Source organism: Microcoleus sp. S13_B4 (assembly GCF_036700885.1).
In the GTDB taxonomy this organism is placed as follows: Bacteria; Cyanobacteriota; Cyanobacteriia; order Cyanobacteriales; family Microcoleaceae; genus Microcoleus.
Genome location: NZ_JAUBPU010000006.1, coordinates 1 through 40,951 on the forward strand (window position 1 = coordinate 1; position 40,951 = coordinate 40,951).

Annotated in this window: 39 protein-coding genes, 30 tRNA genes and 1 pseudogene; 15 read left to right on the forward strand and 55 right to left on the reverse strand. The window is 45.4% G+C overall.

Annotated elements, in window-relative coordinates:
* Positions 1–32: 32 nt before the first annotated feature.
* Positions 33–233: a hypothetical protein gene (locus QT994_RS05445; RefSeq protein ID WP_333172379.1), complete on the reverse strand. Its 201-nt coding sequence runs from the start codon at positions 231–233 to the stop codon at positions 33–35.
* A 222-nt stretch (positions 234–455) separates the two neighbouring features.
* On the opposite strand from QT994_RS05445, the gene QT994_RS05450 reads away from it, so the two are divergent.
* Positions 456–755 (forward strand): hypothetical protein, encoded by a 300-nt coding sequence (locus QT994_RS05450; protein ID WP_333172381.1) that lies wholly within the window; start codon positions 456–458, stop codon positions 753–755.
* Positions 756–827: 72 nt separating this feature from the next.
* Positions 828–2,696: a tetratricopeptide repeat protein gene (locus QT994_RS05455; RefSeq protein WP_333172383.1), complete on the forward strand. Its 1,869-nt coding sequence runs from the start codon at positions 828–830 to the stop codon at positions 2,694–2,696.
* A 116-nt stretch (positions 2,697–2,812) separates the two neighbouring features.
* Here QT994_RS05455 and QT994_RS05460 read toward each other — a convergent pair whose 3' ends face one another.
* Positions 2,813–3,448 carry a L,D-transpeptidase gene (locus tag QT994_RS05460; protein ID WP_333172385.1) on the reverse strand — a complete coding sequence of 212 codons (636 nt, stop codon included), beginning with the start codon at positions 3,446–3,448 and terminating at the stop codon, positions 2,813–2,815.
* Between the two features lie 673 nt (positions 3,449–4,121).
* On the opposite strand from QT994_RS05460, the gene QT994_RS05465 reads away from it, so the two are divergent.
* Positions 4,122–4,622: an autotransporter gene (locus QT994_RS05465; RefSeq protein WP_333044855.1), complete on the forward strand. Its 501-nt coding sequence runs from the start codon at positions 4,122–4,124 to the stop codon at positions 4,620–4,622.
* 319 nt (positions 4,623–4,941) lie between these two features.
* Positions 4,942–6,288, forward strand: coding sequence for a PQQ-dependent sugar dehydrogenase (locus QT994_RS05470; protein ID WP_333172387.1), 1,347 nt, complete (start codon positions 4,942–4,944; stop codon positions 6,286–6,288).
* Between the two features lie 212 nt (positions 6,289–6,500).
* Here the strand turns inward: QT994_RS05470 and QT994_RS05475 are convergent.
* From QT994_RS05475 to QT994_RS05490, 4 genes and pseudogenes are all read right to left on the reverse strand, one after another.
* A pseudogene (locus QT994_RS05475) lies at positions 6,501–6,947 on the reverse strand (DUF924 family protein); the annotation flags it as partial.
* 285 nt (positions 6,948–7,232) lie between these two features.
* Complete coding sequence (locus QT994_RS05480) at positions 7,233–7,589, reverse strand: peptidoglycan-binding domain-containing protein (protein ID WP_333172389.1); 357 nt, start codon at positions 7,587–7,589, stop codon at positions 7,233–7,235.
* A gap of 129 nt (positions 7,590–7,718) precedes the next feature.
* A complete protein-coding gene (locus tag QT994_RS05485; protein ID WP_333172391.1) occupies positions 7,719–8,357 on the reverse strand; it encodes a ThiF family adenylyltransferase in 639 nt (212 codons plus the stop codon).
* Positions 8,358–8,369: 12 nt separating this feature from the next.
* On the reverse strand, positions 8,370–9,215 hold the full coding sequence (locus QT994_RS05490; RefSeq protein ID WP_333172393.1) for a hypothetical protein: 846 nt from the start codon (positions 9,213–9,215) through the stop codon (positions 8,370–8,372).
* Positions 9,216–9,350: 135 nt separating this feature from the next.
* On the opposite strand from QT994_RS05490, the gene QT994_RS05495 reads away from it, so the two are divergent.
* Entirely contained in the window at positions 9,351–9,743 is a 393-nt protein-coding gene (locus tag QT994_RS05495; RefSeq protein ID WP_333172395.1) for a DUF4189 domain-containing protein, read from the forward strand.
* A gap of 143 nt (positions 9,744–9,886) precedes the next feature.
* On the opposite strand, the gene QT994_RS05500 is transcribed toward QT994_RS05495, so the two are convergent.
* Positions 9,887–10,228 (reverse strand): hypothetical protein, encoded by a 342-nt coding sequence (locus tag QT994_RS05500; RefSeq protein ID WP_333044863.1) that lies wholly within the window; start codon positions 10,226–10,228, stop codon positions 9,887–9,889.
* Between the two features lie 461 nt (positions 10,229–10,689).
* Here QT994_RS05500 and QT994_RS05505 point away from each other — a divergent pair, with 461 nt between their 5' ends.
* Complete coding sequence (locus QT994_RS05505; protein ID WP_333172397.1) at positions 10,690–10,956, forward strand: DUF433 domain-containing protein; 267 nt, start codon at positions 10,690–10,692, stop codon at positions 10,954–10,956.
* Between the two features lie 77 nt (positions 10,957–11,033).
* On the opposite strand, the gene QT994_RS05510 is transcribed toward QT994_RS05505, so the two are convergent.
* From QT994_RS05510 to QT994_RS05700, 39 genes are all read right to left on the reverse strand, one after another.
* Positions 11,034–11,354, reverse strand: a complete 321-nt coding sequence (locus QT994_RS05510; protein WP_333172399.1) for a type II toxin-antitoxin system prevent-host-death family antitoxin — start codon at positions 11,352–11,354, stop codon at positions 11,034–11,036.
* Between the two features lie 70 nt (positions 11,355–11,424).
* The gene (locus tag QT994_RS05515) at positions 11,425–12,864 is read right to left on the reverse strand and encodes a hypothetical protein (RefSeq protein ID WP_333172401.1); all 1,440 of its coding nucleotides are present in this window, start codon (positions 12,862–12,864) and stop codon (positions 11,425–11,427) included.
* Between the two features lie 211 nt (positions 12,865–13,075).
* The gene (locus QT994_RS05520; protein ID WP_333172403.1) at positions 13,076–13,537 is read right to left on the reverse strand and encodes a hypothetical protein; all 462 of its coding nucleotides are present in this window, start codon (positions 13,535–13,537) and stop codon (positions 13,076–13,078) included.
* A gap of 134 nt (positions 13,538–13,671) precedes the next feature.
* Positions 13,672–13,740, reverse strand: a tRNA-Lys gene (locus tag QT994_RS05525).
* A gap of 106 nt (positions 13,741–13,846) precedes the next feature.
* Positions 13,847–13,995 (reverse strand) — tRNA-OTHER (locus QT994_RS05530).
* Entirely contained in the window at positions 13,955–14,155 is a 201-nt protein-coding gene (locus QT994_RS05535) for a hypothetical protein (RefSeq protein ID WP_333172405.1), read from the reverse strand. Before QT994_RS05535 ends, QT994_RS05530 begins: the two co-directional genes overlap by 41 nt.
* Positions 14,156–14,827: 672 nt before the next feature.
* Positions 14,828–15,790 carry a GNAT family N-acetyltransferase gene (locus QT994_RS05540; protein WP_333172407.1) on the reverse strand — a complete coding sequence of 321 codons (963 nt, stop codon included), beginning with the start codon at positions 15,788–15,790 and terminating at the stop codon, positions 14,828–14,830.
* A 189-nt stretch (positions 15,791–15,979) separates the two neighbouring features.
* Positions 15,980–16,053 (reverse strand) — tRNA-Lys (locus QT994_RS05545).
* Positions 16,044–16,190: a hypothetical protein gene (locus tag QT994_RS05550; protein ID WP_333172409.1), complete on the reverse strand. Its 147-nt coding sequence runs from the start codon at positions 16,188–16,190 to the stop codon at positions 16,044–16,046. The genes QT994_RS05545 and QT994_RS05550 overlap by 10 nt, the downstream gene beginning before the upstream one ends.
* Positions 16,191–16,370: 180 nt before the next feature.
* A tRNA-Lys gene (locus tag QT994_RS05555) sits at positions 16,371–16,442 on the reverse strand.
* A gap of 101 nt (positions 16,443–16,543) precedes the next feature.
* Positions 16,544–16,936, reverse strand: coding sequence for a dihydrofolate reductase family protein (locus tag QT994_RS05560; RefSeq protein ID WP_333172411.1), 393 nt, complete (start codon positions 16,934–16,936; stop codon positions 16,544–16,546).
* Between the two features lie 208 nt (positions 16,937–17,144).
* Positions 17,145–17,525 (reverse strand): type II toxin-antitoxin system VapC family toxin, encoded by a 381-nt coding sequence (locus QT994_RS05565; RefSeq protein WP_333172413.1) that lies wholly within the window; start codon positions 17,523–17,525, stop codon positions 17,145–17,147.
* Entirely contained in the window at positions 17,522–17,740 is a 219-nt protein-coding gene (locus QT994_RS05570; protein WP_333044881.1) for a hypothetical protein, read from the reverse strand. The genes QT994_RS05565 and QT994_RS05570 overlap by 4 nt, the downstream gene beginning before the upstream one ends.
* Positions 17,741–17,872: 132 nt before the next feature.
* Positions 17,873–17,955, reverse strand: a tRNA-Ser gene (locus tag QT994_RS05575).
* A 4-nt stretch (positions 17,956–17,959) separates the two neighbouring features.
* Positions 17,960–18,034 (reverse strand) — tRNA-His (locus tag QT994_RS05580).
* Between the two features lie 5 nt (positions 18,035–18,039).
* A tRNA-Ala gene (locus tag QT994_RS05585) sits at positions 18,040–18,112 on the reverse strand.
* A gap of 47 nt (positions 18,113–18,159) precedes the next feature.
* Positions 18,160–18,236 (reverse strand) — tRNA-Ala (locus QT994_RS05590).
* 6 nt (positions 18,237–18,242) lie between these two features.
* Positions 18,243–18,316: transfer RNA gene (locus QT994_RS05595), tRNA-Arg, on the reverse strand.
* A gap of 335 nt (positions 18,317–18,651) precedes the next feature.
* Positions 18,652–18,724 (reverse strand) — tRNA-Arg (locus QT994_RS05600).
* Between the two features lie 82 nt (positions 18,725–18,806).
* Positions 18,807–18,878: transfer RNA gene (locus QT994_RS05605), tRNA-Gly, on the reverse strand.
* 59 nt (positions 18,879–18,937) lie between these two features.
* Positions 18,938–19,008, reverse strand: a tRNA-Gly gene (locus QT994_RS05610).
* Between the two features lie 5 nt (positions 19,009–19,013).
* Positions 19,014–19,090 (reverse strand) — tRNA-Thr (locus tag QT994_RS05615).
* A gap of 173 nt (positions 19,091–19,263) precedes the next feature.
* Positions 19,264–19,337: transfer RNA gene (locus QT994_RS05620), tRNA-Leu, on the reverse strand.
* Between the two features lie 124 nt (positions 19,338–19,461).
* Positions 19,462–19,534 (reverse strand) — tRNA-Pro (locus tag QT994_RS05625).
* Positions 19,535–19,538: 4 nt separating this feature from the next.
* Positions 19,539–19,620 (reverse strand) — tRNA-Leu (locus tag QT994_RS05630).
* A gap of 23 nt (positions 19,621–19,643) precedes the next feature.
* A tRNA-Leu gene (locus tag QT994_RS05635) sits at positions 19,644–19,720 on the reverse strand.
* Between the two features lie 29 nt (positions 19,721–19,749).
* Positions 19,750–19,823: transfer RNA gene (locus QT994_RS05640), tRNA-Gln, on the reverse strand.
* A gap of 5 nt (positions 19,824–19,828) precedes the next feature.
* Positions 19,829–19,907 (reverse strand) — tRNA-Gln (locus tag QT994_RS05645).
* 10 nt (positions 19,908–19,917) lie between these two features.
* A tRNA-Asn gene (locus QT994_RS05650) sits at positions 19,918–19,992 on the reverse strand.
* 6 nt (positions 19,993–19,998) lie between these two features.
* Positions 19,999–20,071: transfer RNA gene (locus QT994_RS05655), tRNA-Phe, on the reverse strand.
* 4 nt (positions 20,072–20,075) lie between these two features.
* A tRNA-Ser gene (locus QT994_RS05660) sits at positions 20,076–20,162 on the reverse strand.
* A 4-nt stretch (positions 20,163–20,166) separates the two neighbouring features.
* Positions 20,167–20,241, reverse strand: a tRNA-Arg gene (locus QT994_RS05665).
* A 34-nt stretch (positions 20,242–20,275) separates the two neighbouring features.
* Positions 20,276–20,357, reverse strand: a tRNA-Tyr gene (locus QT994_RS05670).
* A gap of 13 nt (positions 20,358–20,370) precedes the next feature.
* Positions 20,371–20,445, reverse strand: a tRNA-Lys gene (locus QT994_RS05675).
* Positions 20,446–20,450: 5 nt separating this feature from the next.
* Positions 20,451–20,524, reverse strand: a tRNA-Glu gene (locus tag QT994_RS05680).
* Between the two features lie 6 nt (positions 20,525–20,530).
* Positions 20,531–20,605 (reverse strand) — tRNA-Trp (locus tag QT994_RS05685).
* Positions 20,606–20,785: 180 nt separating this feature from the next.
* Positions 20,786–20,859, reverse strand: a tRNA-Cys gene (locus QT994_RS05690).
* Positions 20,860–20,934: transfer RNA gene (locus tag QT994_RS05695), tRNA-Glu, on the reverse strand.
* A 4-nt stretch (positions 20,935–20,938) separates the two neighbouring features.
* Positions 20,939–21,012, reverse strand: a tRNA-Asp gene (locus QT994_RS05700).
* A gap of 496 nt (positions 21,013–21,508) precedes the next feature.
* Between QT994_RS05700 and QT994_RS05705 the strand changes: the two genes are divergently transcribed.
* Positions 21,509–22,333 carry a biotin--[acetyl-CoA-carboxylase] ligase gene (locus tag QT994_RS05705; RefSeq protein WP_333172414.1) on the forward strand — a complete coding sequence of 275 codons (825 nt, stop codon included), beginning with the start codon at positions 21,509–21,511 and terminating at the stop codon, positions 22,331–22,333.
* Positions 22,334–22,576: 243 nt separating this feature from the next.
* On the opposite strand, the gene QT994_RS05710 is transcribed toward QT994_RS05705, so the two are convergent.
* On the reverse strand, positions 22,577–26,188 hold the full coding sequence (locus QT994_RS05710) for an OmpA family protein (RefSeq protein ID WP_333172415.1): 3,612 nt from the start codon (positions 26,186–26,188) through the stop codon (positions 22,577–22,579).
* A 120-nt stretch (positions 26,189–26,308) separates the two neighbouring features.
* Positions 26,309–27,406 (reverse strand): 4-hydroxythreonine-4-phosphate dehydrogenase PdxA, encoded by a 1,098-nt coding sequence (gene pdxA, locus QT994_RS05715; protein ID WP_333172416.1) that lies wholly within the window; start codon positions 27,404–27,406, stop codon positions 26,309–26,311.
* A 70-nt stretch (positions 27,407–27,476) separates the two neighbouring features.
* Here pdxA and petM point away from each other — a divergent pair, with 70 nt between their 5' ends.
* From petM to QT994_RS05730, 3 genes are all read left to right on the forward strand, one after another.
* The gene (gene petM / locus QT994_RS05720) at positions 27,477–27,581 is read left to right on the forward strand and encodes a cytochrome b6-f complex subunit PetM (RefSeq protein WP_172189541.1); all 105 of its coding nucleotides are present in this window, start codon (positions 27,477–27,479) and stop codon (positions 27,579–27,581) included.
* A gap of 197 nt (positions 27,582–27,778) precedes the next feature.
* A complete protein-coding gene (locus QT994_RS05725) occupies positions 27,779–28,756 on the forward strand; it encodes an NmrA family NAD(P)-binding protein (protein ID WP_190657002.1) in 978 nt (325 codons plus the stop codon).
* 1 nt (position 28,757) lies between these two features.
* Complete coding sequence (locus tag QT994_RS05730) at positions 28,758–29,675, forward strand: NAD(+) kinase (RefSeq protein WP_333172418.1); 918 nt, start codon at positions 28,758–28,760, stop codon at positions 29,673–29,675.
* A 104-nt stretch (positions 29,676–29,779) separates the two neighbouring features.
* Here QT994_RS05730 and QT994_RS05735 read toward each other — a convergent pair whose 3' ends face one another.
* The 5 genes from QT994_RS05735 to era form a co-directional block, all read right to left on the reverse strand.
* A complete protein-coding gene (locus QT994_RS05735) occupies positions 29,780–30,313 on the reverse strand; it encodes a hypothetical protein (protein ID WP_333172420.1) in 534 nt (177 codons plus the stop codon).
* A gap of 332 nt (positions 30,314–30,645) precedes the next feature.
* Positions 30,646–31,473, reverse strand: coding sequence for a hypothetical protein (locus QT994_RS05740; RefSeq protein WP_333172422.1), 828 nt, complete (start codon positions 31,471–31,473; stop codon positions 30,646–30,648).
* Positions 31,474–31,784: 311 nt separating this feature from the next.
* Positions 31,785–32,723 carry a hypothetical protein gene (locus tag QT994_RS05745; RefSeq protein ID WP_333172424.1) on the reverse strand — a complete coding sequence of 313 codons (939 nt, stop codon included), beginning with the start codon at positions 32,721–32,723 and terminating at the stop codon, positions 31,785–31,787.
* 155 nt (positions 32,724–32,878) lie between these two features.
* Entirely contained in the window at positions 32,879–34,540 is a 1,662-nt protein-coding gene (locus tag QT994_RS05750; protein WP_333172426.1) for an ATP-binding protein, read from the reverse strand.
* A 182-nt stretch (positions 34,541–34,722) separates the two neighbouring features.
* Complete coding sequence (gene era / locus QT994_RS05755; protein WP_333172636.1) at positions 34,723–35,634, reverse strand: GTPase Era; 912 nt, start codon at positions 35,632–35,634, stop codon at positions 34,723–34,725.
* A gap of 509 nt (positions 35,635–36,143) precedes the next feature.
* Between era and QT994_RS05760 the strand changes: the two genes are divergently transcribed.
* Positions 36,144–36,575, forward strand: coding sequence for a hypothetical protein (locus QT994_RS05760; protein ID WP_333172428.1), 432 nt, complete (start codon positions 36,144–36,146; stop codon positions 36,573–36,575).
* A gap of 441 nt (positions 36,576–37,016) precedes the next feature.
* Here the strand turns inward: QT994_RS05760 and QT994_RS05765 are convergent, their stop codons facing one another.
* Positions 37,017–37,289 carry a hypothetical protein gene (locus QT994_RS05765; RefSeq protein ID WP_333172430.1) on the reverse strand — a complete coding sequence of 91 codons (273 nt, stop codon included), beginning with the start codon at positions 37,287–37,289 and terminating at the stop codon, positions 37,017–37,019.
* A 252-nt stretch (positions 37,290–37,541) separates the two neighbouring features.
* On the opposite strand from QT994_RS05765, the gene QT994_RS05770 reads away from it, so the two are divergent.
* The 4 genes from QT994_RS05770 to QT994_RS05785 all read left to right on the forward strand — a co-directional run bounded on the left by QT994_RS05770 (position 37,542) and on the right by QT994_RS05785 (position 40,230).
* Complete coding sequence (locus tag QT994_RS05770; RefSeq protein ID WP_333172432.1) at positions 37,542–38,099, forward strand: NUDIX hydrolase; 558 nt, start codon at positions 37,542–37,544, stop codon at positions 38,097–38,099.
* 177 nt (positions 38,100–38,276) lie between these two features.
* Positions 38,277–39,032 carry an ATP-binding cassette domain-containing protein gene (locus QT994_RS05775; protein ID WP_333172434.1) on the forward strand — a complete coding sequence of 252 codons (756 nt, stop codon included), beginning with the start codon at positions 38,277–38,279 and terminating at the stop codon, positions 39,030–39,032.
* Between the two features lie 52 nt (positions 39,033–39,084).
* Positions 39,085–39,546: a DUF29 domain-containing protein gene (locus QT994_RS05780; protein ID WP_333044904.1), complete on the forward strand. Its 462-nt coding sequence runs from the start codon at positions 39,085–39,087 to the stop codon at positions 39,544–39,546.
* Between the two features lie 33 nt (positions 39,547–39,579).
* Positions 39,580–40,230, forward strand: coding sequence for an ABC transporter permease (locus tag QT994_RS05785; RefSeq protein WP_333044906.1), 651 nt, complete (start codon positions 39,580–39,582; stop codon positions 40,228–40,230).
* Here QT994_RS05785 and QT994_RS05790 read toward each other — a convergent pair.
* A complete protein-coding gene (locus tag QT994_RS05790; RefSeq protein WP_333172436.1) occupies positions 40,217–40,852 on the reverse strand; it encodes a DUF1802 family protein in 636 nt (211 codons plus the stop codon). The two genes, QT994_RS05785 and QT994_RS05790, sit on opposite strands and share 14 nt — an antisense overlap.
* Positions 40,853–40,951 lie beyond the last annotated feature (99 nt).

Below are 40,951 nucleotides of genomic sequence, written 5' to 3' on the forward strand. Positions count from 1 at the left end.
GCTTAAATTACCTAATGTACTTTTTAATCTCTTTACCCTTCCTGCTTTTGTACCGCTAGCTGAGTAGATAAAAAAAATCCTATCTCTGGTGTCACATGAGTTAACACTTTATCTTTGACTGTTATTTCAATATCTTCTAATGTTTTCAATGATTCAGGGTCACAATCAGCATAAAGAATTGCCGAAATAGCCTCCACATATGTTTTAATTGCCTGTTTTTGTTCGGGAGTCATGATTCATTCGCCACTAATTAAGACATCATTACTATTTTCGCCTATTTTGCTCAACAATAGCTCAAAGCTACTATTCTGCTTTTTCTGAGCATTTATACTTATTGCAAAAGTGACACGCTCCCAAATAAACCACCTACTAAGTGGCGAGTTTACGAACAGATTTTGTAGATTCCTTACTACTTTGTTTTTAGTCGGTACAACAATCAACTGAGAATATTTTGCTTGATTGGTAATCGTTACCGCGAACAAGTTTTAACCGAGTCGCGCTTCTGGATACCGGAATTAGAATTAGGTATAGGTTTGTGGGAAGGTTGTTATCAAGGTTGTTCGAGGTGGTGGCTGCGCTGGTACAATGCTAGTGGAGATTGGGTTCTGACTCCAGAGGAGTTTGAAAGGCAGCGAGCCGAATTAGAAAGTCAGCGAGCCGAATTAGAAAGTCAGCGAGCTGAATTAGAAAGTCAGCGAGCAAATCGATTAGCCGATCGCCTCAGAGCAATGGGCATTAATCCAGAGGAGTTGTAAAATTAAATAGCAGCATGAAATGGTGCAAGCTGCAAGCGCTGTCGATAAAAATTTATTAACTAAAAATAACTTATGCCTGAATCTACTTCATTGCGCGATCGCTACCTAGCCCTAATCGACAAAATTGTCGAAATCACCCTCAAAGGTCAAATTCGCTCCAAAGAACAAGTTTATCAAATGCTGGTGCAAGACATTAGCACTGGTACGGGCGAAATCTTTGAACGCTGTTTCGGTGAACGCCTCGATGCCACTGAAAATCAACTCAGAAATGAAAAAGACGAAATCAAACAAGCAAAGGCAAATCGCACCCTCAGAGCTCTCAAAACGATCCAAGGAGAATGGGAACGCTGGCAGAAAGATAACCGCGTCGATCGCGCAATTGCATCCTCAATCCAACAAATCGTTACTGCCGAATCTAACGCCCGCCTTCTGGCATTATTGCAAGTAATCGATCCGAATAAAGAACATCCGCTGACTCTCGCTCAATTGCAGCAATTGGCAAAATCTCTGCACCAACAAATGCTGCAAACTGCCAATCCTGAAACCGAACAAGATTTGCAGCAAATAACCGCCGGCATCGCTAAAGGTTTAGAATCTTGGCAGCGTTTGGAACCGGAACTTGTGGGCTGGATTTATCAGCCGCAGCAGCTAGGATTTGCCGGTAGTCCGGAACAAAATGGGCCTTGGGCTTTTTGGGCAAAAAAAGTTAACAGTCCCTTTCCCCAAGCTCTTTTGAATACTATTGCGCTCGGTGAATCGGTAGTTCAATTCGCAGCCAAGCAATCGAATTTAGAGTTAGGCGGATTGGTGGAATTAGCGATTATCTTGCAGTGCTTGCAGCGGGCGTTGGCGGCATGGTTTGATAAGCAAGTTTATGATTCCAAAGTGTCAACAAAAGCTTCAATTTCTACTTACATTACTTTTGCGGTCATTTGGAGTCAGCTAGCGAGTGGATTTAATAATTCTACCAAGAGCGGCGAGCAGTTGGCAAATGCTTGTTTTCAAGTAACTTTGCAAATTTTGCGGGCTTTTTCTCAGCGGGAATACTTTCCCCTTTACGGGGGAATTTTTGCTTCGTTTGATGGTAAAGCCCTGCGACATACTTTGGATTATTTAGATGAACCGCTGCGGCGAGTTGAAGGCACTCAAGCGAAAGCTCGGATTCTGACGCTTTTGGGTTATTCGATGCAGGCGGCTGGGGCCTATGAGCGATCGATCTTGCTGCACAAGCAAGCGCTGGAAATTGCCCGTACCGAAGGAGACAAAGCTTGCGAAGTTGCCAATCTCAATCACATCAGCCGCAACTATGTTGCTCAAAAAAATTATCAGGAAGCGATTAATTACAGCCAGCGGGCTTTAATTATGGCACGACAAGCGGGAGAGCGACAAGGCGAGGCAAATGCTCTGGCTAATTTGGGTTATAGTGAAGTGTTTCAAGCGCGGCAGTTGGAGGATGTGGAACCGGAGGTTTATGAGAGTGCGATCGGTTATTTGGAACAAGGTTTGTTGCTATCGGAAAAATTGGGCGATCGCCAAAGTCAAGCTTTTTGTTCCAGCAGTCTCGGTATTGCTAAAATTGCCCTGGAAAATGCTGAAGCTGCGATCGAATATTTGCTCAAAGGTTGGCAAGCGGCTCAATTCTCAGGGGATTTATATTTGCAAGGTCTGAATTTGGCTTACTTGGCTCAAGCTTATTACAGAATCAACTCACTCGAAAAAGCGATATTTGCGGGTAGCTTGGGGATGTATACTTTGGAGCAAATTGGAGCGATTGAGTGGCGTCAATCGGCTGGTTTGTTGACAATTTTGCATGGTCAAATGGGGGCGGAATCTTTTAAACAATCTTTGGCGAAAAGTCGCGCGAATATCATTCCGGCGATCGGTGTTGATGGCTACGATTACATCCCGGAGTTGCTGGAAAAATATCAGCAATCTATTTAAGATTGCATTCATTGCCCGCACGGGGGTGAGAAACCGGGTTTCTTGGGAAAATCGACTGGATTTCTGGTTGATTTTGTGAAAAAACCCGGTTTCTTTGCCCTTCAACCTGGCAATAATCAATGCTCAACTATCACCGGTGTGCCAACTGCGACTTTCTCAAATAAAGCCTGGGCGTCTTTATCAAACATTCTGACGCAGCCGTGAGAAGCCGCCCCCCCGATCGACTCGGGATTCGGAGTACCATGAAAACCAATCACATTCTTGCCATCCGTCCAAAACCCCATCCACCTACTCCCTAATGGATTGTCTGGCCCAGCAGGAATAAGTTCTCCTGTCCAAGGATTTTGCCAAACTGGATCTTTGATCATTTGAATAACTTTAAAATTGCCTGTAGGAGTTTCCCACCCGCCTTTTCCCACAGCAACCGGAAAACTGGCTTGCACCTTATTTTGTCGGTAAACATAGACGCGACGTTCTCGCAATTTCAGCACTAAACGCACTTCCTCCATAGGATTTACCGCAGGCGTTGGTTCCTGGGGAATATACCGAAATGGTTCTCCCAAAGGCGGCAGTTCTGGGGCTGGGAGATTCGGCAATTTTGTCTCGGATGTGGGCTGCTGTGCTGCGATCGCATTATTACTTGAATTAGCCACCACTTGGGCAGTCGCCTGCTGCTGTATGCCGACCGACAGCGCCGCTGCACTCAAGCTCAGTACAATTAACTTGTTAAACAAAAATTTGCTGTTCACCATTGTTTTGTTCGCTAAAATCCTCACCAGCAGTTCCTACAAAGTTCCTATCTAATTATCCGCCAACCGCACCCGATTATAAAAATTTTGAGATGGCTTTTTGACGGCAACTGCGCTGCAGCGTTTTTAGTTGAAATTTCACCACTGATAACTTGTAACTCAACGCAAAGCTTAGACAATAATACTACGAAAAAAACAAGGTTTTTATAAGTGGCTCAGTAAAGTTACGCACTAGAATGTCGTGATAAAAATCGGTTTATGCGTAAATCTTGCCAGAAAATGATTAAATTTTACCTCCGACTAATTGGATTTTTTAGCCATGGCCGACTGAGGATCGAGTATTCAAACTATGGCGCTGCTTTATCCGGCAAGCACAATCTGTCTTTGGGTAGAGTTGCCCCCAGCAACAGTTAGGTTGGCGGAAAAAAACTGCTACGGTCGATCGAATAAACTCAATATATCACGGCAACACTCTAGAGATGCAAACCGCTGAACTTGTTGTAAATCGGGAACTTATGATGTAAAATTTAGTCTTTCAATACTTGTTCGATAATCTTTTTTTGAGATTGTCATAAATTTCCTACTCTGGGGATTAAACTGGATTAGGTATAGAGGTTGGGACTTTCGCGCAGCGGAAGCAAACCCGACCCTGAATAGCAGTTAATGTGAGGTTTCAATGCGTCTTCAGAACATCAAATTATTGACAGGTGCAACACTGTCGGTGCTAATTTCGGCGGTCTCAGTACATCCTGCGATGGCTAACCCTGCAACTCAAATAGCCCAAACGCAGACCACCACAACAGCCAACTCTCGAACCATTGTCGGTTTTGTCAAAAGTATTGTCGGCGACGTAGTAACTATTCGCGAAGAAAACGCGCCGTACAGGACTCTCAGGATTCAAAGATGCGTCCTGAGAATTATTGGCTTAGTACCGGGAATGAAAGTCAGAGCCACAGTTGCCGGATCTCAGATACAAAATATCGCGGTGATCCCCGATTATAAGGTGGTAGCCACAACGGTTGCTCGTCCCGCAACCCCAGCACCGGCACCGCGTCCGGCCCCCGAACCGCCACCGCGTCCGGCTCCTGTACCGCGTTCGGCTCCGGCTCCGATTCCGGCTCCCCGTCCGATTCCGGCTCCGGCTCCCCGTCCGGCTCCTGTTAGAGGACTTTGGTAGAGCTAGGTTCTACCATTTTCGATTTTCGATTTGCGATTTTCGATTGAAGATTGGCAATGACAATCAAGCAATTTGGTTCCGGACCCGCGGATTCATTCGTGGGGTCGCTTTCTTCAATCTAAAATCTAAAATCTAAAATCTAAAATCTAAAATCGATTGACTGATGAAGCTCAAGGTTTGGATCACGGGCCTACAGTTGCATTTTTTTTTGCAACTGGTATGAGTAAGGGGAATTAAGCCACCGCGTGCGCGGTGGCTTCGCTGTTTAATAGCAGTTAGAATAATAGAATTGTCCAGCAATTGTTGAGAAATCGCTGCTATGTATTACCTGCGTTTCTTGCTGCTAATTCTGCTGTTGCCCGTGATTGCGTGCGATCGAGCTACAGATGCGATCGCCCCTGCTGTTGGCGGCAACGGCCCCCTGTCGCAAATTCCCTCCCGTGCACCGCTGACAAATGTTGGCACAAATCAAATTGTACCGACCAAACCGCTGTCGCCGCAGCCAATCCGCATTGTTGCAACTTCTTTGCCGCACCCAGGAGCCAGCGAAAGCGCCTCAAAACCTCCTCAAGTAATACCGATTCCTGCATCGCCAGTGCTGCGAGTGCCTCCTGGCTTTGTCGTCAACGTTTTTGCTGACAATTTAGACGCTCCCCGATGGCTGGCTTTGACGCCGACAGGCGATGTTTTGGTAACAGAAACCCGGCAGAATCGGATTACGCTGTTGCGGGATGCCAACCGCGACGGGGTTGCTGAGGTTCGCAAGACTTTTGCAAGTACCCAAAACGGGTTAAATATTCCCTTTGGCATGGCTTTTGCCGATCGCTATTTTTTCCTCGGAAATACCGATGAAGTCCGCCGCTTTCCCTACACACAAGGGCAGGAACAATTGACTGGTACTGGTCAAAAAATTGCCGATTTACCGGGCGGCGGCTACAACCAACACTGGACGCGAAATGTTGTCGTTTCCCCCGACAAGAGCAAGCTTTTCGTATCAGTTGGATCGCAGTCTAATGCCGATGTCGAACCGCTGCCGAGGGCGTCTGTTCAAGTAATGAATTTGGAGGGCAAGAACCAGCAAATTTTTGCTTCCGGTTTGCGAAACCCGGTGGGATTGGATTTTCACCCAACAACCAACCAACTCTACGCAACAGTCAACGAACGCGACGGTTTGGGAGATGATTTGGTGCCGGATTACTTCACAAGAATTCGTCAAGGCGAGTTTTACGGCTGGCCTTACGCTTATTTTAAGCCGAATTTGCTCGACCCGCGCCACTCCAGAAATGGCAATAGCGATCGACCTGATTTAGCTGCTAAAACATTAATGCCAGACGTGCTGTTTCAGGCGCATTCGGCGGCTTTGGGGCTTCAATTTTACGACGGCAAAACGTTTCCCAAAAGATTCCTTAACGGGGCGTTTGTGGCGTTTCGCGGCAGTTGGAACCGGAACGCTGGAACTGGTTATAAAATCGTGTTTGTACCTTTTAATGCGGCGAACGGGCGCCCTCAAGGTTATTATGAGGATTTTCTGACTGGTTTTCTCACAGATCCGTCGGGCCCTAAAACTTGGGGGAGGCCAGTTGGTTTGCTGGTTTTACCTGACGGGAGTTTGCTGTTTACTGAGGAAGCGAATAACCGGATTTATCGAGTGCAGTATCGCGGCTGACGATTGGGCGATCGATAAATTCTTCACCCTCGTATACTTTTTGTTGAATCAAGAATTTATCTTCTTTTCTAATTTCACTATTCAATTTTGATAGTCCCTGCGTTGCGGCGGGTTTTGTAGAGAGATTGTCTGCTGTTGGTTCTGATTGCTGGCTAAAACCGCCTCTACAAGCCTCGAATATATCAGAACGATCGAGGTTTTGCGATCGCGCTTTAAAATCCAGAACCGGGTTGTCTCAGAAACTCTGCTTCTTCGGGGGTTGTTTCGCGACCTAGAATTTCATTGCGGTGGGGAAATCTCCCAAAACGCTGGATTATTTCCAAATGCTGCATCGCGTATTCCATGAATGAATCGCTGTCAGGTTCGCCGCTGAGTTGGCTAAATAGTTCGACAGATTTTTGCTGGTTTTCTAAGTTTTCGCTGTGTTGAAAAGGCAGATAAACAAATAATTTTTGTACAGTCAGCAATTCGCGATCGAAGTTATGATTAACAGCGTATTCGGCGGTGGCTAAAGCTTTGCTGTCTGTGGCGAATGCTTGGGGCGTTCCGCGAAACATATTACGCGGAAATTGATCGAGCAGTATAATTAATGCTAGGCAGTTGTCGGGGGAATCTTGCCATGAGTCGAGTTGATCGGAGGCGGCTAGTTCGTAGTGCGGGAGAAAGCGCGATCCTCTTCGAGGGCTTCGCTAACGCACTTCTGCATCAAAATCCGCTTCTTTTTCAAACCATTTCTTGTGGACTTTGCCAAACTCAGGAGAGTGCGCTCGACCAAACCAAAAATCTAAAACTTCATTCATTAGCAATCTAGATATGCGATTGATTGTTGATTAAAGCTTCTGTGTCTGTAGTTGCACAAAATGCGCTATCTGTCCAACTACAAACCGCAGCGATTAATGATTAGCAATGATGACTTAGGAACCTTTGTTGTCCGGTGCTTCAAGTTACGAACTAGCAAACAGTCTGTCCCAAGTTTTGCCTCCCACAACTCCGTCTACAGGAATATGAGCTTGCCGCTGAAATCTTTTCACTGCATTTTCGGTTGTCGGACCGAAAACGCCATCAATTACGATCGGGTGTGGGGACAAGCCCCGCGCGTTCAACAACTTTTGCAGTTTCTTCACATCGTGCCCTTTCGAGCCGCATTGTAAAATCCTTTTATGGTGTCTCACTGCTGGTCGATGGCAATCATTCGTGTGGCAAACTGCGGAACCCGCTGCATAGTTTGCTCTACTTGTGCCCGTCAAAACTAATAGGGCGAGAACTGCTAGTAAATAATAAAAAGTCTGTGATCCGGCCATACTTTCCCTGTTAATTTTTCAAGCGTTTTTTGCAAGTTGGACGATTGTTTGAGGGTGAGAAACCGGGTTTATAGGATGGGGGCATCCAGTCTTGATTGACCGGGTTTCTGGCAACAGTCAACCGACATTCTACAATATAAGTGGCTTTACTGCAAAATCTCCGATCGTGCAAGTTAAATTTTGTTGCTCTTTGGTAGCAGCAAAGGTAACAATAACTTCGCAGGCAACTGCAACTGTCAGGATTACCAAGTTTCGCGCCAGTGGGTAATCGCAAACGTCATCATTCGCCGCTGAAGGAACCCGATAGTGTTCGTTCCAAATTATTTCGGAGTAATCGGCAGCTAATCCGACGTGCACGCAGGGAAGGGAGGCACTCGAACAGTAATCTTTGACTGCTTGCCGCCCGACACTGTTATCAAAAGTATCGATGACTGTGGCGCTGTTGGCCAGCAGCCGATCGGCATTTGCGGATGTCAATTCTTTTGAGTGCGCGTCAATGCTGACTCCCAAAGCGCGATAGAGGTTGTTGGCGAGAATTTTGGCTTTGAATGCGCCGATGTCCGATCGATAATAGGGTTGAGTGGAAAGGTTGCGTTCCTCGATGCGATCGCGATCGATGACTTTTAACTGACAAAAGCCCGATCGCGCCAGACTTTCTGTAATATTCGCACCCAAAGCGCCCGCCCCGCACACCGTTACCGGGAAATTTTTGATCTGCGACATCACTGTGGCACTTCTGTAAAGTTGTTCGTGAAAAAATATACTCATGGTAATCAAGAATTAGCGATTTTCTACGACTCCAACCAATGAATGCAAGTCGAAGTCTTTGTCCAATCCGCTGAGACAAATCCCCGCACTCATAACTGTCAAGTCATTTTTGGCGATCGCAGAAGTGTGATATTCACCCGTTCCGCTAGTCCATTCAACCAGCCAATAATTTTCGCGATCGAAAAAATCCCGCAATTCACCGCCGCCCATTTTCAACGCTCGCTGCAAGCGCTTTTCTTCCCGCACTTTTGGATCGAAATCTTTAATATTTCGGGACACCAATTCGTAAACTGTTCGCATTTCCGGCGTCATCCCTTTAAAGCGAACTTCTTGAGGCAAAATCAACTTTTTTAAAGCTGCTTTCAACTTCTCAGACGGCAACGGATCGGCGCGCCTGTCAATCTCTTCAAACCACAAACAATGACCGTCCCAGCGCGCAACAATCGGCTCAAACTGCGAACCTTCTGTTACTAAATGCACCGGTACTGGTTTCGCAACACCCGTGCGCTGTTTAGCATCAGATTCGTTAACAGGATAAGCCAGCCACGTTTGCCCTTGCAGCACGTAAGCCAAGTGCAAGCGAACGGGGAGGAGGAGTTGCAAATACTCGGCCACTTGCGGCAAACTCGGCTCCTCAATTACCGCAGCAATTTTTTCATTTACTGGCGCAAAAATACCCCAGCCTTCAAAGTTGCGTGGCTGCGGTTGAAAATTATAAATCAATGAGCTAACTCTTATCCGCACGCTTCCCCCGCGCACGCAGGGAGCCAGGAATTGGGTATCGAGTAGGTGCGCTTCTTGGGCAGCGAGTGTGCTGAGAATTTGGCGGATATCTGCCACTGAATTGACCTCCATCATCTTACTTTTTGTTACCGAAGACACTTTTAATTTAAGAAACCATAAAGATTCGTCAACACTATTGACAGGAGTTAATCTCCTAATCTAATATTGAGCGAACCTCGCAAGTTAACCTTGTAAATATCTTAAGTAAATATGCTGCAAAAGCTTTTTTCTAAGTTGGTTGTAGTCACAGCTTTGACACTTCCTCTTTTTGGCTCAGTCCAGGTAGCTAAAGCTCAGGACAGCTATGGAGCTACTGCTTATTCTCCGACTTCTGACGCCACTGGTATTAGTTGGGATCATGCGACCGAAAAAGAAGCACTAAACGCAGCAGTAGCCGTCTGCAATGAACAAAGCGGAGGTGCGAACGACTGCGAACCCCTGACATCTAATAGTAATAATTGTGGAGCGATCGCAGTAGGCAAAGGAGGAGCAGGTGCGGGATGGGGCGGCGATAAAGCAGCAGCAGAAGCTCAAGCTCTGGCCGGTTGCAGCGAATTAGATGGCGGCAACTGTAAAGTCCAGCTTTCAGCTTGTAACAACTAATTAAACTGATAAAAATTGCTGGAAGAGGTGTATATGTTGGCTGCTAAAACAGCTTAAAAAATAGTAAATGTATGGTGTGCAATGCACACCATACCAAATACAACTCAGCTAAAATTAGGGTACGGAAGGCACACCCTACGCAGTTAATCTCCTACTTCCGAAGTAACGGCATCGGGTGGCAGCAAACTTTCTAATCTATCTTTAGACCAATATTCAGTAGGGTAAGCGAGTGCAATAATATCAGAGAGTCGAATCAGCCACGTAACTTGTCCGTAAGCATCGATATTTTCCGCCTGTTCGTTAGGGGGAACTATCACCAAAAGTTCCACAAACTCCCCGAACAAATTAATCGGGATGCCGCCGAAACTGCTATTATTTGTTTTAATCCAAACTTTGCTGCCTCGATCGAGAGCTTCTTGGAGTCGCTGGCAGAGCAAACGGGATTTTTTGACCTGGGATTTTTTGGCTTTCGACTTTTTTCCCATAGTTTTAAGAAGTTAAAGTAGTTGTATTGTGGGTTGCACAGTTCGTTGCACAGTGGGTTACACAGTTCCTTGAGATTTAGCGCGATCCTCTTCGTTGGTGTAGCCCCCGTAGGGGCGGGCTTCGCTAACGCAGTTTGGTATAGAAACGGACTGAAGCAAAAATGTCGCTCGCCCCGTCGCTATTCCATTACTCTAGTCTATAAGAAAGTGCTGTACTGCGATCGTAATAACAATTTAATCGCAAAATCGGGAAATGACACCAGTTCAATAAAAATCCGACTCTAGCCAAGCTTCAAATCCTTAATTCATAAGTGATTCCCAATCTAAAATCTAAAATCTAAAATCTAAAATGGTATTACCTGCCGTATCATGTTACACAATCAGTCAACAAGATCCGTGTTTCTACTGTGTCCCAATGCAGTATAATCGGCGGAATCTTCCCCAATCGTTTAAGTAAAACAATGGACTGGCGAAAGCTCATTCATCCAAACCCGAAAGCTTCAACAAGTCAACCAGCAGCGCCAGAAACTCGATTATCTGTAGAATTTTTGCTAGGGCTCTTTGCTGCGGGATGGACGGAACAGCAAGTGTTAGAGAAATATCCCGCACTGACTTCGGAAAAGTTGCGCGCGGCTTTGGCTGGTGCGGATTCCCAGTTAGTGTCATCCATCGCTAATCCAGAATTACTAGAAATTATCGCAGAAGAAAGAAGGAAGAAGTCGATGTGAAAATGCAATAATAGGAATCGCTTGAGGAAAGGCAGTCGGGAGTTTGGGAATAAAGGGCGATCGGATTCCTCACTCTATTACTTTACTCTCATTTGTAGGAGTTTTTCAGTATCATTCTCTTCATCAAGCCCAAATTTTTTGGAAATTTCATCGAGTGTGTGAGGTTGAATGACTCTTGATTTAGCTCGATTCAGTGCCGTTAACAAGCGAGTTGCATTAGCAGGCGACCTCAGCAAATAAAGCGTTTCTAGCAAACTTTCTAATTCGGCCTCAGAAATCAAAACCGCATTTTTGCCGTTAGGTCTAGTAATAACTATTACTTCCGCAGTTTCAACAGCGCGATCGCAGAGATTTTCTAAATTTGCTTTAGCGTCAGTGTATGTAATCTCAGTTGACATACAATTCTAACTCCCACTAACTTTGCGAGCACAGCCCGCCAGCTTAACTGACGAGCCATGCCCAATTATATCACTTATCATCCCTCACCGGGAGCGACGTGTCCAGAATTTCCATCAACAATTCCAGCCGCGAAGGACGGCTCAACATCGGCACTAAATTCGGCAAGGAGTAATAATCACCCGCAAAGGTAAAGGTTTCTACCGATACTTGTTTGTCCTTCAATTGCTTCTGGACATATTCGCACCAAGAACCAACTCGCACAATCACAACATCAGGATTTACCCCCAAACTGCGGCAGTAATTCTGATAAGCATCTGCAAAATAAGGTGCAGCGTTTTCGCCTTCATCTGTTACGATAATGAATTGCTCGACAACCTGCTTTTTAATTCGCATTGCTTCCACCGCGCAACCGCAACTTGTGCCGCCGCCGCTGCGAATGTGTTTGAAAGCGGCTTCCCAGTCTGTCAATTCGCTGCCGTTTGCTTGCACTGGATACGGCATCGTGTCAAAGGCGTAGACAAACAGTGCAGCGTCGGAAATGCCGGAAATCAAGGCAGCTAGACGCTTACCGATTTCGATCGCACTTTCCATCGAACCAGACTTGTCAATCAACAAACCCGTTGCTTTCGCAATCTTGCCGCGCTTCTTCACCTGTTCGTTTGTCACCGCTTCCAACTTCGCCGCCGTTGCTGCGTCGAAGTTCGCGCCCGGGCCCGCAACACTCGCTTTGTAAGCAGAAACCCGATCGCACTTTGCCGCTTCATCCAGCTTCGAGTCAATCAACTGCTTGACTTCCGGGTGATCCATCGCGCCGCGCGACCGAATCGATTTCAAATTGTTGATGACTTCCTGCGGCGACATCGAGTTAATCAGCGCGGCCAAAACCGTTGGCGTTAGCTGTCTGATCGCACCAACTGCGATCGTATACGGAATCTTGTACTCAACAATCAAATTCGCCTGTTCCGCAGGTGTCGCCGCCTTTGCTAACTGCTTCAAAACGAATGCCAGAGAGTCTTCCGGCGGATTGTCTTTAAACAGGATAGCATTAGCGCGATCGCTCGGCTTGACGTGCAGCGTTGCGTACAAATGCTTCATCGCCTTGCGGTTGCGGATGGCCGCGCGATCGAAAAACTGTGCATTCTTTTCCCGCGATTTCAGATAGCGAGTAACAGCAGTGCGCGCGCTGCGGGGCACCTTATTCTGGTGCCGCTTCATAAAGTCCACAATCCGCGAAACCTCGTAGGGAGGGAACTCTTGCAGGATCATAAAACCGGCATCTCGGTGTTCCGTCAGCGCCGAAGTCAGCAAATTTCCGGCAAAAACTTCCTTGTGATCGCGCACGTCGCCGTGACGTTGATACCAGACTGCTAAATGACCGTAAAATATTGGGTCTAATTCGATAATTAACTTGTGAATTTCTGCTACTTTTTCTAATTGACGGTGCGGAGTTGTGAGCAGACTGTTGAGCATTTCCAAACGCAAATCGCGCTCTGCTGTATTCATATTCATTGGTGTTACCTTCCTATTCGATTTTGGATTTTGGATTTGAGAAGTATTCAAAATCGGTGGTTGGCCGTTGTTGCACGCTAGCAAGTGAAATTTAAAAATCACCGCGCAAGTTTGGGGAGCTTTTTTTTAGTAAACCTATGGCTAAACCTAATAGGGTCTGTATGTAAGCTCTCGCGATTGGGGCGCGGCAAAAACTGCGATTTTAAATTAACTATTTCAGGGAAACTGTTTCTAATTCACTCGCTCTCAAGTCTGGTTCAACCCAGTTAATTCGAGCTTCCCAAGACATCAACCGATCGCGCGTGTAATAGCGAAATGGTAAAGTGCGATCGGCATATTTTGCAATCAAACCGTTAGCCAGATGTACGATCGAGCGATTTTGGCTTCCATCGGCGAGATACCCGCGAATAGTTCGCACCCAAAACAGAGTTAGTGTTTCGTGATACCCGCTGTTTTTTGTGGTTTCAATTCCTTGAGCCGAGTTGTAACGTTTAATGCCATTGCGAATCGCATTTATGGCTTCTTGCTCTGAGTCATAACACAGATACCAAAGGGCAACGGTTAAATGTGCTTCGTGCGTCCATTGACTTCGCGACAGGTTGCCTTCTTGGAAGGCATGAATCAGACTGTCTATCTCCTTGGGCGATCGGTAAATTGCCAGTCTTTTTCTCATGGCTCATACCCAATTTATTTTTGAGGACGGAAGTCTTCAATACTAACAGGATTACTTAATTATTATCCTGAATTAAAAACAAGAGCTTATAGCGCATAAAAAGTCACTTCGCGCAAGTTAAGAAAGCCGTTGTTCATACGCAGGAGTTGAACCCGCGACCTTTTCCTTAAGAGGGAATTGCTCTACCAGTGAGCTAGTATGTAAGCTTCTTTTGTTGGGGCGCGAAGTGGAACTTTTAAGCGCCGGATAGATATAAAAAATTCAGCTATAAAAGGCAGCGCACAAGTCAGAGAAGCTTTTTATCAGCCTCGCGGCAAGTAGGAATCGAACCTACAATTCGATTTTAAGTCGAACGTTTCCAGTTTGTAAGCTTCTTTAGTTGGGGTGCGCTGCCTAATACGTGCTTTAAGTGAATTTCTAGCCGTAAACAGCTTCGGGGCGGACAATTAAATCACCGCTGGGACGGCGATCCAGAACGTAAGACTCGAAGCGATCGCTCTTGACATCAAAATGATTGGCCAGACGTTCCTTAATAGCCTTGTCGCTCATTCCTGCTGCGATGCCCAGTTGGTTTTCTGCCAAGTCATAGGAACGTCCTTCAAAACGAATGTGAACCATTACCGATACCTCCTAGAGCGATTTGGGATTTGGGATTGGTAGCTTATCTGCTCTCGACTTTGGCTTTTGTGAGACTTAACAAATTGCCAGTATCGGTAAAGATTCACGAAATCTGATAATCTTTACTAAAAGAAGCGCCGTTCTAAATGATAAGCTTGTTGGATTTTGCGGATTTTCTGATCCTTTTTAGTTGAGTGAAATCGAGCTGAATTTGTCTGTTCTGCATCCGCATTAAATTGGTTAAAATTAGACTGATTCTGTACAATCTCTGGCTCGGAGAGAGTCAGTTTGTAACCGAACAGTTTGGTGTAAAGTAACAACATGACAATTCAGTCTCTGTTACAAGACTTTCAAATTGATGTTCCTTGGAATTTCGATCTATATTCAGTTTTCAAGGTTCAGAAGCGGTACGGAAAAGAGAGGTTTTTGTCTGTCCTGTGCTTTCCTTACTTTTATACTACATACATAATACAAAAGTGTCAAGAGGTCGGGAAAAGTTTTTTGGTTTTTGGCTGAAACCCGCTTGGAAAGGTCAACTGCGGTGTAGGCACGGGACACTACGCCTACAATCCGGGGTAGCCACGGGGGCACTATCCCTACAAATTATCTCGTTACTAGGCAGAGCCTAGTAACGCATACCCAGAGGCTCGGCCTCTTCAATCTTGATATCGATTAAATATCCTTAACATAGGAAATACTGTCGCGAATATTGTGGAAGCCAGCAGACTCGTAAAGACGCAATGCACCTGATGAATTTTCAGCATCGACGCCGATAATAGCAGTAGCCACACCGGCAGCTTTCAGTCGATGCAAACCAGCCAGCAACATCGCTCGTCCCAATCCCATTTTGCGGAAGCCGCGCCGAGTGCCGAGACAAGCAATCCAGCCTTCATTGCGCCCGGTACGATCGCACTCTTGCACACTAATTTCGCAGTAACAAAAACTCACAAATGTGCCGTCATCAGCAACAGCAATCAAGTCTAAATCATTTCTGTAATCGGGTTTAGCTAACTCGTGCTTATATTTATCCACCGTTAAATCGTGATGATTCCAGTGATCGATAAACGACTGGTTGAACATTTCTACCCAAGCAGCCGCATCCTGTTCGCCGGGGAACTGACGCAGCGCGAAACCTCCGGGGAAGTGCGGTTCTGGGATCGGTTCAGAGAGCGATCGCGCCATTCGGCAAAAATAGCGATCGACCTTAAAACCGCCACTTGCCAGCACAGAAATGCGATCGCAATCCTCAGCGCGCGCGTAGGTTCGCAGCTTCACGCGCGCGCCCCGCATTGCAGACACTTCGCGCATCCGCACTTCACTCCAGGCGATCGCGGCTGGTTCCACATCACCTCCGCGCGCGTCGGGGTGGACGCGAAACCACAGCCAACCGTCAATTACTTCCCCAGGCTCAGAAACCGACAACTGAGCAAAACCGATTAATTTTCCCTCCGAATCTTCCCAAAGGCGGATATCGCGGCCTACATCTAGGGACAATTGCTTAAATTCTTGTTGTAATTCCAAGATGGAAGTGCCTTCATCGAGCCGATCAACTTCTTCGCAAGTATTGATTAAATGGGCGATCGCATCTAAATCGCGATCGCCCGCATAGCAGCGCCCCGAGAGATTTGCCATCATAGCTAATCACCATTTCCTGTGGTTATTCAGTTTAAAAATAGCTTGGGCGATCGCACTTTTATTGATCGGATGAGCCGATCGGTCGATCGGCATTAAAAATCCGACAACGCCAACACTCACACTCATCCAACCGCTACAGCAGTTGACTGCACTCGTGAGTTTCGATAAATTCAGGTTCAGGATTTGGGATGGGAGTAGAAGGACTTGAACCTTCGACCTTGAGATTAAGAGTCACCTGCTCTAACCAACTGAGCTATACTCCCGCATCTAGGCTACTATAACACAACTGTTCTGAAAATTCAAGTGTTTTTGTATAAATTTGTGCCGATCGCCTGGAGCGAGATTTAATGTAAGGGCGATCGAACCCAGCCAAGAGCCAGTAAGCTACTGATGGTATCATTCGTTTAGTTACTTTCGATCAAGTCGAAGAGGCTATCGTATATTTAACCTTCTACATTTTAAGCTGTCGCGCATTTAATTTATACAATTCTATTTCTTAAAACTCTTGTGGGATGTGCCCCCGAACCCGCCCAAAACATACAATTTAAATGCACAACAGCTTACCTTCTGCCTTTAAAAATGGGTGATATAGGAGTTGAACCTATCTCGTACCGGTTAAAAGCCGGGTGCATCACCGCTCTGCCAACCACCCTTAAAAATTCAGCGTTTGTGTAATTCCTAAAAATATACTTTGTAGTAAAGACTTCACTCGTTTCTTGCCCGCAGCAATTCCAACGAATAAAGTCCTGATTGCTAATGCTTCACTCGATAATGAAGCAACATGAAACCGTTGCTATAGATTTTGCGATCGGCAAGTTCCAAATTTGTCGGATCGAGTGCACGGGAAAAAAGAGGAATTCCCGAGCCGATTACTACCGGATTTAACTTAACAATCATCTCGTCAATCTCAGAAAAAAGAGTGGCCGCTAAAGCACCACCACCGCAGAGCCAGATGTCTTTACCAGTTTCTTTATTCAATTCCTTAACAAATGCGACAGGATTGTCCGAAACAAGTTCAATATTCTCATCGAGACTGGCTTTCATAGTGCGCGAAAAAACATACGGCTTCAAGCTGGGATAAGGATTAGTTACACCAACCTTTAGCCCTACCTCATAGGTTTTCCGTCCCATCAAAACAGCAGCCAACTTCTTGTTTTCTGCACGAATGCCTCGTGCTTCCTAAAAGTGAGCCGGAAAAATTTCAGGAAAGGAATCGAACAAATCAGCGAAATGCTCTCCTGACATAGGAAAACAATCAAATGAGCCATCTTCGCGACCAATAAACCCGTCAACCGTGCAAGTAACGTAATATTTTAGTTTTCTCATGTTTCAAGTTCATTTTGATAATTTGATATTACAACAATTTTACATCGTACTGTTTGAACCTCTCGTCATGTGTAATGATAGTGTAATCTTCTGCTTGGGCTTGAGAAATAATTAAGCGATCGAAAGGATCTTGATGGTAAAAAGGAAGATTTTGCAATTTATCGTAATGGAGGAACTTAGTTTCTAGAATTTGAAAGTCGTGGTTAATCAGAAAATTTTCTAACTCCGACACAGAAATAGACAAAGACAACTTACCGATGCTGATTTTGATAGTAAGCTCCCACAAACTCGCTTGGCTGATATAGATTTCATTGACAGGATTAGCAATCAGCGAGCGCACATACTCATCAAGCCGAGCGTTACCTTCAACAAACCAAATTAGAATGTGAGTGTCAATTAGATATTTCATGGCAACATATATTCTTCAAAACCCGGAGGTGTTTCATCAAAATCATCCGCAACGTAAGTAAAAATTCCTTGACCACAGCCAAATTGACGAGGTTTGAGTACAGCAGTCTTTTCGGGTGACTTTTCTTTCAGTTTTTGGATTTCGTTTAAAAGTTGAATATCCTTTAATAACAAAATCCACTGAATCAATTCTAATTTTAGAACTTGAATGCTCATGGGTTCTATGTTGAATAACTAGCAAATCTAGACTTATTATAAACCAATCCATCCACCGAGGAGGTACTGCCCCTCCTATCGCCGCGTTATCAGCACGGTGTCTCGCTTTTCGACTTCCGGTGGTTAATTAAAAGGAAGATGAAGGAATCGAACCCTTACAGTTACCTGTACCCCAGTTTTCAAGACTGGTTGCCAACCATTTAGCGGCATCTTCCAAGGGGTGTCTGACGGGGCTTGAACCCGCTAATAACTAGCTTCACGGGCTAGCGTCTCGACCGCTTCGACTTCAGACACCGCAGTGGAATCAAGGAGAATCGAACTCCTAACCTCTTGCGTGCAAAGCAAGCGCTCTACCAATTGAGCTATGACCCCGGGTAAAAGATTCACCTGTCGAGTAAATCTAAAATCTAAAATTGGTGTGGTGGATTGCGATCGGATTTGAACCGATATCTTTCTAACAGCCAGTTAGATGCTTTACCAATTAAGCTACGAACCCATTTAGCAGGAGCGGTAGGACTCGAACCCACAACATTCGAGGTAGAAGCTCGACACTCTATCCAATTGAGTTACACTCCCGTATTTGTTGTTGATTTGTGCGATTCCCTACGGGATAGCTGCGCTTCACGCACTTTGACGTGCAAGTTATCAGAGCATTGCGTTTTCTCAGTTACTAGAGGGACTCCGCCGATGAGTTATTACACACTCTTTAAAGGATGGCTACCTTCAAGCCAACCTGCCGGGTTCATGGCACTCCTCGTTCTCAAACGCCCGCTGATTTTGACAGCGTTACCTTTCCTCTCGTACTAAAGTATGTAGGCTCCAAAAATTGGGACACGCAAAGGGCGATCGATCTTAATATAAAAAATTATCCATTCAATGGAATCAACCTCCTTAAATTAAAGCAAAAACAACGAGAGTGGCAGGACTTGAACCCACAACATCCGCGTCCGAAGCGCGGCGCTCTATCCATTGAGCTACACTCCCATAAATTGGTAGTCTTGGCAGGATATTACCCCGCGTCTGCTTGTAAGACAAACGCTCTACCATCGAAGCTCAGGACTACAAAAGCGGATGATGGGACTCGAACCCATGCGCTGAGAATGGCATACTCAGATGCTAGCCGCTACATGACATCCGCAAACCGATTTTAGATTGGAAATTTGAGATTTTGGATTGAAAAAACCTCTCATTTAGCCAAGCGGATAACGAGGCTCGAACTCGTGCCTAGAGTTTGGAAGACTCGAATGCTACCGTTACACCATATCCGCAATTGTGGGGCTGGTGATAGGAATTGAACCTACAACCGACTGATTACAAATCAGTTGCTCTACCTAATTGAGCTACACCAGCACGCCAAGCAGATGGTGAGATTTGAACTCGGAAAAAAGCTTTACAAAAGCCTCATCTTGCCAATTACATCACACCTGCCTTTTTGGTGGCGGGGACAGGAGTTGAACCTGCTATTAAGAGGCTTATGAGACCTCCAAGCCTACCCAGGCTACTTCACCCGCGATGTCACCAAATACCCCTGACTGGCATCGAACCAGCACTAACTAGATCCTAAATCTAGCGCCTCTACCGATTGGGCTACAGGGGCAAAACCGATTTGAGATTTGAGATTTGAGATTGAATAAAACCTCATACCCCTGACAGGCCTCGAACCTGCAAAAAACACTCGTTCTGAGCGAGTGATGTTTTCCAATTACATCACAGGGGTAAAGTCGGGATGGTTGGATTTGAACCAACGACTCCATGCTCCCAAAACATGGCTTCTGGCCGCTGAATTACATCCCGTTCATGCTCAAGCGTGAGACTCGAACTCACACTCAAAATAAAACAGATTTTAAGTCTGCCGCGTCTGCCAATTCCGCCACAGGAGCAAGTAGAAACTTAGTTCAAAATTTGGTACTCCTGGTGAGATTTGAACTCACACAACACAATTTTTGAAATTGCGGCCTCTGCCAATTGGGCTACAGGAGCGTAATTGATCTGCTTTGGTAATAGCAGAACTGGGAAGGCAGGGCTCGAACCTGCATTTTGCCGCTTTCAAAGAGCGGTGCCATACCGATTAGGCGACTTCCCAATAATTGGGTGCCGGGGTAGGCTTTGAACCTACAGAAACTCCTATTTCAGAGATAGGCGACTTTACCAATTTGTCTACCCGGCAATTAAAAAAATGGCTGCCCCAGTAGGACTCGAACCTACAACCTAGCGGTTAACAACCGCTTGCTCTACCATTGAGCTATAAGGCAACGCAATCCCCCAAGTCAGTATCGAACTGACGACCTCTTGTTCTTCAGACAAGCGCTCTACCAACTGAGCTATCGGGGGAAAACGGAGAAGGAGGGATTTGAACCCTCGACGGCTGTTAAACCGCTCTTTCTTAGCAGGAAAGCGCCTTAAGCCACTCGGCCACCTCTCCACAGCGAGAACGGAGGGATTTGAACCCCCAAATCTTCAGTTTCGTAGACTGAGATGTTATCCAGTTACACCACGTTCTCAAGATTGCAACTGCATATTAAATGCAGTTACAAATGGGTCGGGCTGGAATTGAACCAGCAACGCTTTAAGCTACTGTTTTACAGACAGCTACCCACGCCAATAGGAGGGCCGACCCAAGATAGAAATTTTGGTAGGTCGTCGAGGAATTGAACCTCGATCCATCCGCTTAAAAGGCGGCTGCAAAACCATTCTGCCAACGACCCACGAGAAGTGCTGACGGGAGTTGAACCCGCAATCACTTGGGTGAAAACCAAGCGGCTTAAACCATTTGCCTACAGCACTATAAATTGGCACAGGAACTGAGATTTGAACTCAGAATGCTGGTTTTGGAGACCAGAGTGTTGCCAGTTACACCATCCCTGCTTTTGGTGGCAGCGGCGGGATTTGCACCCGAATTGACCAAGGTATGAACTTGGCGCTTTACGATTAAGCTACGCTGCAATGTCACTTTCGCTTCGTTCCTTTTCAAAGTTAAAAAAATCAATTAAAAGACTGTTAGTTTAATCTTTTAATTTCTAATTTTTAATTTCTGATGGGGAACAGAGGTTAGGGCGGGATTTGAACCCGCGCAATTCGGTTTTGCAGACCGACGCCTTCAACCACTCGGCCACCTAACCTGGGAGTCCCGACGAGGTTTGCACTCGCAATCTTCTCCTTGAGGGGGAGACGGCTTGACTTTTGCCTACGGGACTTTGACGGGAGTAACGAGACTTGAACTCGCAACCTTTCGCTCGACAGGCGACTGCTCTGACCGGTTGAGCTATACCCCCGCGACAATGAACAATATTCTGTCCTTGAATTACTCAAGTTGGGACGGGGTGGCGGTTGATTCCGCGTACTACAACCCGATCGGGCTATTGTTGCCGGAGTCTACACCGCCGATGTCCACAATTATGTGACACGATTAACTTCCTATTCAGTTTTCAAGGTTCATGTTGCTCGTGGGGTAAGGCTTTAAAGCTCTTTCCCCTTCGCCATACATTTATACTACATTACGTAATACAAGACTGTCAAGGGGGTAATACAACTTTTTTTGAAATTGGGTTTTTTAAAGGGGTGTCGATCGCTCCAACCAATCCTCTGCGTCCCCCAAAACCCTTATAAATCAGGAGGTTTTGGGGCTAAACTGATGTTGTGGCGTAAGGTTAATCTGATGCTGAAACTGTACTACACTCCAATGTCTCTGAATTCTCGCCGTCGCGCGAGGTGGCACTTGTGCAAAATGCGATAATCAGCTTTTAGATATCAAATACTACAAATCAAACCTTGTCTGAATTGCCCTTAACTCCCGTGCCCGCATTGCCAGAAGCCGATCGCCCAAACCTCCCTCACTGGCTACACTCCTTGGATACCTGTCCGAGTACCAACAGTTGGGCGATCGCCCGCGCGGCCCAACTCCACCACGGAGATGCAGTATTTACTAAGCGACAAACCAGCGGGCGCGGCCAACACGGGCGCACCTGGCACGCCCCAACTGGTGTCTTGACTGTTAGTTTTGTACTCGAAAACCTCAACCCCACTCTGTTGCCCGGACTCAGTTTAGCAGCGGGTTTAGCCGTGATTTACGCGATCGAAGATTTGGTTCCCGACTGTCGCGATATGCTGCGCCTGAAATGGCCAAACGATGTCTGGATCGATCGCCACAAATTAGCCGGAATTCTCTGCGAAGCCACTTCGGGCAATGCTTTGGGCAAAACTCGCGCCGTTGTGGGAATTGGACTCAACCGCTGCGTAGATTTCGCGGCTGCGGGATTGGATGAAAGGGATCTCGGCAATGCGGTAAGCTTGCATTCTATTGCTAGTACAGTACCAGATGAACTGTGTTTGGTCGATCAACTGCGGCACTATTTACTCGAACTAGCCGATATGTTTTCTACCACCGACAAGCCAGCCTCCAAGTCCGGTTTAGCGCTACTTTTGCCGGAATTGCGCCGCCGCGATGGGTTGATTGGCTGCCCGGTGGCGATCGAACTTGCGTCGGAAACCATCTGCGGAGAAGCCGCCGGCATTGACGGATGCGGCCGCTTGCTAATATGCTTGGCGGGCGATCGAATACAAGCCTTTACCTCTGGGCGAGTTCAATTAATTTAAGAGCAAGAAGGAAGTTCGGCAACGGATTATGTAACGGATGTAACGGATGTAACGGATGTCAGGAAGAAGGAAGAAGGGAAATGGAGTCAGAGCAATATTTTCAGCTATAAAAAATGTCCTAACCTTCTTGCGAGTTACTATCAATTAAGAGAAAGAAGTCATTAGGCATTAGTCATTAGGGAAAATTCTCCCTTAACAATGCCCAATGCCCAATGCCCGATGCCCAATTCCCAATTCCCTATTTTAATTTATCACCTCAAATACTACCAATCTGCTCAGCCACAGCGGTTGAGTTGCTTCCACACCTTCAGGACGGCCCTTAGTAGAAGCAACTTGTATTCTGTTGCCCTTTATCCCTTGTCTAACCAAAATATTTTTCACATTTGTCGCCCTTTCCAGTGCCAACTTTTGATTTTCTACCGGAGTGCTTTTAAAATCGCTGTAGCCAACTATCCTTAAATTCTTCGTGCTATTTTTCTCCATATATTCCTTGACTTTGCTAAGCTTTTCTGCTACATCTTTCGCCTGCAAACTTGCAGAACCTGCACCGAAATAGACGCGAACTGGCATTATTATCCTTGGTGGCGGTGGAGTTCCTATTATCACTGTATTTGTTACAGACTTCACCCCCGGAATTTTCTCAAAAGCTTGAGTTATTTTCTGAGCATCTGGCACTTTGCTCACGCTGCCTGCAACGGCGACTTTTCCCTCTGCATAGCGAGCTGAGATATCAATGCTTTCTACTTTATTCAAAAGAGCTGCCGTCCGCTTGACATCGGCTTCTACTAAAACCGGATCGGGAGGTACTTCAACCGCTATAATTTTATTTTCAATTCTTAATTTTGGAGCCGCTTGCTGAGCGATTTTTTCCGCTTTCGAGCGCAGCTTTTGATTCGGCACTCGTCCCGAAATTTTTAATAATTTATCTTTAACATCTGCCGCGATACGATAAACCGATAATTCGGGAGCAGATTGTAATGCTAAATTTGTATCTGCTTCTAAGCTCGCTTCAACTCCGCTGCGGTATTGATGAATTCCCCAAGGTACGCCAATTAAACCTAACGTTGCCAAACCGATAATTGGTAAAATTGGCCGTTTAGGAGATTTAACTTTTACCTTTGTATCGATTAATTTTTGCAAGTTCGAGTTTACTTCTGGTGGCACAGTTGCGGGATCGCCGTTAAATGACTGAATTTGATCTCCGTATTCTTGAACAATATTGTTGAATATCGCTCGCATTTTGTACTTAAACCACTGGCGGGTTTCTCCTTGTATAACTACTGCCAGATAACACGAACCCGCTACTTCCAATACTATCTTAGATGTGCCGTATTCTATAGCATCAATCTCTGCAATATTTCCCGACTGAGATATGCAATCGTTGACAAAAGCCCGAATAGCAGTCAGCATCCCTGCTACCATTTCTGATTCTAGCTGTTCGCGTTCAGAATGCTGCACTGCTGAAATTACTAAGCCCGATTGTGTTTGAATTAAAAAAACAGCTTTCACACTCAGTGGTGTTGTTTCTTTCATCAGCAATTCTGCTTCAGAAATGCCCTGTAATTTGGCTTTAATTTTGCGACTAATTCCCTCTGGGCTTAAAGCTGATTCTAGTTTTTCATTAATCTCCCGCATCATCTCGGCGATGTATTTTAAAATCGTGCTGCCGATGATCGGATAAAGTGCATCCGACATTGCTTCTCGCTTGAGATGAATTTGCTGTTTGATAGCGGCGGCCATTTCCGGCGCGATCGCCCTTGCAATTTCATCGGGCGCTTCACTCATTCTGTGGCTGATTCCCACAGTCAGAGCCGGCGATATGGCTACTCCCATCGATTGTCTATTTTCTCGGCTTTTCGTATTAATTATTTCATCAATTATCGGAGCTATGGTTTCGACAAATGATTTTCTAGACTCATTAATTGTTTGGAGCATCATTTCGGGAAACATGATTTTAATTCGGGCGATTAATTCTTCCCGATCGCCTCCCCATTCAGCATCAGTAATTTTGCGATCGAGTTCCCCTACTTTATCGTTGAGTCTGTAATTATAACTCACAACTTCATCTAACAAAGGTAAAATAGATTCGATGACAGACTTTTGCAGTTGTGCGTGATGGCTAACCATCAGCTCGTCAATCAAAGGTTTCAGTAAATCGGTAAACAAGTCTGTCGATTCATAAATCCGGTGTTCGATCGCCACAATCTTTTGTTCGATAGTCCCCAGTCTTTCCTCAATCCTTTTATTTTGAATGATTGCATCGACAGCGGGGGCGATCGCAGATTCTATCTCTAGCTTTGCTTCCCCGATGTTTCGAGACAGCATTTCTACAATCACTGGCATTATTCTTGCCATCAACCCTTCTATCTCGGCTAAAACTTGCTGCTGAACTTCGACAATCTTACTTTCATTATTTAATATTTGTGCTGCAATACCGCTGTTTTGAATAGCCGTGTTGACACCGGGCGCGATCGCCTCTCTCACCTCTAACTTTGTCTCCTCTATTTTCCGGTTCAGCGACTCAATCATTAACGGCATCAATCTTGCCATTATTTCTTCCGGCTGAGACTTTTGCTGTCGCTGAAGATTATTTAGTCTACTTTCTACGTCGCTCAATTTTCCTTGAAGTTCTCTTTGAAGAATTGCTGATTCTATCAAAGGTTGGATCGTCGCGGCTACCTGTAATTTTGATTCATCGATTTTCCGGTTCAGCGAATCAGTTATTGCTGGCATTACTATCGCCATTATCTCTTCTGGCTTCTGAATTGGCGACTGTTGCGTAGCCAGCCGCTGCTCGACGATGCTCAATACTTTTTCTTCTATTTCTACCCAAGCTATTCTTACCTGTACTGAGGGGGCGACAGCTTCTACAACCTCTAACTTTAATTCACTAATTTTGCGGTTCAGCAAATCGCTAACTACCGGCACTAGCTGCTTGATTAAATCTTCCGGTTGCTGCTGGTAACGCTGCTGAATATTCGCAACTCTATCTTCAATTCTTACTACCTGTTCTTCAAGTCCGTTTTGATTGTGAATTACTTGATTGACTTTCGGTGCGATCGCCGAAGCTACCTCTAACTTAGACTCCTCTACCTTACGCTTGAGCAACTCGCCCATTACCGGCATCAACCGTTGCATTAAATGTTCTGCATTCGGCAGTTGCGGCTGGTTGAAGTTAGCAATTTGATTTTCCAAATCCGCTAATATTGTCTGCAATTCGAGCCGATTCATTTTATCATTGCTAGCGAGTTCTATCGCCTTTTTAAATTCAGACTTCAACCCCTCTAATTCATCTCTCAGTAACTCAGGAATTAACGGTCTCAGTAAAGTCATCAACTCTTGGGGTTCAGACATCAACTTCTCAAATTTTTCTAACCTTTGTTCCACGCTCAAAACATTACTGTAAAATTCTGGTAAATCCCTTTCAAACAGCAGTTGTTGCAACCGCTTAAACTCCTCTACTGCTTGTTCTAATTCTTCCTCCGACGGCCGATTTTTTGGGGCTACCTTCCCCGCTATAGATACATCGGATTCCTCATTATTATTTTGTCGTCTTTGAGATGGGATCTCCTCCTCGTTAGTTAATACTTCCGGTATAATACTCGGTGATTCGATCCGAAAAGACAATTGTTTGCGCCGATTTTCCTCATCCTCCAACCGCTGCACAGACTTTTCAGAAAGCGGTAACTTCAGCTCGCTGGGTTCTTTTTTTGACTTTTTTAATAACTGGAATTCAGTCAGTATGGTTAGCAATTCCTGAAGTTGCTCTCCTGCTTTAGAACTTGCCATAGTTGCATCAGAAACCTCTTTTTCTGACTGATATATTTTGTTTGAATTATCCTTAGATTCTGCCATACTGCGCTACCCAAATGTGATTTTTGTCGACCGAAGGAAATTACCAGCTTGCTTGCCGCCTCACCCCAGCGAAAATCAATAGGAATGACACAATTGTTCCAAGCGTCAGGCGTACTAAAGCTATCGCCCTATTTTAACTGCTGTTCTGCGACTAGCCAACTGGGCCGCCAACTGCAATGCTGCCTTCATGCTGGAGGCATCTGCAATCCCTTGACCTACAATATCAAAAGCTGTGCCGTGATCCGGAGATGTGCGGACAAAAGGCAAGCCAATTGTAGTGTTGACTGCTTTATCGAAAGCCATCAATTTTACTGGAATCAACCCCTGGTCGTGGTACATTGCCAAGTAACCGTCGTGAGCTTCCTTGGCTAAACCGTACCAAACTTTAGCCGGTTTTACCCACAAGGTATCTGGGGGGACTGGCCCGTCTAACTGCACTTGAGGAAAGCGATCGCGCTGCGTTTCCAACCAAGGTATCATCCAGTCTTGCTCTTCATTTCCCAGTTTGCCGTTTTCGCCGCTGTGAGGATTTAAGCCAGAAATCGCAATTTTCGGTCTTTCTAGCCCAAAATCTTCCCGCAAACACTCTACCAGCAATTCTAGTTTTTCGCTCAATAATTCTGGAGTCAACGCATCGGGGACTTGACGCAGGGCAATATGTGTGGTAGCGAGTAAAGTTACGAGCGTCCAGCCACTGTGTGGAGATGTGGCGGCAAACAGCATTCCGAACCGCTGCGATTTTGCCCTTTCTGCGAGTAGTTCTGTTTGTCCGGGATAATTGTAACCGGCCGCCTGCCAGCAAGTTTTGGAAATCGGGCCTGTCACGATCGCGGAGAATTCGCCGGCGATGGTACGGGCGATCGCACTTTCCATGTAAGCAAAGCTAGCCGCCCCGCTAGCTGCACTCCCGACACCAGGGACAATTTCGCCCCACTTGCTGTCTGGTTCAATATCAATAATGTTTAATGTTTCGGGATTTGCCGCTTCTGCTGCTGGATTGGTCGATCGCAACTTCTCGTAAGTTTGCAGCAAAATTCTCTTAGATCCGAAAACCGTCACCATCAAAGCAGCAGCGGGATCTGCCAATGCCTTGAGAATAACTTCCGGGCCAATTCCTGCCGGATCTCCCAGAGTTACAGCTAGTTTTGATTCCCGATCGAGACTCAAGGCAGTTCTCTCCAACAATATACAGGAATTTCGGCACTGAAATTTTAGCATTCATGTACCTGCTTGCCCCAAATTATATTATCTTTATTTAATGCGATCGCCCAATTAGACATATAAAACCATGAATCCTGAAATTTTCAATGCAGCCTTTTTGTCCTTTTCCCTAATTTTCGTGGGTATAGGTGGAGGCTTCCTCCTGCTCAAATTACAAGGCGGCGAAGAATAAGTTTTTTTCAACCAATCCTTCAGAAGCCTTCTACCTTCTGTCTTCTAGAGTCTACTTTCTGCCGAAAACCAGCATTCTGCCGAATATCTCAAGCCTAAAATGAGAAAATTTCAGGTTTTTGTTAAGTTTTTATAACAAACTTAACAAAAACCTGATACCATCTTATAGAAAGTTTAAGATTCATAATTAATCCCTAGATGACTTTATTGATTTTAGGTGCCACCGGCACTCTCGGCCGCCAAATAGCCCGCCGCGCCCTAGACGAGGGCTACCAGGTGCGCTGTTTAGTCAGAAGTTACAGAAAAGCTGCATTTTTGAAAGAATGGGGCGCTGAACTCGTACCGGGGAACCTTTGCCAGCCAGACAGTCTGCCTCCGGCCCTAGAAGGTGTCAGTGCTATTATCGATGCAGCAACAGCGAGTGCAGCCGATTCTGTCAGCATCAAAAGAGTAGACTGGGACGGAAAAGTATCGCTGATCCAAGCAGCAGCAGCAGCAGGCATCAAGCGTTACATATTCTTTTCCTTTCTCGACGCGGAGAAATATCCCCAAGTCCCCTTGTTGGAAATCAAGCGCTGTACCGAATTGTTCTTAGCAGAATCCGGTCTAGACTACACAATCTTGAGACCTTGCGGCTTTTTGCAAGGACTGCTGAGCCTGTATGCAATGCCGATTTTGGACAATCAGGCAGTCTGGCTGCCCAACAAGCCATCCGCCCTTGCCTACATGAACACTCAGGACGTTGCTAAATTTGCCGTCCGGGCCCTTTCCGTTCCCGAAACTGAGAAAAAAAGCTTTCCGGTGGTGGGAAATCGCGCTTGGGATGCTGACGAAATCGTGCGGTTGTGCGAACGGCTGTCAGGGAAGCAAGCCAAAATTACGCGCACCCCAGACGCCTTGTTGAAGGCTACTCGTCAATTTGCTAAGTTCTTTCAGTGGAGTTGGAACGTAGCTGACAGATTGGCTTTTTCAGAAGTTTTGGCAGCCGGAAAACCCTTGAAAGCTCCGATGGATGATGTTTACAGTGTCTTCGGAATCGACCCCAAAGAAACTACTACTTTGGAGTCTTATCTCGAAGAATACTTTAATCTGATTATGAAGAAGCTCAAGGAAATAGAGTACGAGCAGCTTAAAACTAAAAAACGGAGTAAACAAAAAATGCCCTTTACATTTTAAAGTGCCGAAAGCTGGGATTATATACAACGACGTTAAACCTGTGGCTTGTCGCATCGCCGCAGAGTTAGAAGACAAGCTGACTGCCCGCGGCTGGGAGGTTTGCTCGGTTTCTGGTTCCGGAGGAATTCTGGGCTATTCTAGCCCCGATCGCCCTATGTGCCACAATCCGATCGAACAACTCGTCCCCCCCGGTTTTGACAGCGACATGGAGTTTGCAGTGGTTTTGGGCGGCGACGGTACGGTGCTGTCGGCATTTCGCCAAGTCGCTCCGATTGGAGTGCCGCTGCTGACTGTCAATACCGGTCACATGGGCTTTTTAACAGAAACTTACCTGAACTTGCTGCCGCAAGCTTTGGAAAAGGTAATCGCCGGAGAATACGAAATAGAAGAAAGATCGATGCTGGCCGTGCGGCTGTTTCGAGAAAACGACTGCCTCTGGGAAGCTCTTTGTCTGAATGAAATGGTGCTGCACCGGGAACCGCTGACTTGTATGTGTCATTTTGAAGTGGCGATCGGTCAGCACGCCTCTATTGACATTGCCGCAGATGGAGTCATCATCGCGACTCCGACAGGATCGACAGCTTACGCCCTTTCTGCCGGTGGCCCTGTCATTATTCCCGGAGTGCCGGTGTTGCAGTTGCTGCCTATTTGCCCGCATTCAATGGCTTCGCGGGCTTTGGTTTTTTCCAACACCGAGCCGGTCAAGATTTTGCCGGCGAGTCCAAACCGCCTGGTAATGGTGGTAGACGGCAACGGCGGATGTTATGTTCTGCCCGAAGATTGGGTGCAAGTCGAGCGAGCTCAGTACCCAGCCCGCTTTATTCGGGTGCAATCTTTTGAGTTTTTCCACATTTTGCGGGAAAAATTGGGCTGGGGTTTGCCTCACATTGCTAAACCGAGTTCCGTTGAGTTGCCTTGATAGTTGTTGTTGACACTCCCCGACTATCAAGGTACGGGGATTGTTGGCTCAACCAGTTGGAAAAAGCCTTCTTGTTAAACGTGCCGCATTTAAGTCCTTGACTGCTATTGAGTAATGCGAATCGAATCTTGAATTTGCTGAACTTGTTTTTCTGTATCACTGTCGGAGTAAAGGGTCTGTAGCATAATTGTTTCTTTTTTCCCTGTGGCAACATAGGTGACAATGCCTGCGGGAAACCCGTCGTCATAGGATTCATACAATCGCACTGCTTTTTTGCCGTTAATGGTTAGACGTTCGGTCTTAATCGTCGTCTTAGGAATTTCTCTGGAACTCGCTTTCATAGAGGTTTCCAGGTTTTCCTCACTGATGGTTGCAAGCACGCGAATCAAACCCTTGGGGGCAAATCCACCGCCTCTATCGGGGAAATTTTTGTTGTGTAAATGAAGGCTATTCGCACTTGCGCCCCTGGGATTTTCGAGCCAATTTCGGGGTGCTTTGAAGGTCAAATTGCCGATCGCGTGGGTTTTGAGCTGTGATTCTTGGGTTTGGGCTTGCGCGAGTAGGGTAGTGTGGTCTACGAATAGGGTGGGTGTCGCGATCGCGATCATACTGGCGAGGATAGTCAGGAATTTCTTCATTGGCGAGTATGTCCGATTGATAGTTTTGGCAAATATTATGCAGGCTTAAAATGCCCGCCATGTTTCACGATTCAAGAAAAAGCCATTACCTTCCCATTCGTACAAGTCAAACCGGCTGCCATTGCCTTACAGCTCTGTTTATTCTACCAATTTTCTGTAGGTCAAGCTCTCGATCGAGCTTCCGAATCATCTCCAAAGTCAGGCAGCGTTTGGGAGATAACGTTTCGCTTGAGCGGCTGCAAATAACTTTAAATTAATCACCGATGACTTTCGACAGTCCGCTCCAAGCGAATTGTTAGGTGTTGCCTAGATGTCACTTACCTAAGAACAACTTAAATATTTGCTTGCTGTAAAAGTTTTAAAATAGAAGTTGAACGGGTCATATAGGAAAGCCCAGTATGATGAAACATTGATGGCACAGATGTTTCTTCCCAAAAATGACCAGACATGATTCCTGCAAGCAGCGCAGGTCGCCAGGCCGGATCGTTTATATCCCCATCAGGAGGAAATCCTCTTGCTGGTAGAAAGACCGGGCTACCACTTGATCCAGAAAAAGACAATCCTGACATAAGAATTATATCGTCGGTCTTTATTTGGTCGTTAGTAAATGATATTTGTGGCAGAGAAGCTACTGTGCATTGACGAGCTACAGGAAGTTTCCATTTTTCATCCCACCAGTGCCGACCATTCTGCCCTGGAAAACCAATAAAAAAAGATGTTTCCATCGGCCCAATAATTAGACGATTGGCAAAACTTTTCTCATCAATAAGATTTTCAAACTTGAGAATTTCTCTATTTGGATCAGATGGAATTTCTTTATGAAATTTTGGTTCAACAAGAATAGAGCAGTCAGATGATGGGGAAGAGAACAAACAATTTTCTATATTTTCTACATCAAAGAAATCTGTATTCTCTGTGGGCTGGCTTGATTCATAATATCGTAATTCTATAGAAATCTTATAAAGCTTTAATAATGGTTTGTTGGGGAATTTTATAGATGGATCAACATTATGTTTGTTGGTAACAAAAATATTCTTTCCACTCTGGGAAATCATCCAGAATCCAGTCCCATAACCAATTTTTTCGTTTCCTATATCATCCGTAAAAATTATTTTTATGCGGTGTGTTATCCAAAAAATATTTGTGGTAAGACCAAGCATATGGCTGTTCTCAAACTTATTTGTCTATAAAAACTAGGTTAAAACTAATATTAGTTTAACTGACTACACCTAACTTATAATTGTATCGCAGTTGCGGTACAATACTAGATATAGTCGAATAATACCGCAGATCAAGGATGTATGTCAACCCATTTTTACTCCTATCAGAATCTCCTTTCCTGGATCGAGTTCGCTGCACGATTCGGCTTAAACACTTAAGCCGTCGTACAAAAAAAAGCTGTCTTTATTAGATTTTAGATTAGAGAGCCTTTAGAGTCGATTTTTTTGTAAAAGGGTTTACTCATTTCTATCTATTTCCTATTTAATAGTTGTTGATATGATGTAAATTTTGTTGCTCTAGCACTCGTCCCCTGGTTTACCAAACCGAGTTTTTCACAAATAATTTTATAAATCTTTGGAGGAAATCCCCCAGAAAACGGCCATTCTTTACCTCCATCTTCCATTATCACAATACCTGAAATATTTGGATACCTATAACCAAGTTTATGTTTTACAATATAAGCTGAGAGTTCCTTACTATTCTTAAATTTTAAAGGACGCATCTCTGCTAATAGTTGCTTCAACTCATCGTTCGGGTCGTTTGGTGGTGGATCAGGTTTTGGTGGTGGTGGAGGATCATGTTTTGGTGGTGGTGGAGGATCATGTTTTGGTGGTGGTGGAGGATCATGTTTTGGTGGCTCAGACTCATTCTTTTGTTGCTCAGACTCATCAGCCTTCGTTTTCTTTAAACGATTATTAGCTATTAGTCGTGCAATTTCATTTGGGAGTAAAGCTTCTGCCTCCCTGCGTCGCTCATCCTTTGCCGCTCTAAGCTGACTCTTTAAGTTATCTCGCTCAACACTTAGTTCATGTCTGCGAGCTACTCCAACCAACTCTCTCGTTACAATGTCAAGCCAACTAGGTTTTGGAGAGCCTATATTTTTCCAGATACTCTCTATTTTTTGCTTTAAACCACACAATTCATTTGTGTAACTTTTAGGGATATCGTCTGCGTTTAGCCAAAGCTTACTAACTTGTTCGCCTTTTTCGGTGGTTTCAATTTCATACCAGAAATTGACTGTTTCAAAAGCTTCGCCACTGTCCAGTTTTTGAGCTAATTCAGGATGTTTTCTCCTGATTTTTTTAATATGGAAGAAAACTTTTCCATCAGGATTAAAAAAAGTATGACCGACAAACCCAAATCCTCTATCAGGATTGTAGCCTTTGATACTGCCGAAGTCTATTGTCATAAAGCTAATTCTATTCACTACTTATAGTTGTATCGCAGTTGTGGTACAATACTGAATATAGTCGAATAATACCGCAGATCGAGGATGTAGGTCAACCCGTTCTTACTCCCCATCGGAATCTCCTTTCCTCGATAGAACTCGCCACACGATTCGACTCAATCACTTAAGTCGTCGCACTGAAAAAAGCTATCTTTATTATATTTTAGATGAGAGTCGATCGCACACTTTCGGCGATCGCAAAAATCGAGACATTCATCAGAACTTCTCCACGCACGAATAACTGTAACGGTTCGCCCCATTGGTGTCAGATGAATTTCAGTATTCAACCGTTCTTCTAATTCCAGCGCATTCTCGCGTCGATCGAATATCACCAACCACCCTTCATCTTGTCCCAATCGAGCCAAATACCCATCTAACTGTTCCAAACCTTTACTCAACGGATCGACTTTCCGAGTTCGCCAAACCTTCAGTTCAATTCCCAATGTTACCTCACCATAACGCAAACATAAATCCATTCTGTCGCGTCCGATCGCATATTCCCGCTCCAATGTTCCCCCACCATTAATCACCCGATGCAGAAATGCCATCAACACTAAATGCGGTGCAATTTCGGGATAAGAAGCACTTTTGAGTAACGGTTCGCCATGCTGTAACCAAAATTCCAGAAAAGTTTTGAGTAACGCTTGCGTGTCTAATTGGCCTTCATGAGTCAACCAACTCGGTGCAATTTGGGGCAATGAAGCCATTGGCGTTACGGTGAGCACGCGGGGCAAAACTTCGCGATAAATTGGGTTAGCGATCGTCAATCCACCCTGAACATCCATCTTACACAAACCCAAATCGATTAAAAACTGAATATCATCATTGGGGATATTGCCCAGTTCCAAACCCGCCAACATCGGCTCGATAATGGCTTTGACTCGGTTTTCTCTGAGTCGTTCTGCCAAGCTATCCAAATGCGTATCTTGCCGTTTTATTAAAATTTCTTTAGCTGATAAAATATGTTCTGGTGTAATTTCTATAGATTCATCTGTTACTAATTCTTCTACAATTTCCTTAGCTAAAGCATTCACTAACCAAGGTTGTCCCTGAGTCAGTTCAAAAGCTAAGGCGACGGCTTCAGGTGTAAAAACTTGTCCGGTATCTTGGGTATGTTGCGCGTAGAGTTCCGCGACTTCTGAGGCATTAAAATCTCTGAGAGTAATCGATCGCACTTTAATATTAAACGGACTGGATGTATTGAGTCGATCGCTTCCCCCAGCAGCCACTTTGTAATCGCGAACATCCCGCAAACCAATTAAACCCACCGATTGCGGAAACGCTTTCGGGCGATTGGGATAACCATCGCGTAATTGGCGCAGAATAGAAATCAAAGCTTGGTCTTGTAGTGCGTCAATTTCGTCGATCAAAATGACTAGAGGACGAGATGAAACTTGTGCCCAAGCTTGTAAAGCAGCCCGGATTTTCTGTCCCGATTGCATCGCTGTCCAGTCAGGCGGTTGTAATTCGGGTGGGAGGCGGACGGAAATATTGTCTCGCCAAGCACCGAGAATCGCCTCTTCTGCACCCGCGATGTCTTGACTGAAGGGTGCGCCGACTTCTACCGACAGCATCACGGCGGTGTATTGTCCGCTTTCGGTGAGTTGTTTGGCTAACGCCAGCATAGCGGTGGTTTTCCCCACTTGCCGGGGTGCATGGATGACGAAATAGCTTTGCTGAGCAATCAGTCGCTCTAAATTCGGGAGGCGACGGGTGGCAGGAAGCAGATAGTGGATGTCATCGCGGCAAGGGCCGGCAGTATTGAACCAACGCGGCATAGGTCAACTGGGGCGAATGGGGCTGTTCTCAGTTTACTTTACTGTTGTTGGAATGGCGTTCTAGTCGTTAAGCGGGGGTTTGTATCGACTCTCCGACCCCGATGAAACTCTCTCAGAGCGAAAGTCGTGCTCGATTCTTGATTCAAAGGACGGAAGAACCCCAACTGCCAACTGCCAAAGTTTCACTCTTCCACGCGATAGCCCAATTCGGCTAAACGAGTGCGCGACTGCCGCCACTTCGGCTGCACCTTGACAAATAACTCCAAATACACTTTGCCTTCTATTAACTTTTGAATCTGTTCCCGGGCCGCACTGCCGATCGACTTGAGCATACTGCCGCTTTTACCGATTAAAATGCCTTTTTGGGAATCCCGTTCGACGTGAATTGTCGCCAGAATGCGAGTAATTTTTGCTTCTTCTTGAACAATGTCGATCGCGATTGCTACGGAATGCGGCACTTCTTCCCGCGTCAGCAGCAAAATCTGTTCCCGAATCAATTCGCCCATAATAAAGCGTTCCGGCTGGTCAGTCACCAAATCTGGCGGATAATAATAAGGCCCAACCTCCAAATGTTCGATTAACAATTTTTGCAGCGACTCCACACCCTCGCCCGTGAGAGCGGAAAATTTCACTACAGGCCACTCAGGATTGACAATTTGCTCGTAAGTTCGATCGATCAACACGCAATCCGACGGTTGTTCGTCCAACTTATTCATCCCCAAAATCACCGGAATGCCGATATTGCTGAGAATTTCGACAATATATCGATCGCCCCCTCCCGATTCCACCGAACCATCCACCACAAACAGCACCACATCCACCGACTTAATCGCCGTGCGGGCATTCTGCACCAAAACCTTCCCCAATTGGTGGTGCGGCTTGTGAATTCCGGGAGTATCTACAAAAATAATTTGTGCTTCAGGTGTCGTCAGGATTCCCCGTAGCCTGTTGCGCGTCGTCTGAGACACCGGCGAAGTAATAGCAATTTTCTGCCCCACCAACTGATTCATCAGCGTTGATTTTCCGACATTCGGGCGTCCGACAATACCCACAAAGCCCGATTTGTAACCCGCCGGAGCCACGGGAACACCCATAATGTCTGATACGTCGATAAATTTACTATCTTCCACTAAAATCACCTATTTTCAAGCCCCTTCTCTGTCTATTGTCGCCTGAAAATACTCAAACGGCCATCGATGCACTGTAGCATCTTTCTCGCTTTGGTATACCCCGCAACAGTCAAAGCTCGATCGAGCTGCAAACCAGTGTTAAAACGTGATACGCGATCGGCAAAACTTGATATCTGAGACAAAATTTGATAAAGTTCCAGTGACATCGATCGAAAATGAATCATTCTGGTCAAACCGACTCTTAAATGCTGTAACAACTTCAGATGTGTAAATATCTAACTCAACTGAAACTTTTCTACAGTTTGTCAGGCAAACCAGTTTTAACATTTTTGAGAATGTTTGGTAATAAATTAGGCAGGTTAAACTCAAACTCAAAAGCTCAATGTCATGAGGCGCTTTTTTCATAAAAGCTACTGTTTTTAGACCCTACCTAAATTAGTGCTAATCGTCATAAAGTTGAGGAGATGAATCAGATGAAATCGAAATTATTTTGGAGTTGCTGCACCGTTTTGGTCGCAAGCTTGCCTGTTTCCGCCTTGGCTCAAACAAGCCCTCCCACAAGCCCTCAAGCAGGTATTGACTACAAGGGTGGATCGAAGAACTACCAGTTGGTACCGGGTAAAATCCAGGACAGAACCTTGCCCAAAGCTTTTGACTTTCCAATTATTACCAATGTTGCTACTGACACTAGCATCACCTCGGATTTCCTAATTACCGATCAGTTTCGCGCCCCAGCGGGTCGTACAGAATACACCGGAGCTCTCACCGCCTGGGCAGCATCAATCAGAGAATGTCTCGCCAAACAACCACTTTTGATTCGAGCCAGCACTAAGAACCCGATTCAGATTAATGGTAGAGTAGGCACGATTGTCAGAAACGCAAATAACCGTGCAGTTTGCAAATAAGCCAGCAATATCACAGGGGCTAAATTGACCGTAATTGCTGTAAGGGCGGGTTCACCAATATCTCCCATGCAAGCATCGATACAGTAAACCCGTCACCGCAGCGATATTGGGGTCAATCGAGGCCAGTTGATATAACTTCCGCTATCTTAAAGATAAAAACTAGAGAGTGTTTTTGAACAAAAAGAGCAATAGAAAACCTATTGCTCTTTTTGTTGACCAAATGTCAATTAATATCTATTAGGACTTATATGATATCGGCTGAAACGACATCATATAAGATGTTTGTAGTGAGGAATGCAAGTCCTTATCAAAGTTTAACGACTTGCATTCCTCACTGCAAACGACATAATTACGCAAAAACCAGCTTTTTTCCAAAAAATCCCGGGGAACGGGAGGGATATAGATTTTAACACCCGGTTTATGAAAGTTTGTCTGCGTAATTCACGGTTTAGTAGCGCAAAATTCATGTGTACTCAGTAAAATTTCGCCATAATCAGGAATCCAAGCTAGCCACTGTTCTTCCGAACATTCACACAACAGCCACGCTTCGTCAAAGCTGAATGCGGTTGGCGGATTGAACAATTTAACCCACATAGAAGGAGCCAATTTGGGCGCAGGTACGGCGCAGCCAAATTTTTCCCAGTCGCGGACACTGGTGAAGCTTCCGGGTGTTGATGGGGATTGCCAAGTACGAATATCTGTTTGCAGTTGCATAACTACTCCTGTCTAGCTAAGAGTCTGCACCAGGGCGCGGTTGAAACAACCCAGAGCCAAGGCGCAGATAAACTTTGATTATGTAGTCTATGTTACCGAATTATCTAGGCGAATGTGTAAGGTTGTAGCAAAAATTTACAATCGACAGGAAAAAACGGGCTCAAAGCTGAAAAGGTCGCTCGGCTATTGTTCAGCTCGGCAACGCTCGCCTACCATAGCAAACAACATCTGATTTATTTCAAAAATTCCGACATGAACCAAACTACAAAATCCCCGTGGAAAACTCTAGATGGCTTTTTAGAAATCAACTCTCATTGGGTAAAATTAATCGCCGAACATCTCGAAACAACCGAAGGGCAAATAGTAGAATATTGGCGAGTAGAAAGAGCAAATTCAGTTGTAATCTTGACAATTCAAGCTGACAAATTTCTGTTTCCCCCACCGATGTATCGCCCCGGCGTGGCAGAAGCAACCCTCGATTTTCCCGGCGGTCGCGTAGAAGCCGAAGCAACGCCAGCAGCGGAAGTTCCAGTTATACTCAAAAAAGAACTAGGCGTGACAGAAAGTGCGATCGCCCGCCTCGAACCGATCAACACCATTGGCTGGGCAATAAACAGCTCATTCTCCAATCAAAAACTCTACGGTTTTGTTGCAGAATTGCACCCTACAGCAACAGTAAACCCCGAACTGATCGGTGCTGAATATCCTGTCACCGCAGACGGAATTAGCGACTTGCTCAAAAAATTAACTTGCCTCCAATGTCGAGCCTTACTGCTAGAATGGCAAAATCAAGTAGATTTTAGATTTTAGAATTGGCAATTGTCCCCCGATGCTCGCTGATTTGAATTTTAGGACTTACGCTCATAAACCAGGTTTCCCTGCCAAATCTTGGGTTAAGCAGCAAATTATCTAAGAAAAAAACCGGGTTTCTAGACCCTTGTCTGTAAGTCCTAAAATTCCTGAAAACCCAAATCACCGGAACTAATCATGCCTCTCAATAATGAAGTTGCTGTCGAATGCCTCAACGTGACATATCGCCTCAACCGCAGGCATTTAGTAGACAAACTCAATTTCAAAGTGCTGCAAGGAGAAGTTTTAGTATTGCTGGGACGCAGCGGGAGTGGCAAAACTACTACCATGAAATTGATTAACAATTTACTAACGCCAAGCAGCGGCGAAGTTCTTGTCATGGGAAAACCGACAACTCAGTGGAACCCGATTCAACTGCGCCGAAAAATTGGTTATGTGATTCAAGAAATTGGTTTGTTTCCCCATTTTACCGTCGAGCAAAACGTCGGTTTAGTGCCAAAATTAGAAGGTTGGGAGGGCGATCGTATTCAATCTCGCGTCCGGCAACTGTTAGAATTAGTCAACCTCGACCCCCAGCACTTCGCCAAACGCTATCCCCATCAGTTATCCGGCGGACAGCGGCAGCGGGTAGGCGTCGCAAGAGCACTGGCCGCTGACCCTCCGATATTATTAATGGACGAACCGTTTGGTGCTTTAGACCCCATTACTCGTCTGGAATTACAGCGGGAATTCGGTCAATTGCAGCAGCAACTGGGCAAAACTGTGATTTTTGTGACTCACGGCATTCAAGAAGCTTTTTTGTTAGCTTCTAGAATTGGTTTGATGCAAGACGGACGGTTGGTTGAATTGGGCTCGCCCGATGATTTTCTCAAATCCCAGCATCCAGAAGCTGGGGCATTTCTTGAATGTTTGCAAGTAGCTAAATTTGAATGATTTAGCAAAAATTTGATAATATAGTTTTAGTAACTAAGCGGATAATCAAACGATGCACAGTCTTTACGAGACAGACTTCTATGCTTGGACGCAAGAACAAGCCAAGTTACTTCGCAAGTGTCAGTGGAGTCAACTTGACTTGCCAAATTTAATTGAGGAGATTGAATCTTTGGGCAAACAGGAGCGTCAAGAACTTAGAAATCGTTTGAGCATTTTGCTGGGACATTTGCTGAAGTGGCAATATCAGCCCCAACAGCGGAGTCGTAGCTGGTTGTCTACAATTCGAGTGCAGCGGCGGGACACTCAGAGACTGATACAAGATAACCCAAGTCTGAAACCTTACTTGCAAGAAGCTTTCCAAGAAGCTTATCAAAACGGTAGAGATTTGGCAGTAGGAGAAACCGATTTACCTCTCAAGACATTTCCTCAAAATTGCCTTTACAGCTTAGAGGAAATTCTGGACTCTCGCTTCTATCCTGGTGAACCAAGTGCTGAAATGGAAAATGATTTATAAGATTGACAGCAATCACGAATAACCAATTACCCGATGATAATTTTTATCAACCGCTATGGCGCTGAGATAATTCAGCGCGCGACCGAACACTTATATTTAGTAACTGTTGCAATTTTTATCGCTATTAGTGTGGGGATGCCCCTGGGAATTTTAGCCACGAGAAAACCAAAATTGAAAAAGCCAATTTTGGGATTTGCTAATATTATGCAAACAATTCCCAGTTTAGCTTTGTTTGGCTTGCTAATCCCGGTGCCAGTATTGGGTGGAATAGGCGATCGCACGGCAATTATCGCCCTCACTCTGTATTCTTTACTGCCAATTATCCGCAATACTTATACTGGTATTGTCGGCGTCGATCCAGCGATTACGGAAGCCGGAAGAGGCATGGGGATGACTGATATGCAACTGTTATGGCAAGTGGAAATTCCCCTGGCACTGGGCGTGATTCTGGCGGGGGTGCGAGTGGCGGCAGTAATTGCGATCGGACTCGCTACAATCGCCGCTGCCATTGGCGCGGGTGGCTTGGGGGTGTTTATTTTTCGTGGCGTTGCTACAGTTAACAATCAGTTACTTTTAGCTGGGGCAATTCCGGCAGCTTTGATGGCTTTAGCTGCGGATTTTGGGCTGGGTTTGGTAGAAGCGCGCCTCTCGAAAAGTACATTAAAAACTCTTAATGAGAAGTAAAATCCTGGCTGCCTTCCGTCAGCGTTGTCACTGTCTGCGAACCAGAAGCCTTCGCAGGATTTGCTATCAGATTGCGGATTTCATTTGAGCGTTCAATGTACTCTCGATCGCTCAAAACAGCTTGGCTTCCCTCCAGCGCAATAGCATCGACCAAATCGATCCAAGAACGGCAACCGCCGTATTCAGGAATGTAGGGGATTTCGCGGCTTTCTGCAAGGCGATAAGCCCGCACCAATAAAATACAAATTGGCTGAGTTTGTTTCCATTTCAGGCGATCGCTGACAAAACTTTCATTCCAAATATGATAAGGAAACAACGCAGTAATGGCTGGTTCCCAAGCTACCAAAAAAACATCAGTAATCTCCGCCCAACTGCCAATTCTAATAACTTCTGGATGCCAACCAGATTCGACAGTCTTGACTTGATGTGCAAACTCCGGCTTTAATAAACCCGGCTGTTGGTGTTCAAAAGTTGGATACAGCAAAACCTGTTTGTCCGTGACATTAAACTGTCCTGCTTGCTCGCGAATTCCCCCCTTCCGCAACAGCACAATCGTTTGACCTTGTTCTAAAGCATTAACTGCTACATTCCATTCTTTCAGCGCCCTAGTAGTTGATTTCATAGGAATTTAGTTAAGTTTTAACAAAAATAACAAAACTCGGTACTTTCAAGCAAGTACAGCCATTTTTTCTAGTTTGCGACTAGCCTAGAAGGGATTAAC

Bases quoted from the DNA above. Each gene is read 5' to 3' on its own strand.
- pdxA (WP_333172416.1), bottom strand. From the start codon at position 27,406: ATGCTAAAATTTCAGTGCCGAAATTCCTGTATATTGTTGGAGAGAACT.
- QT994_RS05760 (WP_333172428.1), top strand. From the start codon at position 36,144: ATGAAATCGAAATTATTTTGGAGTTGCTGCACCGTTTTGGTCGCAAGC.
- QT994_RS05445 (WP_333172379.1), bottom strand. From the start codon at position 233: ATGACTCCCGAACAAAAACAGGCAATTAAAACATATGTGGAGGCTATT.
- QT994_RS05460 (WP_333172385.1), bottom strand. From the start codon at position 3,448: ATGGTGAACAGCAAATTTTTGTTTAACAAGTTAATTGTACTGAGCTTG.
- QT994_RS05455 (WP_333172383.1), top strand. From the start codon at position 828: ATGCCTGAATCTACTTCATTGCGCGATCGCTACCTAGCCCTAATCGAC.
- QT994_RS05505 (WP_333172397.1), top strand. From the start codon at position 10,690: ATGGACTGGCGAAAGCTCATTCATCCAAACCCGAAAGCTTCAACAAGT.
- QT994_RS05790 (WP_333172436.1), bottom strand. From the start codon at position 40,852: ATGAAATCAACTACTAGGGCGCTGAAAGAATGGAATGTAGCAGTTAAT.
- QT994_RS05465 (WP_333044855.1), top strand. From the start codon at position 4,122: ATGCGTCTTCAGAACATCAAATTATTGACAGGTGCAACACTGTCGGTG.
- QT994_RS05535 (WP_333172405.1), bottom strand. From the start codon at position 14,155: ATGGTTCACATTCGTTTTGAAGGACGTTCCTATGACTTGGCAGAAAAC.
- QT994_RS05550 (WP_333172409.1), bottom strand. From the start codon at position 16,190: ATGATACCATCAGTAGCTTACTGGCTCTTGGCTGGGTTCGATCGCCCT.
- QT994_RS05745 (WP_333172424.1), bottom strand. From the start codon at position 32,723: ATGACAATAGACTTCGGCAGTATCAAAGGCTACAATCCTGATAGAGGA.
- QT994_RS05495 (WP_333172395.1), top strand. From the start codon at position 9,351: ATGCTGCAAAAGCTTTTTTCTAAGTTGGTTGTAGTCACAGCTTTGACA.
- petM (WP_172189541.1), top strand. From the start codon at position 27,477: ATGAATCCTGAAATTTTCAATGCAGCCTTTTTGTCCTTTTCCCTAATT.
- QT994_RS05540 (WP_333172407.1), bottom strand. From the start codon at position 15,790: ATGATGGCAAATCTCTCGGGGCGCTGCTATGCGGGCGATCGCGATTTA.
- QT994_RS05485 (WP_333172391.1), bottom strand. From the start codon at position 8,357: ATGAGTATATTTTTTCACGAACAACTTTACAGAAGTGCCACAGTGATG.
- QT994_RS05770 (WP_333172432.1), top strand. From the start codon at position 37,542: ATGAACCAAACTACAAAATCCCCGTGGAAAACTCTAGATGGCTTTTTA.
- QT994_RS05510 (WP_333172399.1), bottom strand. From the start codon at position 11,354: ATGTCAACTGAGATTACATACACTGACGCTAAAGCAAATTTAGAAAAT.
- QT994_RS05765 (WP_333172430.1), bottom strand. From the start codon at position 37,289: ATGCAACTGCAAACAGATATTCGTACTTGGCAATCCCCATCAACACCC.
- QT994_RS05520 (WP_333172403.1), bottom strand. From the start codon at position 13,537: ATGAGAAAAAGACTGGCAATTTACCGATCGCCCAAGGAGATAGACAGT.
- QT994_RS05780 (WP_333044904.1), top strand. From the start codon at position 39,085: ATGCACAGTCTTTACGAGACAGACTTCTATGCTTGGACGCAAGAACAA.
- QT994_RS05735 (WP_333172420.1), bottom strand. From the start codon at position 30,313: ATGAAGAAATTCCTGACTATCCTCGCCAGTATGATCGCGATCGCGACA.
- QT994_RS05470 (WP_333172387.1), top strand. From the start codon at position 4,942: ATGTATTACCTGCGTTTCTTGCTGCTAATTCTGCTGTTGCCCGTGATT.
- QT994_RS05515 (WP_333172401.1), bottom strand. From the start codon at position 12,864: ATGAATATGAATACAGCAGAGCGCGATTTGCGTTTGGAAATGCTCAAC.
- QT994_RS05775 (WP_333172434.1), top strand. From the start codon at position 38,277: ATGCCTCTCAATAATGAAGTTGCTGTCGAATGCCTCAACGTGACATAT.
- QT994_RS05750 (WP_333172426.1), bottom strand. From the start codon at position 34,540: ATGCCGCGTTGGTTCAATACTGCCGGCCCTTGCCGCGATGACATCCAC.
- era (WP_333172636.1), bottom strand. From the start codon at position 35,634: ATGGGTGTTCCCGTGGCTCCGGCGGGTTACAAATCGGGCTTTGTGGGT.
- QT994_RS05570 (WP_333044881.1), bottom strand. From the start codon at position 17,740: ATGAGCATTCAAGTTCTAAAATTAGAATTGATTCAGTGGATTTTGTTA.
- QT994_RS05565 (WP_333172413.1), bottom strand. From the start codon at position 17,525: ATGAAATATCTAATTGACACTCACATTCTAATTTGGTTTGTTGAAGGT.
- QT994_RS05725 (WP_190657002.1), top strand. From the start codon at position 27,779: ATGACTTTATTGATTTTAGGTGCCACCGGCACTCTCGGCCGCCAAATA.
- QT994_RS05500 (WP_333044863.1), bottom strand. From the start codon at position 10,228: ATGGGAAAAAAGTCGAAAGCCAAAAAATCCCAGGTCAAAAAATCCCGT.
- QT994_RS05785 (WP_333044906.1), top strand. From the start codon at position 39,580: ATGATAATTTTTATCAACCGCTATGGCGCTGAGATAATTCAGCGCGCG.
- QT994_RS05740 (WP_333172422.1), bottom strand. From the start codon at position 31,473: ATGCTTGGTCTTACCACAAATATTTTTTGGATAACACACCGCATAAAA.
- QT994_RS05480 (WP_333172389.1), bottom strand. From the start codon at position 7,589: ATGGCCGGATCACAGACTTTTTATTATTTACTAGCAGTTCTCGCCCTA.
- QT994_RS05710 (WP_333172415.1), bottom strand. From the start codon at position 26,188: ATGGCAGAATCTAAGGATAATTCAAACAAAATATATCAGTCAGAAAAA.
- QT994_RS05490 (WP_333172393.1), bottom strand. From the start codon at position 9,215: ATGATGGAGGTCAATTCAGTGGCAGATATCCGCCAAATTCTCAGCACA.